This is a genomic window from Caballeronia sp. DA-9 (assembly GCF_051615025.1).
GTDB classification, from domain to species: Bacteria; Pseudomonadota; Gammaproteobacteria; order Burkholderiales; family Burkholderiaceae; genus Caballeronia; species Caballeronia sordidicola.
In genome coordinates, this window is record NZ_CP195132.1 from 2106197 (window position 1) to 2163867 (window position 57671).

The 57671-nt window shown below is 56.3% G+C and carries 55 protein-coding genes (2 of these 55 running past the window's edge); 34 read left to right on the forward strand and 21 right to left on the reverse strand.

Going from position 1 to position 57671, the window contains the following annotated elements:
* The 11 genes from ACRWA7_RS15910 to ACRWA7_RS15960 all read left to right on the forward strand — a co-directional run.
* Positions 1-1050, forward strand: the 3' portion of a protein-coding gene (locus ACRWA7_RS15910; RefSeq protein WP_438391854.1) for an FAD-dependent oxidoreductase. 654 nt of this gene lie to the left of the window's left edge; the window shows 1050 of its 1704 coding nt (coding positions 655-1704); the start codon falls outside the window, past its left edge; it ends in the stop codon at positions 1048-1050.
* A 15-nt stretch (positions 1051-1065) separates the two neighbouring features.
* Positions 1066-2130 carry a maleylacetate reductase gene (locus ACRWA7_RS15915; RefSeq protein ID WP_438391855.1) on the forward strand — a complete coding sequence of 355 codons (1065 nt, stop codon included), beginning with the start codon at positions 1066-1068 and terminating at the stop codon, positions 2128-2130.
* Between the two features lie 35 nt (positions 2131-2165).
* Positions 2166-2462, forward strand: coding sequence for a dioxygenase (locus ACRWA7_RS15920; RefSeq protein WP_438391856.1), 297 nt, complete (start codon positions 2166-2168; stop codon positions 2460-2462).
* 66 nt (positions 2463-2528) lie between these two features.
* The gene (gene istA / locus ACRWA7_RS15925) at positions 2529-3596 is read left to right on the forward strand and encodes an IS21 family transposase (protein WP_438391857.1); all 1068 of its coding nucleotides are present in this window, start codon (positions 2529-2531) and stop codon (positions 3594-3596) included.
* Entirely contained in the window at positions 3593-4432 is an 840-nt protein-coding gene (istB, locus tag ACRWA7_RS15930; RefSeq protein ID WP_438391858.1) for an IS21-like element helper ATPase IstB, read from the forward strand. Before istA ends, istB begins: the two co-directional genes overlap by 4 nt.
* A gap of 102 nt (positions 4433-4534) precedes the next feature.
* Positions 4535-5083, forward strand: a complete 549-nt coding sequence (locus ACRWA7_RS15935) for a hypothetical protein (RefSeq protein ID WP_438392816.1) — start codon at positions 4535-4537, stop codon at positions 5081-5083.
* 81 nt (positions 5084-5164) lie between these two features.
* Positions 5165-6784, forward strand: a complete 1620-nt coding sequence (mdlC, locus tag ACRWA7_RS15940) for a benzoylformate decarboxylase (RefSeq protein WP_438391859.1) — start codon at positions 5165-5167, stop codon at positions 6782-6784.
* A gap of 55 nt (positions 6785-6839) precedes the next feature.
* On the forward strand, positions 6840-8291 hold the full coding sequence (locus tag ACRWA7_RS15945) for an aldehyde dehydrogenase (protein ID WP_438391860.1): 1452 nt from the start codon (positions 6840-6842) through the stop codon (positions 8289-8291).
* Between the two features lie 104 nt (positions 8292-8395).
* The gene (locus ACRWA7_RS15950; RefSeq protein ID WP_438391861.1) at positions 8396-9799 is read left to right on the forward strand and encodes an MFS transporter; all 1404 of its coding nucleotides are present in this window, start codon (positions 8396-8398) and stop codon (positions 9797-9799) included.
* A gap of 83 nt (positions 9800-9882) precedes the next feature.
* Positions 9883-10983, forward strand: coding sequence for a porin (locus ACRWA7_RS15955; RefSeq protein WP_438391862.1), 1101 nt, complete (start codon positions 9883-9885; stop codon positions 10981-10983).
* 371 nt (positions 10984-11354) lie between these two features.
* A complete protein-coding gene (locus tag ACRWA7_RS15960; protein ID WP_438391863.1) occupies positions 11355-12542 on the forward strand; it encodes a methyl-accepting chemotaxis protein in 1188 nt (395 codons plus the stop codon).
* 791 nt (positions 12543-13333) lie between these two features.
* On the opposite strand, the gene ACRWA7_RS15965 is transcribed toward ACRWA7_RS15960, so the two are convergent.
* From ACRWA7_RS15965 to ACRWA7_RS15980, 4 genes are all read right to left on the reverse strand, one after another.
* Positions 13334-14404: a porin gene (locus tag ACRWA7_RS15965; RefSeq protein WP_438391864.1), complete on the reverse strand. Its 1071-nt coding sequence runs from the start codon at positions 14402-14404 to the stop codon at positions 13334-13336.
* Between the two features lie 129 nt (positions 14405-14533).
* Positions 14534-15382, reverse strand: a complete 849-nt coding sequence (locus ACRWA7_RS15970; protein ID WP_438391865.1) for an alpha/beta hydrolase — start codon at positions 15380-15382, stop codon at positions 14534-14536.
* 27 nt (positions 15383-15409) lie between these two features.
* Positions 15410-16669, reverse strand: a complete 1260-nt coding sequence (locus ACRWA7_RS15975) for an amidohydrolase family protein (protein WP_438391866.1) — start codon at positions 16667-16669, stop codon at positions 15410-15412.
* 65 nt (positions 16670-16734) lie between these two features.
* Positions 16735-18369, reverse strand: coding sequence for a GMC family oxidoreductase (locus ACRWA7_RS15980; protein ID WP_438391867.1), 1635 nt, complete (start codon positions 18367-18369; stop codon positions 16735-16737).
* Between the two features lie 317 nt (positions 18370-18686).
* Between ACRWA7_RS15980 and ACRWA7_RS15985 the strand changes: the two genes are divergently transcribed.
* The 8 genes from ACRWA7_RS15985 (at position 18687) to ACRWA7_RS16020 (ending at position 24398) form a co-directional block, all read left to right on the forward strand.
* Positions 18687-19121: a VOC family protein gene (locus ACRWA7_RS15985; protein ID WP_438391868.1), complete on the forward strand. Its 435-nt coding sequence runs from the start codon at positions 18687-18689 to the stop codon at positions 19119-19121.
* 11 nt (positions 19122-19132) lie between these two features.
* On the forward strand, positions 19133-19657 hold the full coding sequence (locus ACRWA7_RS15990; RefSeq protein WP_438391869.1) for a MarR family winged helix-turn-helix transcriptional regulator: 525 nt from the start codon (positions 19133-19135) through the stop codon (positions 19655-19657).
* A 68-nt stretch (positions 19658-19725) separates the two neighbouring features.
* Complete coding sequence (locus ACRWA7_RS15995; RefSeq protein ID WP_438391870.1) at positions 19726-20568, forward strand: HpcH/HpaI aldolase family protein; 843 nt, start codon at positions 19726-19728, stop codon at positions 20566-20568.
* Positions 20569-20610: 42 nt separating this feature from the next.
* Positions 20611-21303 (forward strand): hypothetical protein, encoded by a 693-nt coding sequence (locus tag ACRWA7_RS16000; RefSeq protein WP_438391871.1) that lies wholly within the window; start codon positions 20611-20613, stop codon positions 21301-21303.
* A gap of 173 nt (positions 21304-21476) precedes the next feature.
* Positions 21477-21779, forward strand: coding sequence for a DUF4148 domain-containing protein (locus ACRWA7_RS16005; RefSeq protein WP_438391872.1), 303 nt, complete (start codon positions 21477-21479; stop codon positions 21777-21779).
* 255 nt (positions 21780-22034) lie between these two features.
* A complete protein-coding gene (locus ACRWA7_RS16010; RefSeq protein WP_438391873.1) occupies positions 22035-23309 on the forward strand; it encodes an MFS transporter in 1275 nt (424 codons plus the stop codon).
* A 127-nt stretch (positions 23310-23436) separates the two neighbouring features.
* The gene (locus ACRWA7_RS16015) at positions 23437-23895 is read left to right on the forward strand and encodes a cupin domain-containing protein (RefSeq protein ID WP_438391874.1); all 459 of its coding nucleotides are present in this window, start codon (positions 23437-23439) and stop codon (positions 23893-23895) included.
* 53 nt (positions 23896-23948) lie between these two features.
* Positions 23949-24398 carry a MarR family winged helix-turn-helix transcriptional regulator gene (locus tag ACRWA7_RS16020; protein WP_438391875.1) on the forward strand — a complete coding sequence of 150 codons (450 nt, stop codon included), beginning with the start codon at positions 23949-23951 and terminating at the stop codon, positions 24396-24398.
* 471 nt (positions 24399-24869) lie between these two features.
* Here the strand turns inward: ACRWA7_RS16020 and ACRWA7_RS16025 are convergent, their stop codons facing one another.
* From ACRWA7_RS16025 to ACRWA7_RS16045, 5 genes are all read right to left on the reverse strand, one after another.
* On the reverse strand, positions 24870-25076 hold the full coding sequence (locus ACRWA7_RS16025) for a hypothetical protein (RefSeq protein ID WP_438391876.1): 207 nt from the start codon (positions 25074-25076) through the stop codon (positions 24870-24872).
* A gap of 709 nt (positions 25077-25785) precedes the next feature.
* Entirely contained in the window at positions 25786-26559 is a 774-nt protein-coding gene (locus tag ACRWA7_RS16030; protein ID WP_438391877.1) for a class II aldolase/adducin family protein, read from the reverse strand.
* A gap of 131 nt (positions 26560-26690) precedes the next feature.
* Entirely contained in the window at positions 26691-27893 is a 1203-nt protein-coding gene (fdhA, locus tag ACRWA7_RS16035) for a formaldehyde dehydrogenase, glutathione-independent (protein WP_438391878.1), read from the reverse strand.
* Positions 27894-27968: 75 nt separating this feature from the next.
* Positions 27969-28529, reverse strand: coding sequence for a carboxymuconolactone decarboxylase family protein (locus tag ACRWA7_RS16040; RefSeq protein ID WP_438391879.1), 561 nt, complete (start codon positions 28527-28529; stop codon positions 27969-27971).
* Between the two features lie 98 nt (positions 28530-28627).
* Positions 28628-29008: a hypothetical protein gene (locus ACRWA7_RS16045; protein ID WP_438391880.1), complete on the reverse strand. Its 381-nt coding sequence runs from the start codon at positions 29006-29008 to the stop codon at positions 28628-28630.
* 410 nt (positions 29009-29418) lie between these two features.
* Between ACRWA7_RS16045 and ACRWA7_RS16050 the strand changes: the two genes are divergently transcribed.
* From ACRWA7_RS16050 to ACRWA7_RS16060, 3 genes are all read left to right on the forward strand, one after another.
* Positions 29419-30366, forward strand: coding sequence for a hypothetical protein (locus ACRWA7_RS16050; RefSeq protein ID WP_438391881.1), 948 nt, complete (start codon positions 29419-29421; stop codon positions 30364-30366).
* A 92-nt stretch (positions 30367-30458) separates the two neighbouring features.
* Positions 30459-31820 carry an MFS transporter gene (locus ACRWA7_RS16055; RefSeq protein ID WP_438391882.1) on the forward strand — a complete coding sequence of 454 codons (1362 nt, stop codon included), beginning with the start codon at positions 30459-30461 and terminating at the stop codon, positions 31818-31820.
* A 170-nt stretch (positions 31821-31990) separates the two neighbouring features.
* Positions 31991-32815 (forward strand): helix-turn-helix transcriptional regulator, encoded by an 825-nt coding sequence (locus ACRWA7_RS16060; RefSeq protein ID WP_438391883.1) that lies wholly within the window; start codon positions 31991-31993, stop codon positions 32813-32815.
* Between the two features lie 75 nt (positions 32816-32890).
* Here the strand turns inward: ACRWA7_RS16060 and ACRWA7_RS16065 are convergent, their stop codons facing one another.
* The 4 genes from ACRWA7_RS16065 to ACRWA7_RS16080 all read right to left on the reverse strand — a co-directional run bounded on the left by ACRWA7_RS16065 (position 32891) and on the right by ACRWA7_RS16080 (position 36596).
* Positions 32891-33220: a 2Fe-2S iron-sulfur cluster-binding protein gene (locus ACRWA7_RS16065; RefSeq protein ID WP_438391884.1), complete on the reverse strand. Its 330-nt coding sequence runs from the start codon at positions 33218-33220 to the stop codon at positions 32891-32893.
* Positions 33217-34305 carry an aromatic ring-hydroxylating dioxygenase subunit alpha gene (locus ACRWA7_RS16070; RefSeq protein WP_438391885.1) on the reverse strand — a complete coding sequence of 363 codons (1089 nt, stop codon included), beginning with the start codon at positions 34303-34305 and terminating at the stop codon, positions 33217-33219. Before ACRWA7_RS16070 ends, ACRWA7_RS16065 begins: the two co-directional genes overlap by 4 nt.
* Before the next feature lie 69 nt (positions 34306-34374).
* Positions 34375-35661: an NAD(P)/FAD-dependent oxidoreductase gene (locus ACRWA7_RS16075; protein ID WP_438391886.1), complete on the reverse strand. Its 1287-nt coding sequence runs from the start codon at positions 35659-35661 to the stop codon at positions 34375-34377.
* Positions 35658-36596, reverse strand: a complete 939-nt coding sequence (locus ACRWA7_RS16080) for a fumarylacetoacetate hydrolase family protein (RefSeq protein ID WP_438391887.1) — start codon at positions 36594-36596, stop codon at positions 35658-35660. The genes ACRWA7_RS16075 and ACRWA7_RS16080 overlap by 4 nt, the downstream gene beginning before the upstream one ends.
* Positions 36597-38024: 1428 nt before the next feature.
* On the opposite strand from ACRWA7_RS16080, the gene ACRWA7_RS16085 reads away from it, so the two are divergent.
* Entirely contained in the window at positions 38025-39122 is a 1098-nt protein-coding gene (locus ACRWA7_RS16085; protein WP_438391888.1) for a porin, read from the forward strand.
* Between the two features lie 387 nt (positions 39123-39509).
* Here ACRWA7_RS16085 and ACRWA7_RS16090 read toward each other — a convergent pair whose 3' ends face one another.
* A complete protein-coding gene (locus ACRWA7_RS16090) occupies positions 39510-39776 on the reverse strand; it encodes a hypothetical protein (protein ID WP_438391889.1) in 267 nt (88 codons plus the stop codon).
* A 15-nt stretch (positions 39777-39791) separates the two neighbouring features.
* On the opposite strand from ACRWA7_RS16090, the gene ACRWA7_RS16095 reads away from it, so the two are divergent.
* From ACRWA7_RS16095 to ACRWA7_RS16120, 6 genes are all read left to right on the forward strand, one after another.
* Entirely contained in the window at positions 39792-40028 is a 237-nt protein-coding gene (locus ACRWA7_RS16095) for an SDR family oxidoreductase (RefSeq protein WP_438391890.1), read from the forward strand.
* Positions 40029-40046: 18 nt separating this feature from the next.
* Positions 40047-41534, forward strand: coding sequence for an aldehyde dehydrogenase family protein (locus tag ACRWA7_RS16100; RefSeq protein ID WP_438391891.1), 1488 nt, complete (start codon positions 40047-40049; stop codon positions 41532-41534).
* Positions 41535-41815: 281 nt separating this feature from the next.
* Positions 41816-43453 carry a thiamine pyrophosphate-dependent enzyme gene (locus ACRWA7_RS16105; RefSeq protein ID WP_438391893.1) on the forward strand — a complete coding sequence of 546 codons (1638 nt, stop codon included), beginning with the start codon at positions 41816-41818 and terminating at the stop codon, positions 43451-43453.
* A 231-nt stretch (positions 43454-43684) separates the two neighbouring features.
* Positions 43685-44842: an alpha-hydroxy acid oxidase gene (locus tag ACRWA7_RS16110; RefSeq protein ID WP_438391894.1), complete on the forward strand. Its 1158-nt coding sequence runs from the start codon at positions 43685-43687 to the stop codon at positions 44840-44842.
* A 579-nt stretch (positions 44843-45421) separates the two neighbouring features.
* Complete coding sequence (locus ACRWA7_RS16115; protein ID WP_438391895.1) at positions 45422-45646, forward strand: hypothetical protein; 225 nt, start codon at positions 45422-45424, stop codon at positions 45644-45646.
* A 76-nt stretch (positions 45647-45722) separates the two neighbouring features.
* Entirely contained in the window at positions 45723-46523 is an 801-nt protein-coding gene (locus tag ACRWA7_RS16120) for a helix-turn-helix domain-containing protein (RefSeq protein WP_438391896.1), read from the forward strand.
* Positions 46524-46641: 118 nt separating this feature from the next.
* On the opposite strand, the gene ACRWA7_RS16125 is transcribed toward ACRWA7_RS16120, so the two are convergent.
* Positions 46642-47145 carry an ester cyclase gene (locus tag ACRWA7_RS16125; RefSeq protein ID WP_438391897.1) on the reverse strand — a complete coding sequence of 168 codons (504 nt, stop codon included), beginning with the start codon at positions 47143-47145 and terminating at the stop codon, positions 46642-46644.
* Positions 47146-47501: 356 nt separating this feature from the next.
* Between ACRWA7_RS16125 and ACRWA7_RS16130 the strand changes: the two genes are divergently transcribed.
* From ACRWA7_RS16130 to ACRWA7_RS16145, 4 genes are all read left to right on the forward strand, one after another.
* On the forward strand, positions 47502-48239 hold the full coding sequence (locus tag ACRWA7_RS16130) for an HpcH/HpaI aldolase family protein (protein ID WP_438391898.1): 738 nt from the start codon (positions 47502-47504) through the stop codon (positions 48237-48239).
* Positions 48240-48270: 31 nt separating this feature from the next.
* Entirely contained in the window at positions 48271-49131 is an 861-nt protein-coding gene (locus tag ACRWA7_RS16135) for a hypothetical protein (protein ID WP_438391899.1), read from the forward strand.
* A gap of 2 nt (positions 49132-49133) precedes the next feature.
* Complete coding sequence (locus ACRWA7_RS16140; protein ID WP_438391900.1) at positions 49134-49601, forward strand: nuclear transport factor 2 family protein; 468 nt, start codon at positions 49134-49136, stop codon at positions 49599-49601.
* Positions 49602-49920: 319 nt separating this feature from the next.
* Entirely contained in the window at positions 49921-50106 is a 186-nt protein-coding gene (locus ACRWA7_RS16145) for a hypothetical protein (RefSeq protein ID WP_438391901.1), read from the forward strand.
* 2742 nt (positions 50107-52848) lie between these two features.
* Here ACRWA7_RS16145 and ACRWA7_RS16150 read toward each other — a convergent pair.
* Together ACRWA7_RS16150 and ACRWA7_RS16155 are read right to left on the reverse strand one after the other, a co-directional pair.
* Positions 52849-53151: a hypothetical protein gene (locus tag ACRWA7_RS16150; RefSeq protein ID WP_438391902.1), complete on the reverse strand. Its 303-nt coding sequence runs from the start codon at positions 53149-53151 to the stop codon at positions 52849-52851.
* Positions 53152-53449: 298 nt separating this feature from the next.
* Positions 53450-53677, reverse strand: a complete 228-nt coding sequence (locus tag ACRWA7_RS16155; protein ID WP_438391903.1) for an RcnB family protein — start codon at positions 53675-53677, stop codon at positions 53450-53452.
* Positions 53678-53906: 229 nt separating this feature from the next.
* Here ACRWA7_RS16155 and ACRWA7_RS16160 point away from each other — a divergent pair, with 229 nt between their 5' ends.
* Positions 53907-54461: an MFS transporter gene (locus ACRWA7_RS16160; protein ID WP_438391904.1), complete on the forward strand. Its 555-nt coding sequence runs from the start codon at positions 53907-53909 to the stop codon at positions 54459-54461.
* Between the two features lie 82 nt (positions 54462-54543).
* On the opposite strand, the gene ACRWA7_RS16165 is transcribed toward ACRWA7_RS16160, so the two are convergent.
* The 4 genes from ACRWA7_RS16165 to ACRWA7_RS16180 form a co-directional block, all read right to left on the reverse strand.
* Positions 54544-55221 (reverse strand): GntR family transcriptional regulator, encoded by a 678-nt coding sequence (locus tag ACRWA7_RS16165; protein WP_438391905.1) that lies wholly within the window; start codon positions 55219-55221, stop codon positions 54544-54546.
* A gap of 230 nt (positions 55222-55451) precedes the next feature.
* Positions 55452-56333, reverse strand: coding sequence for an NAD(P)-dependent oxidoreductase (locus ACRWA7_RS16170; RefSeq protein ID WP_438391906.1), 882 nt, complete (start codon positions 56331-56333; stop codon positions 55452-55454).
* A gap of 201 nt (positions 56334-56534) precedes the next feature.
* The gene (locus ACRWA7_RS16175) at positions 56535-57290 is read right to left on the reverse strand and encodes a class II aldolase/adducin family protein (protein ID WP_438391907.1); all 756 of its coding nucleotides are present in this window, start codon (positions 57288-57290) and stop codon (positions 56535-56537) included.
* 107 nt (positions 57291-57397) lie between these two features.
* Positions 57398-57671, reverse strand: the 3' portion of a protein-coding gene (locus ACRWA7_RS16180) for a GlxA family transcriptional regulator (RefSeq protein ID WP_438392818.1). Its footprint extends 740 nt past the window's final position; 274 of the gene's 1014 nt are visible here — the last part of the coding sequence; the start codon falls outside the window, past its right edge — the gene reads right to left on this strand; its stop codon occupies positions 57398-57400.

Genomic DNA, 57671 nt, shown 5'->3' on the forward strand with positions numbered 1-57671 from the left:
CCTGACTTTTACCGGCACATACCGCACGCTTCTGCTTGGATGAACGTGACGTTTAACCTGGACCGCCGAGCGTTCATGGCGGCAGTAGACGGGAAGGGAGAGTTCGCTTTCCACACGCAATTGCGGGCACATGAGAAGGAAGAGACCATCACAGACGCGGACGCTCGGGCGCTGTTTATCGCGGCCGCAGGCATTGATCTCGATGTGGAGGTGCTCTCCAAAGGCGGCTGGACGGCGGGTCATTCCCTGGTTGCCGAGCACTTCCAGCGAGGTCGCATCTTCCTGGGCGGTGATGCGGTACATCTTTTCACGCCAACCGGCGGGCTGGGATACAACACGGCGGTGGAAGACGCCGTTAATCTCGGGTGGAAGCTCGCCTCGGTGTTAAAGGGAAAGGCCGGCGCCGGTCTGCTCGACACGTACGAGCTTGAGCGTCGCCCGCTGGCCGTCAGAAACACGGGGTTTGCCCGGGCGTTTGCCGACTCCCTGGGACTATTCACTCCAGTAACGGAGATCGAGGAAGAGAGCCCTCGAGGCGACGCCGCACGGGCCCAGGCTGGCAAATATCTTGGTGAGCACGGCCGAGCTGAATTCAATATCCCCGGTATTACGTTTGGCGGACGCTACGATGGCTCGCCGGCTATCGTAGCGGACGGCTCGCGTCCGCCGGCCGATGCCCCGAATCTCTACACACCGACTGCCTGTCCTGGCGGACGGCCGCCTCATGCGTGGTTGGGAGATGGTTCGTCGCTCTTCGATTCGTTTGGATTCGAGTGGACACTTTTAGTCTTAGGCCACCTCGCGGCGGATACAACGGCGTTCGCATCGGCGATGAATCAGTTCAATGTGGATCTGCGGGTTGTGCGAATTTCCGATCCCGAAATATTCGCGCTCTACGAAGCGTCACTTGTTCTGATTCGCCCGGACCAGATAGTCGCGTGGCGTGGAAACACCGATGTGGATGCAACCCATATCGTGGACAGGGTATTGGGGCATCGTCGCGAAGGAGGGGAGAGTGAGAGCACGTCTTCCGTCCGTGAAATCGCCTGAGTCTGGAGTGCATCGATGATTCCGAGTTTTGCTTTCGATATCAACCCTGGCCGCATCCTGTTTGGGTCGGGGACGATCGACGCCGTCGCGGACGAGATCGGGCGACTGGGCGCGAAGCGCGCGCTGATCTTGTCCACGCCGTTCCAGCGCGCCGATGCGCAGAAACTGGCCGAGCGAATCGGCCCGCTGGCGGGCGGCATCTTCAGTGAAGCGGCCATGCACACACCGGTCGCCGTCACGCTCAAGGCCATGGCAGCCTTCGAAGCGCTGGGTGCGGACTGCGTGGTCGCGCTCGGTGGCGGCTCGACCATCGGGCTGGGCAAGGCCATCGCATGGCGCAACGATGCACCGCAGATCGTGGTAGCGACGACCTACGCGGGCTCGGAGGTCACCCCGATCCTCGGGCAAACCGAGAACGGCATCAAGACCACCGTCCGGGATGCGAAGATTCTTCCCAAGGTCGTGATCTACGACCCGACGCTGACCATCGAACTGCCGGTGGCGATGAGCGTGACCAGCGGTCTGAACGCGATGGCGCATGCAGTCGAAGGGGTCTACGCACGCGATCGCAATCCGGTTTCGTCGCTGATGGCAGTGGAGGGTGTGCGTGCGTTGCGTGATGCGTTGCGTGTCATCGTCAAGCAGCCGGAGGACCTTCCCGCCCGAACCAACGCGCTCTACGGTTCGTGGTTGTGTGGCTGCGTGCTTGGGACCGTCGGCATGTCGCTGCATCACAAGCTTTGTCACACGCTGGGTGGAAGCTTCGACCTGCCCCACGCGGAAACACACGCAATCGTGTTGCCGCATTCGGCGGCATACAACGCGCAGGCCGCTGCCGCGGCACTGCAACCGCTGGCCGACCTGTTTGGCGGCTCGATCGGAGGCGGACTTTATGATTTTGCGAAGTCGCTCGGTGCGCCGCTCGCACTGCGGGAGCTCGGCCTCAAGGAATCGCAACTTGACGTTGCCGCCGATCTCGCGGTGAAGAACCCGTACTGGAATCCTCGTCCAATTGAGCGAGAGGCGGTCCGTTCGCTGTTGCAACGCGCCTGGGAAGGCGTGCGGCCAGAATGCAGCTAGGGATGTGCAACATCCTCTATCAAGGGAAATTGAGCATGACGCAGTTTTTTGAAGAAAGCAGTTCTGTCGAAGCCGTCAATTCCCGGATCGCGCCGGATATCAATCCGCGTCTGAAGGAGGTGATGACTTCGCTGGTGGCCCACCTGCACGCCTTCGTGAAGGACGTTCATCTCACGCAACAGGAATGGGATGTCGCGATCGACTTCCTGACCCGTACGGGACAGATCTGTAGCGACGAGCGACAGGAGTTTATTTTGCTGAGCGACACGCTGGGCGTGTCGATGCTGGTCGACGCGATTAACAACCGCCGCCCGTGTCACGCGCAGTTGTAAATTAATACAGCAACGCGTTTAGGAATTGATACACCTCGTTGTAGGGTTGCTCTTTTTGGGCGGCCCGTGATCAGCTACGAGGAGTACATGGAAATCGAGATTCTGCGTCGCCAAGGGAATAGCCTGCGAGACATCGCGGTAGAGACTGGCATGGCCGTCAACACGGTTCGGAAATATCTGGCATTAGGTCCTCCGCATCGCAAAGTGCGTGAGCCCGTCGTGAGTAAGCTTGCGCCGTTTAAGTCGTATCTTCAGGGCCGGGTCGAAGCAGCAAAGCCAGACTGGATCCCGGCGACGGTGCTCAAGCGAGAGATTGAGGAGCGCGGCTACAAAGGCGGATTGCGACAGGTTCAGGACTATCTGCAGAAACTTCGACCCGCTGCGCGTCCCGACCCAGTAGTCAGATTCGAGACCGAGCCGGGCCAACAGATGCAGATGGACTGGATCGAGTTTCGTAAGCCGGGGCACAAGCTCGGCATGCTCGCCGCGTTCGTCGCGACGTTGGGCTACAGCCGCGTAAGTTACGCGGAGTTTGTCACCGACATGCGTATTGAAACGCTGCTGGCTTGCCACGTGCGGGCATTCGAGGCATTTGGAGGCGTCACCAGAGAAATCGTGTATGACAATATGAAAACGGTAATCCTGAAACGCGATGCATATGGCAAAAAACAGCATCGATATCATCCAGGATTCGCCGACTTCGCTAAACATCACGGGTTCGTGCCTCGCGTCTGCAAACCATACCGTGCAAAGACGAAAGGCAAAGTCGAGCGTATGAATGGTTATTTGCGCTACAGCTTCTGGGTCCCGTTGGTCTCAATGCTTAAACAAGCCGGGTTGACAGCGGACTGTGGCCTTTGCAATGAGCGTGTCAGGCGGTGGCTGCGCGACGTTGCCAACGTTCGTCTTCATGGCACCACGAAACGCGTACCAGCTGAGGTATTGCTCGAAGAGCGCCCACATTTGCTGCCGCTGCCGGCACCGTACGTGGGACGGTCGGTCCGAACTGGAGCGACGCCGCATGAGCAACCGAAACCGGTATCGCGGTATGCAACGTCGGAATGGGAAAAACCGCTGCAGCATCCGTTGTCGGTCTACGATGCCTTCAGCCGAACGCAGGAGGTGAACGCATGACGCCGCAGCTCGAGCGACTGACCGTGTTGTGTAAGCAACTCAACCTCCTGCATTTGCCGACGCAGATTGCGCACCTTGGACAAATGGCTGCGAAGCGCGAGCTTGGCTATCTCGACTTCCTCGAACACGCGTTAAAAGATGAAGCAATGGCTCGCACGGAACGAATGCGCCGGATGCTGACCCGTCTCGCCGGCTTCCCGGCGATCAAGACGCTTGATGATTTCGATTTCGAGTTCGCACTCGGCGTACCCAAACCGCTAGTACTCGAGCTAAGCAGCCTAGCCTTTGTGGAGCGTGCGGAGAATGTCGTACTGCTCGGACCTAGTGGCGTGGGTAAAACTCACCTCGCATTGGCACTTGGATATCGTGCAACGCAGGCCGGGTTCCGCGTTCGCTTTATCACCGCCGCCGACCTCCTGATGCAATTGACGACCGCGTTGCGGCGTAACCAGCTCGAGGAAACCATCAAGCGCATCACGAAGCCGTACAGACTTCTGATCATTGATGAGATGGGGTACCTGCCAATGGATCGGGAACAGGCGAACTTACTCTTCCAGGTCATTGCCAAAAGATACGAAACGGGCAGTCTCGTCCTCACCAGCAATTTGCCGTTCGGTCAGTGGGATCAGACCTTTGCCGACGACGCGACGCTGACTGCGGCGTTGCTTGACCGGCTGCTTCATCATGCACACGTCGTACCGATCTCCGGTGAATCGTATCGGCTAAAGGAAAAACGTCAGGCTGGGATGATCAACAGAATTGCGCCGCCGCAATTGCACGACGGGGACGACATCAAACGCAGACGCAGTTCAAAGGAGGTAGCACCCAGCCAATAACCGCGTGAGTAGGTGTATTAATTTCCAATTGCGTTTGCGTACGAAGCTGTATCAACTTGAGATTGCGTTTGACACCCGGTTGGTGCGACGGAGAATACGGTGATGGGACCGTTCCATGTCGCGGGTGCGCCTGAGCGTGAAATGGGGTCGCGGATCTCATTCGACGGAAAAGGCGAGAGCTGTCTGTTTGAGGGCCGCGTCATTGATCTGCGGGGCAACGCGATCGCCGGAGCGCGCCTGGACGTGTGGTCCGACAATTCTGAAGGTTTCTACGACGTGCAGCAGCCCGGCATTCAGCCCAAGTGGAACAATCGCGGCGTTTTCACGACTAGTGAGGACGGACGATACAGCTTCGTCGGCATCAAACCCGTGTCTTACCCGATCCCGCATGACGGTCCGGTTGGGAAAATGCTGGCTGCACTCGGGCGTGGCCCGTACCGTCCTGCACACATGCACTTCATGGTGACGGCACAGAGCTTCCAGAAGCTGGTCACCCACACGTTTGTCGGCGACGACACGTACATCACGCGCGATGCCGTGTTTGGTGTCAAGGAAACGCTGGTAGCCCCCTTCGAGCGCATTACCGGCGGCGAGACCATTTGGCGGTCACCTTTTGATTTCGTGCTGACACCGACTGATGTCCCTGTATGACATTTTTACTTCATTCCTGTCCCCAGGTGACCAAAGGGTGAACCGGGATCTATTACTGGCAATTACGAAGAGATGCAGTCCATGAATACCCAGATATCGACAACTGATCAGCAAGCCACGTCCACCGAGGGACGAATCACCGTGCGCGAGGCCGTCATTGACCTGATGCGCCGCCTCGGCATAACGAAGATCTTTGGTAACCCCGGATCGACGGAATTACCCATGCTCCGGGAATTCCCATCGGACTTTCGGTACGTCCTGGGACTACAGGAAGCCGTGGTAGTGGGGATGGCAGACGGATACGCGCAGGTGACTGGCAACGCTTCGCTGGTGAATCTGCACTCTGCGGCCGGCCTCGGAAATGCGATGGGTAATATCTTTACGGCGTACAAGAATCGTACGCCACTCATCATCACTGCAGGGCAGCAAGCCCGATCCATTTTGCCTTTTGATCCTTACCTCGGAGCGACGCAGGCGGCCGACTTGCCCAGGCCCTATGTGAAATGGAGCATTGAACCGGCTCGGCCAGAGGACGTTCCCTTGGCTCTCGCTCGCGCGTATCACATTGCCATGCAGGAACCTCGCGGTCCGGTGTTCGTCTCGATTCCGGTGGACGACTGGGACCGGCCGGCCGATCGCGTTGAAATAGCCGAGGTGACCAGTCGCGTGCGCCCGGACCAGGTTGGCATTGAGCGGATCGGCGTCGCACTGGACCAGAGCAATCGGCCGGCCTTTGTGGTCGGTGCTGCGGTTGACCAGGCGGGTGCCTGGGATGAGATTGTGTTGCTGGCGGAGTCGCACAACGCGCGGGTGTATGTCGCCCCAATGTCTGCGCGCTGCAGTTTTCCCGAAGATCATCACCTGTTCGGCGGGTTCCTGCCACCAATGCGTGAGCGTATCGTGCAGACGCTATCCGGGCACGATGTCATCTTCGTAGTTGGAGCGCCGGCGTTTACATATCACGTGGAAGGAAGCGGCCCTCACGTCCCAATAGGCTCCGCGCTGTATCAGCTCGTCGATGACCCAGCGTTGGCTGCCTCGTCTCCGGCCGGGCTGGCGATTGTCGGCAACGTTCAGCTCGGTCTTGCGGACCTGCTTTCGCGCCCGCAGGTATCGCAGCGCGCCGTCCCTGAGCCACGTGCCACGGCGCCGCGAGCCGAGGCGGAGCCGCTGATGTCGGTGGCATTCGCGTTGCAGACGTTGGCTGAAGCGCGGGATTCGTCGCACATCGTGGTGGAGGAGGCACCCAGTTCGAGGCGAACGATGCAGACTTATCTGCCGTTCACGAAAAAAGGGACTTTCTTTACGATGGCGAGCGGCGGCCTTGGATATGGGATGCCGGCAGCTGTCGGCGTTGCGCTGGCCAGTCCGGGCAAGAAGATCATTGGCCTGATCGGTGACGGATCCAGCATGTACTCGATCCAGGCGCTATGGAGCGCATCACAGCTTGGGCTCCCGGTGACCTTTGTGATTCTCAACAATGGGCGCTACGAAGCACTGCGCGATTTTGCTCTCTATTTTGGTTTCGACAAGGAGGATGTGGTACAGGGCACCGCCCTCCCTGATCTCGATTTCGTGGGCTTGGCAAAAGCCATGGGTTGCAAAGGCGTGAGGGTGGACCGTGCTGACATCCTGGCGAACGTGCTGAAAGAAGCACTCGCCGAGGACAAGCCGAATTTGGTTGAGATTACGGTGGCCTGAAGCAGTGCCGCGAACTTGTACCACGGGTACTAACGGGATTAAATAGGAATACGAAATGATGGAGACCTTGTTATTTATCGACGGCGGCCACATTCCAGCGACTGGTAAAGCAACGTTTGATCGACGCAATCCCCTGGATGGCGAAGTGGCAACCCGGGCCGCTGCTGCGACCGTCGCTGACGCACAGGCCGCCGTGCGCAGTGCTGCGCAGGCCTTCCCTGCATGGGCGGCTGTCGGGCCGGGAGAACGTCGCTCTCTGCTTGACGGGGCGGCACGGGCCCTCGCCGCAAAATCCGACGCGCTTGTGGCAGCCATGATGGCGGAGACAGGGGCCTCCGAAGGCTGGGCGCGCTTCAACATACATCTGGGTGTCGAATCATTGCGCGAAGCGGCCGCGATGACGACGCAGATCACTGGCGAAGTGATCCCCTCGGATATACCTGGGAACCTGGCTCTGGGCATGCGTCAGCCCGCTGGCGTCGTGCTGGGTATCGCTCCGTGGAACGCGCCCGTCATTCTCGGGGTCAGGGCGGTCGCTACCCCACTGGCGTGCGGTAACACCGTCATCTTCAAGGGCTCGGAAGTATGTCCCGCCACGCACGGGTTGATTGTCGAGGCGCTTCACGAGGCGGGCTTCCCCAAAGGGGTCGTGAATTTCATCACGAACGCGCCAGAGGACGCGGCTTCGATTGTCGAAACCCTGGTCACGGCAGCGGCTGTCAGGCGTGTGAACTTTACCGGCTCGACGCGTGTTGGAAAAGTGATCGCTCGCCTTTGTGCTGACGCGCTCAAGCCCGCTGTCCTCGAGCTTGGAGGAAAGGCTCCGCTGCTTGTCCTGGCCGATGCGGATATCGACGCGGCGGTCGACGGTGCGGCATTCGGCGCCTTCATCAATTCCGGTCAGGTATGCATGTCGACGGAGCGGATTATCGTCGACGAGCACATTGCCGATGCCTTCGTGGAACGTCTGCGTCTGAAGGCATCGTCCTTGTCTCTTGGTGATCCGCGCAAGGGGCCGGTCGTGCTGGGTTCGGTCTTCGACATGGCGACCGTACATCGGTGCAACGCGCTGATCGACGATGCGCTTGAAAAGGGAGCGACGCTCGTATGTGGAGGCCGTGCCAAAGACACGCTGATGCCCGCAACGTTGCTCGACCATGTGACGCCGGAAATGAAGATATTCAGTGAGGAATCATTTGGCCCCGTCAAGCCAATCGTACGAGTGCGCGGCGATGAAGAGGCGATCACATGCGCAAATAACAACACGTACGGTTTGTCTGCCGCGGTCTACAGCCGAGATGTCGCTCGGGCGATGCAGATCGCGAGTCGCATTCAGTCGGGCATTTGCCATATCAATGGTCCGACGGTACACGACGAGGCGCAGATGCCCTTTGGTGGCGTCAAGGAAAGTGGTATCGGCCGTTTTGGCGGGAGAGCCGGTATTGCGGAATTCACGGATCTTCGCTGGATAACAGTGCAGACAACGCCGCGCCACTACCCGTGCTGAAAGATCGGCAATAGCTAAGCAGCACAGCGCAGTCGCAGGAATCGTCAACGAAAATAAATTGAACGTGCGAGGGTCTGATCCCGAGCATGAAGAGGAGACACAAGATGGCTAGCTATATACCTCCTGCCAGTTTGGGCGGGGACGCGCAGACGCGGCACGCTGACGAGATCGGGCCGCCGAGCGAGAGCAGGACCGTGGATATCGGTAAGCTGTTGGACGACGGCCCCTTCACCCGGTTTCAGAAGCTCATCGTCCTTCTGGCGGCCCTGTCGGTCATATTCGATGGCTGCGATACCCAAGTGATCGGGTTCGCTATTCCCGTGCTGATCAAGGAGTGGGGCATCGCGCGCAATGCGTTTGCGCCGGTGGTGGCCGCCGGACTGATCGGAATGGGCATCGGCAGTGCCTGTGCAGGTTTGTTTGCTGATCGCTTCGGACGACGCTGGGCGGTAATAGGTAGCGTGCTCGTATTTGGCGTCGCGACCGCCGCGATTAGCCTTGCCCCCAATCCGATCGTGATTGCGGCACTGCGCTTCGTAGCGGGGCTCGGTATTGGCGGGGCGGTGCCCACCGCTGCCACGCTGACGGCGGAATACACCCCTGCACGGTTTCGTACGATTGCGATTACGGTCACGATCCTGTGTGTGCCGCTGGGCGGGATGTTTGCGGGGCTGTTCTCCAGCGTCATTCTACCGGCGTATGGCTGGCGCATGCTGTTTCTAGCCGGCGGTGTGCTGCCGCTCATCTTGGCGCTCGTGCTCTTGTTCGCGCTGCCAGAATCACCCCGTTTCCTCTCGCGTCGCCCGCACCGTTGGGGAGAGTTGACGAAGCTCCTCGGTCGCATGTCGCGTCACGTTCCGAGCGATGCAAGCTTTGTTGATGTTCGTGAGCAGGGCGCTGAAAAGCATGTGGGTTTTACTGCGCTCTTCAAGGACGGCCGTGCGTTCGACACCATTGCCATCTGGTGTGCGTTCTTTATGTGTCTGCTGGCCGTCTATGCGGCCTTCAGCTGGCTGCCAACCATGTTGACCAACGAAGGTTTGTCGGTGCAGCGGGCGGGTTATGGGCTGACCCTTTACAACCTCGGCGGTGCAATCGGAGCGTTGGTGTGTGCGGTGATCATCGGACGCTTTGGTTCGCGTGGCCCTCTGATTGTCTGCTGCTTCGGTGCTGCCGCTAGCGTCGGGCTGCTAATGATGGTGAATACCGTGCAGCATGTGACCCTGCTCATGGTTGGGCTCTTCGCGCACGGGCTGTTCGTCAATGCGGTGCAGGTGGCGATGGTTGCCCTTTGCGCACATGTCTACACGACGGGCGTGCGTGCGACCGGCACGGCATCGGCGTTCTCCTTCGGGCGTATAGGCGCCATTGTCAGCGCCTTTGCTGGGGCTGCGGTCATTACTGCGGGCGGTGCATCGGCATATTTGTTGTTGCTAGGCGGCGCAATGACCGTTGTTCTGATCGCACTGGCGCTCGTACGGCGGCACATTCCTCGCGATATTCGATGAAAGGGCAGATGGTGGTCGGTGCGGCATGCGCCGGCCGAGCTTGCACCACAACAAAGGCTTTATGGCAAACAATAGGAGACCTTATGAAAGTCAGACATGCACCGTTGCCGGCGCTCGGAATTGTAGCCGCGTTGACGGCATCTTCAGCGTTCGCACAAAGCTCAGTCACGCTATACGGCATACTCGACACGGCGATTCAGTATGCGAACACCGGTGGTCATACGACCGTCAGGGAGGATTCCAGTTCGGTCGCGCCTACGCGCTGGGGCTTGACCGGAACGGAAGACTTGGGCGGTGGTTATGCGGCAGTGTTCAAGCTGGAAAACGGTTTTAATATCAACAACGGCACCATTTCCGGTAATGGCGCTTTGTTCAATCGGGAAGCGTGGGTTGGGATTCGTGGGCCATTTGGACAAGTCCAGCTCGGCAATAACTACACACCGCTGTTCACAACATACGCGACTTACTCTCTGGGTTCACTAAACACGTTGGGCTGGGGCAATGCAGCCAACAACTATGTTTTCGTACCGGCTGCGCGAACGGCCAATTCAATCCGATACGTGTCGCCGACCATTGCAGGTTTTCTGCTGCGAGCCCTGTACGCCCGCGGAACCAACGGCGCGAGCGGAGCACCAGCCTCCCTGGGCGATACGGCTTCTGTCGGTGTTAACTTTCGTGCCGGCGCTTTCTCGGCCGATGCCGACTACCTGCAGCAGCGTTTCGCGCCCACTGCAACGATCACAACGGCAAGCAGCGTCCAGGCCGGGCGTTACTACTTGTTCGCCGCGTCATACGACTTTGGATTTATCAAGCCTTCGGCGCTGTATGAGATCCATCGTAACGGAGGAAACGTCACTTCGGCGATTTCGAGTGCGTATGCTTCGCCGAGCCACGACTTTTACGAAGTAAATGCTCTGATTCATGACGCCGGTTGGGCGTCGTCGGTATTGGTCAGTTTTGGTCAGTACTTTCTCAAATCTAATGGTAACGGTGACTCGACTTCATATGGCGTGCGTTACGAATACCAACTCTCAAAGCGCAGCAGTTTTTATGTAGGTATCGCGGAGGTTCGCAATCGCAGTAAGGCTTCCTTCTCGGTCAGTGACGCAGGCGGCCCGGGCATACCCGTCGCTGCGGGTCAAAATATCACTAGCGGGATTGCCGGCATCATTCACAAGTTTTAGGCGCCCCATTCCCGCTATCCGATAGCCGAAATCGTCCGCGCTCCTGTGAGGCTCGCCATGCCCGTTTCCGAACGGATCGGTGTTGTCAAGACAAAGAACGGACGATGTGTGGCGGATGATCGGTGGGCGAGCCAGCTAGGAGTGACTGTATCACCGATGCACTTAGCGGCGGAACTCAAAGATGGCGGTGGATCACGACTGGCTTCCAAATGGAGCCGCGGCGTGTGCCTCCCACCGTCCTAGCCACGTCCCGTCACGCAGTGGCATTTGACCAGAATCCTGTCGCTCGTGACTTGGGCATTCCAATGCTGGCAGCAAGGGGTGCCGCGAAGGAAATCGTCCACGCTTTCTAACATGAAAATTCGACGATCATGATCAAGAACATCCGCATTCCCGCCGCATTGAGCATTGTCATCGGCATGGGGCTCGCGATATCACTCGCCACCGCCGCTGCTGGCGGCATCTTCGTCTACGCCTTTTTCAAAGCCGCTCAGATAGTGCAGGCACAAACGAGACAATCGTATAACAGCGATACGCTCGCCAATTTCACGGATCTGGCGCGTCTTCAACATACGGTGGTTATTTCCTTGGTGTCGCTGTCCGTTTGCGGCGTGCTTGTGGCGTTTGTCGGGCGGCGATGGCTCGAAACTAAGATAGTGCAGCCGCTGCACAACGCGATGCGGGTGACCAATTCCATCGCACGGGGCGAACTTCGCGAGCCGATTGTCGTCAACAAAAATACGCAGGCGCGGCTGCTGTTTGCATCGCTTGCTCAGATGCAGCAGGCGTTGGTTGCTACGATCTCTCTTGTCACGGGCGAAGCGGTTGCCATCGACGATCGTGCGACCAAACTTTCCAGCCAGAACCTCAGACTATCCACGGGGGCTGAAACGCAAGCGGCTGCAATTCAGGAAACGGCCGCGACGACTGAACAGCTCAGTGAGGGCGTTCAGAGAAGCGCCCAGCTTGCGACTCAGACGAATCGGCTGGCCGAGAACGCATCGAAACTTGCAGATGAAAGCCGGACGCGCGTACAGGCGGTGATCGCAGCGATGGACTCCATCGCGCAGGACTCGCGAAAGATAAGTGAGATTGTTGCGGTAGTCAACGACCTCGCGTTTCAGACAAATATTCTCGCGCTCAATGCGGCAGTCGAAGCAGCACGTGCCGGACAAGAAGGAAAGGGATTCGCTGTCGTCGCTTCCGAGGTACGAGGCCTCGCCCAGCGAAGCGCGGGCGCTGCTCAAGAAATAGATGCACTGATAGCCGGCGCTCGAACGACGATCGAGCAGGGATCACGCTTATGCGCGGACGTAGGAATTGCCATCGACGAAGTTGCGTCTGCCGCACACGAAGTTCTCGAACTTAGCGACGAAATGAGTCGCTCGGCAAGTGAGCAAAGCTATGGCATTCATCAGCTAAGCACTGCAATCAATGAGATCGACAATGTGACACAGCAGAATGCTCGCATGGTCCAACTATTTGTCGAAGCGACTGAGGACCTTAATAGTCGGGCTCGGACCCTCACTGATGCGGTCGGGACATGGAAACTCGTCTAGCCTTCGGATTTCTGAGCTGAGTCTGTAAAGACCCGAGACCGAGACGGTCGTGGTGCAGGTGGATGAACGTCCAGTTTGTCATTTTGTACCACAATGCGCAGAGATCACCATGCCACTTTAGTTCTGGCAATACTTGAAGGTGGACCGCCGGCCGGATCGCCTGCGTCGATCACGACAGGCGAAGAGTGTATTGAGGACGACAAATGGCTGCAGCTTGCTGAGGGGCGACAGTGATTCCGCGAGCGACCGCGAGCGGCGTAACGGGGCGGCGTCGACACGGGATGCGACCGCATATTGCGGGGAGGTCCAATTTGAGCATATTGATGACCTTAGTCTCGAAATCCGGGTTGGGTGGAGGCAATTTGCCCCTACAGTCGATGTAAATTGATACGGTGCTTTACCCCGATACGCTCCACGATCACGGTCGACCGGTAGCGCGGCCATTACATACCACGATGATATCCTTCAGATGTACCTGATGCATTTATGGAAGCGCGAAAAACAGGGATGTGCTTGGATTCGAGCGTTGGGACTGATGGCGCCCGCGTATGCCGTAGGCGACCACGTGAACGGACTTATTGCGGTATCGAGCGGGACCTGGCGGTCAACTTGAGACGCATGGCGATCGCCCTTTAATCCCCGATCGACACGTCCCGTCGCCGAACTCTACTCGACAGCGGGACACGTTGCGGTGCCGAGTTGACCGCGCTCGCTCGCGTTTATTAGCTGGTTTCTAGGCGTGAGCAACGCTAATGCGCTCGTTAAGGCGCAGCCCCACATTGCCCGTACGTTTAGAAGTGGTGGGTTAATCCCGTGCCGACTACGACCTGCTTGTTCGTCGACGAAGGCGCTTCGAGATACATAACGGCATGTTGTCCCTGAGCGGCTACCTGCGCGAGCACGCGCAGGTAGACATCAGTTCGCTTTGAGAGAAAATAGTCAAGATGTGCGTGGACCTCGTTCCAGTGATACTCGTTGAGTTTGGAATACTCGTAGCCCATGCCAGCGCGAAATGCCGGTGTGATGTATTTGTAGAACCCACCGTCGTATGTTTGCATCGATGCGTTGTTATTATTCGATGAGAGATTTACATTAGCGTAACTAAGCACTACTCGCCAGCCATTGAAATCGTAGTGCGCGCCAACGGCTGCCACGTCCTGGCTCATGTTAACAAGGCGGGTAGGGGCTTTGGAAAAATCGATGCCGAAGAGCGTATTGACACCCAGATCGCTGTATGGCGTGCCGGGTACATCGGCCGTTTTCTGATACAGAGCGAGGATCTTCACCGAACTCGTTGCATACGACAACTCCGCGCCGATCGCGCGGCCGCCATTGGTATATCCGGTGACCTCGGATCCAAAGCTGTAGAGCGTAGAAAACTGAAAGCCTTGGAAGATGGGCGTCCTGTAGAGCACTAGATTGTTCACATAGTCCCCCGTTGTACGATCATAATTGCCGACATGGACGCCTGTGACCGAGTTGTAGCGCTCAGATGTTTCCGGAACCAGATCAGCGACGATATCGAATTGGCGTCCGAGCGTCAACGATCCCCACTTACTATCTTTCAAACCAACGTAGCTGAGCTGAGGTGAAAAAGATCCAGTGTTTAGGGAGATCTGATTGCTATATTTAAAGAACGTACTCCAACCTCCACCAAGATCCTCGACGCCTTGAATACCAACAAACTTAGGTTCGTGATTGCTCGCAATGTAGATTCTATGATGACCGCCGCTATTACTGTTAAATTCAATACCATCATCGAGCGATCCATATAGCGTCACGCTCGACTGCGCAAGTGCATTGGTGTCGGAAAAAATAATTAGGAATCCTACTAATATGAGAAAAATATTTTTGGTTGTCATCTGTCTCCTCCGTTCTTATATAATTTGAGTTGGGTACTGCGATTGACCGGTCAACATTCGATGACTAATAACTCAAGTCCGTCAATCTTTAGCTTATAGACAATTTCATGATCGACGAACCTGCATCTATCAGCGAAGCAGCGCGCTCTGCAACGTGCGCAGGATGGGAGCAGCGCAGAGGCGGGTGTGGCCGTTTGGATCCGCGATTGGATCCTCGCTGAACCAGTAATGACCGGCGCCTAGCACACAATGCGTCTTGACACTGAAGCCCGCTTGCCGTAACACTGTTGAGAACGTAGTTGACTGGGACTGATCGACGAAATCGTCCTGCGTTCCCCAGACCAACAAAACGGGCAATTTGTTCGCGGCTGTGGTCACTTGTCTTATCGGTGATGCGTCGAAATAGACTTGCGGATCAGAAAAAGGCGATGTGCCCAAATATCGTTCAACGATGTTGTTTTCTCCTGATAGGTTATTTTTAATCACTTGTTGCCACTGAGAGAAAATATCGTAGATGCCGTACACCCCTATGAGAACTTGCACGCTGGCACTGACATCTACGAAGGGGTCGCTCTCATAGCCGGTATTGAACGGTCGATGATCGGCCGCGAGCGCGACCAGAGATGCGATCTGTGCGCCGGCAGAAGCGCCGAGGATACCAATGCGATCTCCGTTCACGCGCAGCTCGCTTCCTTTGCCTCGAAGGAACTGGATGGCCGACCGAACATCCCTTACGGCTTCCGGAAAACACTTCCCTAGGGTTGAGCGGCGATAGTCTACTGCGAAGAAGCCTACGCCATGACTCGCGAGATGCTTACCCCAGTCGGCCAACGCGCTTCGATGTCCAATTCGCCAGCCACCTCCAGGTACGCCAACTACGACAGGATGATTCTCGGTATCGGATGGCAAATAGAGGTCTCCCTTGAGGTCGATTCCGTCATGCGTTGCGAAGATAATCTCTTGGATGGTAACTTCCATAATGATTTTCCTTTGATAACGTGAATTTCAGGGGTGGGGCGGTTGTTGGCGAAAATAAAAGGGAATCGTGCGATGGAACTCACCACCTTTTATGACTGCGAGGATTTTCTTTTTATCGGTGAGGACACTCACGTCGCTGGTCGGATCTCCGTCGACAATGAGTATGTCGGCGGCGTAGCCTTCGGCGACAAGGCCGACGGGAAGTTCGAGGTTCATTAATTCCCCTCCAAGCTGCGTAGCTGAGATCAGGGCCGCCATAGGTGAGTATCCGAACCACTCGACGAACAGTTCAATGTCGCGTGCGTTCCTGCCGATCGGATTCCAAGGTAAGCCATAATCTCCGCCAGGAAGTGACTTGATCCCGCGGCGGCGAAGTTCTTTACCAAGCCATTTAATCCGTTCAACGGATTCGGTCTGCTCCATCCGTTGGCTTTCGCTTGCCATAACTTCAAACTTGGGCGCGTAGAGAAGGTCTGCTTCTGTGATTCCCGGGCCCGGGGCTACAAAGATGTGGTCTTTGTTCGCCTCCAATGCATCCATGGCGCGCTCGTTTGCCCAGTTACAGTGATAAATCACTGTGAAACCGTTGTTGGCGGCGAGCTCGATCATCTCCGGAGTGTACGCGTGTGCTGTCAGTCGGACCCGGTGTTCGCGGGCTGCCACGCCGGCCGCGGCGATCTCGCTGGCATGAAACTGATCGACCAGATTCGAGCCAGGGACCCAGGCACTGACTCCGTTCAGAACGAATTTCACGGAATCGACCCCGTCTGCGGCCATGCTTCGAACGAATTCGGCGACAGAGGCAGGTTCAGCTTCGCGGCTGGTGCCCGGGAAGCTGGTTGCCCCCCCCTGCGTGCCTCCCGGTGTCCTCTCAAACGAACAGGTTCGAAGACGTGGGCCGGGAAGCAGCCCTTCGTCGAAGGCTTTGCTGGCCATAATCTCTGCAGAGGGCTGGGCGCAGCCACCTGAGTATGCGCTCGTGAACCCATGGTCCAGCAACACCCGACCACAATGAGCAATGACGAGTGCTGCTTCTTCAGGGGGCCTTTGACGGGGTCGATTGAGCTTTTCGACTGTGGTACCGAAAGCGAGATGTGCGTGGGCGTCGACGAGCCCCGGCATCAATGTCGCGCGACGACAATCTAAAACCGTGCAGTCCGTATGCAGGATTTCTGGGTGTCGAAGGATCGCTTCGATCCTGTCTCCGTTGATTAGAACGCTTCCGAGAAACCGATCAATGCCGGTTCCGTCAAAGACCATTGCATTCTTCAGTAAAGTGCGTGTCATCGTATTTACTCCATTAATCGCAAGTAGAACAGGTCCCGGTTACGTGGAAGGCACTGCGTCGTTCGTTAATAACGACCGTCCGGGTCAATAGGTTGCAGATTTCTTCCCATGATCAAATCGGCGGCCTTCTCGGCAATAGCTATAACTGTTGCGTTAATATTGCCGCCCACGATCGACGGCATGACAGACGCATCAACTACACGCAGACCTTCCACGCCGTGCACATGCAATGTCGGTGAAACCACCGTCTGCGGTCCCTGACCCATCGCACATGTGCAACTCGCGTGATGGGCTGGATAAGACGAGCGCCTAACATAATCGTCCATTGCAGCGGGAGTGCTGACTGTCAGACCCGGGTTGATTTCTTCGTCGATGGCGCTCACGAGAGGTGTGGTGATCATTAACCGTCTCTGTTCGAGCAAAGCGTCACTGAGTACGCGCAAGTCGAACTGATTGGCAAATATGTTCGTCAGAATCCTGGGCTTGTCTTTTGGATCTGACGATCGAAGTTTCACCCAACCGCGGCTTTGCGGGCGAAGCAGAATATTGATGACTTGAAATATTTCACCGACCCCCGCCTTGAAGGGCGGATACCAGACGTGGGAGAAAGGTGACACGGGATTGAACATTCTTTGAATGTCCGGCATTGGCAATTGCGGATGAGTTTTTACAAACTGCCAGCATGCGACTGGCGAACGGGAAGCGACGCCCTTTCCCGAAGCAAACCATTGAAGCACCGACATCGTCAGACGATCCACTCTAAGGCTGCGATGTATCGTTACTGGATCTTTTGCTCGGTACATGGATCCGCAAGCTACGTGATCGTTCAGATTCTGGCCGACGCCGGGCAGGTCCACCACAGGGTCAATGCCGACTTCCCTGAGATGCCCGGAAGGGCCGATTCCCGACAGCATGAGGATTTGTGGAGAGTTGTAGGCGCCTGCGCACAACAGCACTTCTTTCTTCGCGCGAGCGCTACAGATCTGGCCGTTCTCTTCGAACTCCACACCAACTGCCCTGTTATCTTCGAGAAGGATGCGTCTCGTGTGGGCACCGTATTTGATCAAGAGATTCCGACGGCTTGCGGCCGGAGCGAGATAGGCCATGGCCGTACTGGCTCGCTTGCCTTTTCGCGTCGTGAATTCAACGAGTGAAACGCCTTCGCGATCCCCGGCGTGCGGATCAGAGCGAACATTCTGACCAAGACTAATCGCTGCGGCCGTGATTAGCTTGAAAAATTTTGATTCAGCCGAAGCTGACTCGACACTGAGCGGGCCTTCTGCGCCGTGAAAACGGCTACTGCCCCGCCAACTGTGTTCGGCTCGTCTGAAATAGGGGAGTATCGACGCGAAATTCCATCCCGTGGCGCCCTCGCGTTCCCAGCGGTCGTAATCGTCAGGCTCGCCGCGGACGTAGGTCATCCCGTTGATGGACGATGTTCCACCGGCCACCTTCCCACGAGGCAGGGGGGTCGACACGTTTGATAGGTGCGGTTCGGGTTCGCTTGCGTACTGCCAGGATAGACGCTTGTTCTGCAGCAGGCGATAAAATCCAAGCGGCATCTGCATGAGCAACCCACCGGCAGCGCCTCCAGCCTCAAGGAGAAGAACACTGTTGCCTAGATCAGAGGACAGGCGATTGGCTAGAACACAGCCAGCAGATCCTGCGCCGATAATAATATAGTCGTATGTATTGCTCATTGCGATCGGTCCTCGCCTCTCGTATTAGCGGAAGCCGAGCAGGGGATGCACCGGCCACCGGTTGCGCGGCAAAAATGTCAGAGAACTCGCGTCATAGTCACTGCTGTCTTAGCCGTGAATTTCGCTCCACGGCGTGCCCGTGTTGTTCGTGCGCTCGCCTTAGAGAAACATTGCGGCGTGTCGTCTTTATAAGGGTGAGATCCGCAGGCCACCATTGGTGTTAACGTTAGTTTGCTAACTAAATAGATATCAATTAAGATGATTCATCGGTGGAAAATGAACGGACTAAGTTCCATAACCGAAAGGCGGAAGAGCGAATGGCAACCTTAAGTTTTTGGCATCATCACGGCGGAGTCAGCGTTCCCGATCTGGAAGCCTCGATCGCGTGGTACCGCGACGTACTCGGCTTCCAAGTCGAGAGCAAGGTGACAATTGAGGCGATTCCTGCCGAAATGGCAATGCTGCGAAACGGCGAGCTTCGGGTAGAGCTTTTCGAAGTCGAAGGCGCCCGGCCGGCCTCTGAAATTCGCAGCGAACCGAATGAGGACTTACGCACCTATGGCAACAAGCACATCTGTTTCGGAATTCATGACATCGATGAGTTCGGCGAAGAACTGAAGAGCCGTGGTGCTGACATTGTCTGGATTAAGCGTTTCGCATTCGGCGCGAACATATTCCTGCGTGACAACGCGGGTAATCTAATTGAATTCATCGAGTCGTCGCCACCAGCCGGCACGTTATCTACGCTATAGGCAATAGAAAAATGATGAAGACAGCAAAGAACCGCGAGCGGGAAGAGCGTGAAAAGGCCTTAATTTACCAGTTCAATCCACTACATAAGAACTGGAGAAGGATGGTTGAGGCCGTGGTGCAGCGTGGGTGCGGCTATTCTTTTTCCTTTACTGCTCCATTGTTCGTGATGATTCGCTTCGGCGATGGTCAACGCCACGGCGAACTGGCGAATCTTCTCGGCATTGAAGCGCCTTCTCTTGTGCGTACGGTGGCAGAACTCGAAACACAGAATTTCCTGGTCAGGCGGGATACGCCCGACGATCGCCGGGCTAAGACGCTTCACCTAACGGAAACGGGACGGGCGTTAGGCCGGATCGTGGACGAGCTTCTGACCAATTTCCGGACGACGATATTGTCGGAGATATCTGATCGCGACATCGATGCCGGTATCAAGATCTTCCGGCAGATGGAAGCCGCGCTTCAGACATATGAGAACCAGGTGGTAGCCACGGCGCAGTCAACGGAAAAGCAGGGCCTGGATAGTATCTCCCACTGACTATCGGGCGGAATATCCCTCTCACGTGCGCACTGCCTCGTAATCACTAACCCCTTATGGAGGGATGCATGAAGGATTATGCTCAGCAACCGTCAAAAAGCACCAACGCAGCTGCGGGCAGATCCGCCCCGTCATCTCTTTCGGCCGACTTGCGCTCAGGGGAGACAATTCTATCCTCCTGGGTGAATATTCCCGAACCGCTTGTCACCGAAGCGACGCTTCGTGCAGGATTCGATGCCGTGACCATCGACATGCAACACGGACTGCTTGGTTGCGAATCGGTATCTCGCTGTATTACGTCCGCTGCCCTGGTCGGCAAACCGGCTATTGTGCGAGTGCCTGTGGGCGACTTCGCGATGGCAAGCAGAGCGCTCGATATGGGAGCACAAGCCGTCATTGCGCCAATGATAAACAGTGCCCACGACGCGAAACGGTTTGTAGAGTTCACAAAATACCCGCCCTTGGGCGAACGCAGTTTTGGCCCTTTCAGAGCAATGAGTCTCGTGAACGAGACAGACCTCAGCTTCCATCTGCAGAGCGCAAACCGAAATACCCTTGCGCTTGCCATGATCGAGACGGTGACTGCGGTTGCGGCGCTGGAGGAAATCCTCGAGATTGACGGCATTGATGGCATATTTCTCGGGCCGGGCGATCTCTCGATCAGCCTCTACAAAGGATCTAAACTAGCAATGAATGACCCGATGATCCTGGGTATCTTGCAGGAGGTGGCCACGAAAACAATCAAAAAAGGGAAACTGGCGACGACTTATGCGAGCACGCCGGAGCGTGCCAGGGCGGTCCAGGATATGGGGTATCGGTTCGTCGCAATGGGCAACGATCTCAATTATCTTTCGGCAGGCGCGAAAGAATTTCTCGAGGGAGCGCGCGTTTTGAATGAACGAGCCCAATAAAATTTCTGAAATTTAGTTAGGTAAACTAATTATAGGACGAAGATGCAAGAATTTCCGTTTACAGTTGAAGACCTGCATGCGATTGCGCTCTGGGATACACCGACCATCTGCAATGCGCTTGAGGCCATCAGTCCCGAGCGCCGTCACGTTGGTTTCACGACGCGCGGCATGATTTGCGCCCGACCAGAGATGCCAATGGTAGTCGGTCTGGCCCGCACATCGATTTTTCGAACGCGTGAGGCCGCCCGTAACGGATCGATCGATCTGCCGGACTATCTGGATTACCTCTCGGCGCAAGGTTTTCCGACAGTTGCATTGGCTGAAGATCTCGACGATCAACCGGGCTACGGCGCTTACGTCGGTGAAATATCGGTCGCCATCCATAAAGCGTTGGGTGCAGTAGGTTACGTAACCAACGGCGCCCTACGGGATATGAAAGCTATGGAAGATGGGTTTCAGGTTATCGCAAGCCATGCTGCTCCGAGTCATGCTCATTTCCATGTTCTAGGCTTTGGTGGCGAAGTAAACATCTTCGGTATGCAGGCGGCTCACAACGACGTGATTTGCGTGGACTATCACGGCGCAGTCGTCGTTCCTCGCGACGCTGTAAAGAAGCTGCCGGAGACGATTCAGAAAGTAGTGGATAACGAGCGCCATGTACTGGAACTCGTTCGGCGCCCCGGTTTCACGCCGCAGGTTCTCCGAGACAAGCATCGGAAAGCCGTGACGGAATAGTTAACATTGAAGAATTTAGTACTCGGTCGTCGCCATCCGTCAGTGGAAATTTGGTCGCTATCGCAGTCTATCGGCCCGGCGTGTCCAGAAAGCCGTATCTCAGGACATTGACAATTTTTCGGCCATGGCGCAGCGCCATGGTCCGAGGATGGCGGACCCGTTGCCGTTCATTCATGACGGAGATTACCGTGAAGAAAAGTGCAGTCCTACTACGCATCGGCTTCGCAGGGTGGCTAGCCGCGGCTGCTATCTCGCAGCCAGTATGTGCTCAAAGTTCAGAGGCATCCACACCTCAGACGCGAAAGGCTGAACGGAAGGCAACTCGCGCAAAGAATCGCGCTGAGATGGGCACGCTTGAGCAGAACGGCTATCGCCCCGGCGCTGATCTCAACTACCCCTCCAACCTAGAGGATGCGGAACGCAAGGCGCAGAACAGCACGGGAAAAGGTGCGATACCACGCCCCGCTTCGCACTAGCGAATACTTTACATCTGGTCAGCCAAGAAGCGGAAGATTTTCAGCCGTGGAGTAGAACGGGATCGGCTTAGGACTGTTACGAAGAAAGCCGGCCTATTAAGACATCCTACTGGGCGAGGGTAGTCGAGATTGGAACTAGGGGGATGGGGACGAAAATGGAAGAGAGATTCAACGTAGCTAGGGAATTACTTTCGGGCATAAATTGCTTGTCTAACGTTCGACGGAGATCGAAACAGGTGAAAATCGAGGTACGTTATGAATGACGGTACAAGCGAATTCAATCGCCGTTCGAGCGGAGCTTTGTTTGCGGCGGCGATCGGGGTGATGGTCAGTGCTGGTCCGATACTCGGTGGATCCCTTGGGCTGTTCATTGTGGCTCTGGGGCACGACTTCGGTTGGAGCAGGACATCTATCTCATCCGTCAATGTGCTCACGGCCGTGCTTGCAGCGTTCTTTACACCGATCCTCGGTCGTTGCCTGGACAAGTGGGGCGTACGCAAGGTTATTCTCGGGAGCGTACTTTTCTTTGCTCTGGCCAATATGTCGGTCGCATTGGTACACGCCAACTTCTGGCAGTTTGTCGCGCTTTATGGTGTCATAGGCGTGGCGGCGGGCATGCAAAACTATGTGGCGTATAGCAAAGTGGTAGCGCTATGGTTTGAGAGGCGTCGCGGAGTGGCGCTCGCATGTATATCAACCGCTAACGGCGTCGGCTTCATCCTGATCCCTCAGCTCCTCAGACCGACGATCGAGAGATTTGGGTGGCGAGGTGGATATATTTGCCTCGGACTCCTGATTATTGCTTCGCTCGCTTTGCTGTTGCCGTTGCTTCGGGCGCCAAGTCCAAACTTCGAGGATGACGACTGTAATCCTGCTGCGCTTCAAGTCGCTGGCCTAGAAACGGATTTGTCGGTGTCGCAGGCGCGTCGATCGGCAGCCTTCTGGCTGATTGGACTGATGGTACTCCTTGGCGTCACCACGATCATTGGAACCCTTGTTCACACCGTCCCGATGCTGATTGATCGTGGGTGGTCGCCAAGGTTTGCTGCTACCGTGCAGTCCTGTATGGCTATAGGTGCCATCGGAGGGCAGCTGTCTTACGGTGTGTTTGTCGATCGGGTCGATTCGCCTAAAATTGCCCTGCCATTTTTTGGCGCCTCTTTGCTCGGTATGTTGTTGCTGGATCATAGCACTACGGTTCCTCCTCTCCTTGCTGGGGGGCTGCTTCTTGGTGTCGCGCAAGGGGCGGAACTTGGCCTTGCCGCCTATTTTGTGAGCCGTTATTTCGGTACTCGACATCTTGGTCAGATCTATGGACTTATCTACTCAGGCGCTTTTATCGGAGGCGGATTCGGGCCCGCCTTGATGGGGCTTGCTTTTGATACAACCGGCTCCTATCGATTGGCCATGGCACTCTTCGAGATCGCGTTGGGTATTGCGGTTTTGAGCATCCTGCTGCTAAAGCCGTATACGTTCGTCGCTCGTCGGACCTTGTCGAAGCGGTCTCAAGTCCAGAAAGCGAATGCCTAATTGTTTAAGGGTAGCACCGGTAACCTAAGCTCTTACATCGAAAGTGGGCCTGAACCCGGGCCGCACTGCCTACTCGAAGCCATACAGCCGATGAACATGGCTGCCGATCATCATGCAGTTCATAGGAATGGATATGACCTCCTCTCACACGAACCCACCTGTAACAGAAATGTTCAACTCGCGCGCAACAGCATTTGCCCAGAAGGTGCTTTTAAGACACCCAGTTCAGTCTGTTTTTGGAGCGCTTCCGCGGGAAGTGATCGCTAACGGAATTCTTTCACGATCCGCGATAAGGACTGACAACTCGATCATCGTATTTAACTGGATTGAGCCGCATGAGGACAACGTGCCATTTCATACGCACGACTTTGACCAGACTTCGTTGGTACTACAAGGAACGCTGAAGTTTACGCTTGGAGACCTTGAGTTCATCGTAAACGCGGGGGAGGTTCTCCAGATACCCGCCGGCGTTCCGCACAAAGGCTTGGTTGTAGGAGGTGATCAGGTCTTCAACATCGACGTATTTGCACCGATCCGGGAAGATTATATGCATCTCGTCGAACACCAATCCCATCATTTTCGGTAGAAATTGCGTCTATTAGTCTGGGTTGTACACCTGCGTACATGTGGGAGCGCTGCTTGTCACTCGCGATTGAAGAAGTGTGGTTCCTTTTGGCAAAAGCTAGCTCTACCCTCAGTCGAAAAGAAAATGCAAGATTCATCAATGAAATCGGCATCACGTTGTCGCAAGCGCGAATGCTCCTGAAGTTCGGGGATAATAGCGTCTATCACACGGCTTACAGCACATTGTCAGGTGAGTGGTGCCCAAGTTCAATTACCCGACTTGTCAGTCGACTGGTTGTACTAGGATTAGTTGCAAGCCATCTCAACGCCAAGGACACGCGATTGGTTCAGTTGTCGCTAACGCCCCGCGGTCGCGAGGTTTTATGGCGAGCACGGACCCTGCGATCGGTGGTTGATAACGAGCTTTTAACGGTTTTCACGCCTGACGAGAAGGAAAAACTCACGACATTGTTGCTCCGCGCACTGGAAAGTATTCGTTCTGGAAGTCAGCCCAACTTGACCTGATGTGACCAAGGTGGCGCCAGAAGCCGGCCAAAGGAAGTGTCATATGGCCTCACGAAGCGATATCAACGCCGCAGCAGTTGCTGCTATACCGAAAGCGAAATCGACGGTGAGCCACAACCGGTCGGCGCCGCGGTGGCTATCGAGAGCGATTTATCAACGATAGATCAGCAGGCCCTCGAAGTCATTTGAGCGTACGCTGTCACTTAACCATGCCGGCCAAAGAGCGGTCGGGGGCAACTCGAGGAAGTTAATGTAGTCCTGCGGCCATGTTCGAGAGCGTTGCGCGCCGTAATCGTCGACGGTGGGCACTACGAAGTCGCTGGAACAATCACGTGAGGTAACCCCAAATAGGGGGCTCCTTAGATCAACGCTTCGTTCAACGTGCGCTGGCGCAAGCCAAAGACAGCATCGCAAAACGGTGTTGCAAGACCAAGTTCGCGTCCGAGCCCCGGCAAAGCCCTTCGATTGGCATCAATTCCAGTGACCTTGACGCCGACGGACCTGAAGCACGGATTTCCTGAAGGGCTCAAGCTTGCGCGCAATCGATATCCCTTCGGCGACGCTCACGCCGGAGGAATGTCCGAGCTTCCCTATCAAATCGGCTTCCTCCATCATCCTTTCGACGATCACATAAGTGAGCGGACCGCCAAAGATCATGTCAGCGATCGAACGAGTCAAGGCCCTAACTGGATTCGTATTCTCCCGTAACTGAATCCACATAGCTGCCGTATCTTGCCGGGCAGACTGACACCGAAACCACAACCCGTAGCGGATTAGCAAAAGCGCTCGCTGGCTCGTTCAATGCATCTGACGGCGCGCCCACGATAAGGAAATTTCGCAACCCGCGGCTTGTTATGGATGGAGCAACGGTCGAAGACGATAGATGCACCGCGCAAATGATCGCTTAGCCTGAAGGCGCGTCTCATGGAACGACACTTCTGCGTCGCCTACGGCTAATCGTTGCCCATCAAGCGGTCCGTTGAAGCCGTCAAGGAACCACCATGAAGGCCAGTCATGATTGCCACAATGACGGTGGAAAGCCAATCAGCGGTTTCAGCGTTGGTGCAAGGCCCTGAAGCATCTGACCTTTTTAGGGCGACAATAACAACATAATCCTGAATGCGGAGCGCGTCGGTGTCCATAGTCGCCAGAATTGGGAAAAGACTGTTCGGAACCGGTGCTTTGGGTCGACACGCACGACACGTTCACACGGATTGCTTCGCGGAGTAATCTGCGTGTGAGTAAGGCCATCTCATCGTCGCCTTTCGACAACGCCGCGGCGATCAGTCCCATGACTGCACCGGGGCCGACAACATTCGTTTTCGTTGCCGACTCCGAAGCCGTCGGCTTGCATAACTGGCCATCAGCGCTTATGGGGCGTTGATTTTTAGCCCCTATAGGATGGATCTTTCGCATCAATCAGGCGCTGCATCGCATCGAAAACGTCCTGACCGGCACCGAAAAGTGGATCGAAGGTCAACGAGTCACGCACGCAGCTATCAAGAGTCGCTGTGGAAATTTCGATTGACTCACCCAATGACCGTGTTGCGATCTGGACTTCGCATGCTCGATGGAGGATCCACATCAACGAGAATGCGCTGGCGACTGTGGCCCCCATCGTTACCGGACCGTGATTGCGAAGCAGGAGCACCGGTTTGCCGTTTGCGCTTTCAACAATCCGTCGGCCCTCGTCCAGATGAACCGTAATGCCCTCGAAGTCATGGTAAGCAATCTTGCCGTACAATTGTGCGGCATAGAAATTCGAGAATTGCAAACCTTCCTTCGAACAGCAAACCGCCATCGTAGGCGTCGTGTGCATATGCATTACGCAGTGCGCGTCGGAGATGGTCGCGTGAATTGCGCTGTGAAAGGTGAAGCCGGCGGGGTTGATCGGCCAGTCGGAATGGTCAACTATGTTTCCATCCAGATCGATTTTAACAAGATTGGAAGCCCGTACCTCTTGGTAATGCAGCCCGAACGGATTCACCAAAAAATGTCCAGGCTCCCCGGGCACGCGTAACGAGATGTGGTTATATATCAGTTCGCTCCAGCCGATATGGGCAAAGATCCGGTACGCAGCGGCAAGCTGTACGCGCGCGGCCCATTCTTCTCGCGAAAACCGGTTCGGTCGCGCGAAGGGTTCATTCAAACTAACATTCATCTGTACCTCCATGTCGGACTTGAGGCTGCTCCACCGCGTACTCCGGCGGCGAACTTACCCAGCGGCGTTGCGTTGAGCGGAATGCCGCCAACGGTATGAACCCTTGCATATGCCGGGATGCAACGAAGTCGCTATGCCGCTTTCGAAAGCAAACCGTGCGGATCGATGACAAACTTCTTTGGAACTCCCGCATCGAATTCGGCGTATCCTGCCGGTGCCTGATCGAGTGTTATGACTTGAACATTGACCACTTTCGCGATGTCGATACGGTCCCAGAGGATCGCTTGCATCAGGTCGTGGTTATATTTCATCACAGGCGTTTGCCCGGTGAAGAAACTATGAGACTTCGCCCACCCGAGGCCCAGTCGAACCGACAGGCTACCGCTTCTGGCCGCTGTATCAGATGCGCCGGGATCGTCGGTAACGTAAAGGCCTGGGATCCCGATACTTCCAGCGACCCGAGTCACTTCCATGAGTGAGTTGAGGACGGTCGCGGGCGCCTCATGCTGCGAGCCAGTGTGTCCATGTCCGCGGGCCTCGAAACCGACGCAGTCGATAGCGCAATCTACTTCGGGAACCCCTAACAACTGGACGATTTGATCGGCCAACGAGGCGTCTTTTGACAGATCGACTGTTTCGAATCCCACGGCCCGAGCATGTTCGAGCCTGGTCGTATTGACGTCCCCGACGATCGTCACTGCCGCGCCAAGTAACCGGGCGGAGGCCGCTGCGGCCAGTCCGACAGGACCGGCACCTGCGATGTAGACCGTTGAGCCAGGGCGCACGCCTGCGGTAACAGCGCCGTGGTAACCGGTGGGCAGGATGTCGGATAGACACGTGAGATCACGGATTCGCTGCATGGCTCGGTCGCGATCAGGGAACTTTAATAGATTGAAGTCCGCGTAGGGTACGAACACATATTCAGCCTGCCCACCGATCCATCCACCCATGTCGACATAACCGTATGCACCGCCTGGCCTCCCCGGATTAACGGTCAGACAGACACCGGTATTTTGGGCTTTGCACATGCGGCAGCGCCCGCAAGCTACGTTAAAGGGCACGGACACGAGATCGCCTTTTCCCAGTGTCGTCACGTCGGAGCCTACGTCGATGATTTCCCCGGTTATCTCATGGCCGAGGACGAGGCCAGCCGGCGCGGTAGTGCGACCGCGCACCATGTGTTGGTCGGACCCGCAAATGTTCGTTGATACGACCCGCAGAACAACACCGTGGTTTGCCTTTCGTCCAGACGGATACACCATGTCCGGAAATGCGATAGGGCGGACTTCAACCTTGCCGGGCTCCACATACACCACCCCTCTGTTTCCAGTCATTACACGTCTCCTATTTAACGTGACTTTGTCGATTCGCACTTCAAGTGCCGCGCACGGGCGGATCCTTTGAACGATTCATGCCGGTTCGGAAAACGGTAGTTCGTTTTGACCATTCGCCCGAACTTCGAATACGTTCAACGTCATCGCAACAAGTGTGTAATACCCCAACAGCCCCACGAGGTTCACGACCACGGTTGGGCCGAATCTGTCGAAGGTACGTTGATAGATGTCGTCGGATACCCGAGCGGTTCGATGCAGTTGGGTCGCGAATTCAAAGATGATCTGATCGTCCACGTCGACCAGAAGCGGATCTTCGCGGCGCCTTATCGATTCAGCTATATGGTCGGGTAGACCCGCTTTAAGGGCGATAGGATAATGAATATGCCATTCGGCCTGAGATCGCAGGTGCGCCGCAGTTATCAGGATCGCTAATTCAGAAAGGCGAAGCGACAGTCCGGTCTCGTAGCGACAGAACGCTCCCAGACGCTGAGCGTGCTGAGCCAACTGGGGACTATGAATCCAGGACAGGAAAGGTCCGTCGAGATTTCTGCGCGGTCCGCTTGCGATTTCCTGAAGGATTGTGATCTGATCGGCGGTGGCGTTATCAGGATCGAATGTTGGAAGGCGGATTTGCACGATTGTCCTGACTGTGAACGTGAAAGAGGCGTTAGGCGCCTCGCACCAGGTCTGACAAGTGAAGGTGGGCTGAGCGCATTGGAAAGCTGACTCAGCGATTAAAGCCGCGCGGCAACGTACGAGACCAGCACCTCGCCGGGCGCCGCAGTTGCCTGCCCGGATTCCGAAACACGCCTTTTTGTGGTTCGTTCGAGAATTTGCCAACAGTTGTCCGGACCGCAGAGAAAAATGTCGAAGAAATCGGCAACCGTAAAGATGGGTACTTGCTCAAGAGGCAAGGGCTCGTTAGCGGCGAACGAGCGACACACGCTGGTCGCGTGCACCATATATCCCTCTGCGGAGACATCCGTAGACCGCTCCACATATGACGCGATGAGCGGATTCCTAACCTTTTTCCGATGCTCAAAAAACTTGCGAATTTCATGGCGCCCCTCAAGTACACGCTTTGCGTTGGTGTATTTGGCGTTCCCTTCGAACAACGGGTCGGGCGTTTCCTAAGCGGCATTGTCAGGGCACCAGTTGAATTCTGCATTAATCGTGTCAATGGCAAGGCGCGCCTCGAGTGTTTGCTGCGGCGTCATACAAGTCTCCTTAACAATCTTCGAGCTTGAGCACTCGATTAGGACGATTTTGCACGTTCGTTTGCGGGCTGTCTGTCCCACTCAATGTGGACAAAAAGGAGACTATCGCGTTCGCGCATTCACCCGTTCCCGGCATGCGGGTCGCTACGTACACATCATGGAGGACAGACATCTACACCCCTGAGCGCAATCATATGCACAGTGGTCGACGCTCGATTTCCTCGGGTCGCGATGTTTTTCAGGAGGCGATGGTTGTGATAACCCGGACACCAGGAATGCTTGTTTGCGTATCGCATTCACCAATCACGATGATTCGAGCGAAGGCGCCAGCTGAGGAGGAGCAGATTCTTGGCTTGTATGCCCAGTGCCGAGCGGATATCGAGGCGTTCAACCCCGAATTAGTAATTATCTTCGCCTCCGATCACTTCGCCGGATTCCACTTTTCGCTGATGCCGCAATACTGCGTCGGCGTGGCTGCTACCGCGGTTCAGGACGTAGGCGGATTCGGAGGTCCACTAAACGTTCCTCGCTCCCTTGCGCTCGCGCTCATCGATGAAATGAGTGGCAAAGGGTTCGATGCTGCGGTCTCACACCAAATGCGTGTGGACCATGCATTTTCACAACCCCTTCATCGGTTACTCGGTTCGCTAGACCGCTACCCGGTGATTCCAGTCTTTTTGAACGCGATTGCTAGCCCAGTGCTGTCATTTTCTCGAGCGGAACAATTGGGTGCGACGATCGGCGAAATCGTTGCGGCAACTGGAGAGCGGACCCTAGTAATCGGCTCTGGTGGCCTTTCGCATCATCCAACGCGTTATTACCCTCTACCGGGTACGGCAACCACAGAGGTTGAGGCGTACCAAATGCACGGCGCGTCCGAAAAATCGATGACAGATGAACAGTGGTTTAACCGCTTGTACGATATGCATGTGGAGGGTGCCACGATGCTTGTCGATGGGCGCAGAACCGCAAGGGATATCCGCTTAAATGCCGAGTTCGACGAAAACTTCATGCAGATGATTCGAGAGGGAAACCTGAGCGCTAGCCGCAATTGGGATTCAGAGTGGGTGATCGAGACAGCGGGCATCGGCGCAATGGAGGCGAATTCATGGGCAGCTGGACTTAGCGCCTACCAACAACTCGATCCAAGGCCGGTGCGTGATTCACTGTATGTTCCTGCTCTTGAATACGGGATCGGCTACGGCATGGCCGTAGCCGGAGGCGTTCAAGACCAGAGGAATGTTACAGCCGGTTAATGAGCGGTCGGATTACGAAGCATGAGAAAGCGAGCGGTCGGTCAGACATTGCGTCTGTTAGAACCGCGTCACCCGGTGACAAGGAGACAATAATGAAGCCCCAAAGCCTTAAAGCTGCACCTCGATTCGACCGAGATTCGAACTATTCGGCTGACGAAAAAATCGTATTAAAAAAAGTATCCGTTCGAATACTCGGATTCTTGTTTGTGCTGATGGTTTTCTCGTTTCTTGATCGAATAAATATCGGCTTCGCGGGGATCACGATGGCGCGGGATCTCCAACTAACAGGGGCCGCATTCGGGACTGCGTCTGGTGTGTTTTATGTGACATATATTCTTTCTGGTATCCCAAGCAATCTGATGTTGCAAAGAATAGGAGCTCGACGTTGGATCGCGATTTTGTTGGTAGTTTGGGGACTACTTTCCTCGGCAACTATGTTTGCGCACGACCTCAAATCACTGTGCATCCTTCGTGCTCTCGTAGGTGCTGCAGAAGGCGGGTTCCTTCCGGGTATGTTCTTGTATCTCGCTAGTTGGTTTCCCAGCTCACACCGCGCAAGGGCAGCCGGGATATTCCTGGTGGCAATGCCGGTCACAGCGGTCATTGGTTCGATCGCGTCGGGATTTTTGTTACGTATGGACGGAGTCGGCCATCTTTATGGCTGGCAGTGGCTCTTCGCATTAGAGGGAGCGCCCGCCGTGCTGTTGGGCATTGCTACGTGGTTGTTTCTCGCCGACCGACCGATGGAGGCTCGCTGGCTGACAGACGGTGAGAAAGTCCGGCTGGAAACCTTATTAAGACGAGACTCGATCGCCAATACTGATTCCAATCCTACTCAAACTTCCTGGCGCGGTGTCTTTATTGCGCCCGTGTTGCTACTTAGCGTCTTTTACTTTTGTGTGGTCAACAGTTTAAACATCACGTCCATGTGGGTCCCACAAATTGTTAAAAGCTTTAACGAAGGCATGAGTGGCGCATCGGTAAGTATGCTGCTTGCGGTTCCTCATGCCGTGACGGTAATCGCAATGATTGCATGGACCATGCATTCAGATTATCGCCGCGAGCGAAAGTGGCACTTGGTGGCCGCCGTCGGGCTAGCGATCATTGGCTGGCTAATGGTCGCATACGGAGGAGGTTCCTTGTTTCGCCTCGCGGGGATTGCCCTAGCATCAAGCGGTGCAAATGCGGCAATGGCGATATTCTGGACGCTACCATATGGGGCAATTCCCTCTGTTCAGCGCGCGCTGGGGATCTCGCTTATTAACTCCATCGGCAATGTCGGCTCCGCTGTGAGCCCAATCGTTGTCGGCGTGCTTAAGGATGTCACGCATACATTCATTGCGGGAATCGTGTACGCGGCCGCGACGCTTGCCATCGGCGTGTTGATCATCATCTTTTCGACCGCAGCCAAGCCCGCGATTGTTCGCGAACGGATGCCATCTGTCCCTCTCTGACTTCTGCCATCCCAGGGTGCTGCCGGGGACAACCCGAATTGGCAGCGTCGATAGCACCCTATAAGATATAGCGATTCGCTCACGCACGTGAGCGAGCGGGATTTCGACCCTTGCGAAGCGTTCCCGAGATTTCGCGGGGGTGTTGCTGAACGTGAGGGGAAGGGGCGAGTATGCGTTTCTGGAACATCTCAGCCGACTCAGGCACCAATGCTGACGGAAGGTCGTTGCTCCCAATCATTGATGCGATCGGCACAGACCGGCCCGAGGCGCTGTCAGACGCGGTGTTACATAGCTTGCAGGCAGAGTTGCGCGCTAAACACTGCTCGATCTTCCATTATCGAAATGCGCGCGTGGTCGAGTTCGTCTCGGGAGCTGATTTACTATCTCAATGTGTCGCAACGGAAAATGCCAAACCCTATATTGCAGGCGGCATTTTTCATCTCGACAGCAATCAAGGGATTTTGAACGATAAAGCGGCGACGTTGCCTGGCCGATCGGTCATTCATCATCAAACAATTGCTGATTTACGTGGATCCGCGCACAAGGAGCTTTACTTCAACGCGAGTCTTCTAGAACGCGTCTCTGTTATGCATTGTCTTGCAGATCGCAGTTGGCTCGCAATTAATCTCTACCGTCAGCGATGTGATGGTGCGATGACTGAGGAAGAGTTATTGCGTGCCGCGCAACTGGGGCCAGCAATCGCCCATTGCGTCGCCCGCCACGTCCAACTGGTCGGAGAACGCAAGCATAATGTTGCGCCCGGTCCGATGTCGGAACTTGATTTACTTGCCGAAATCGAAATGGTCTACCCACATATACCCAAGCGTGAACGAGAGGTAATGTGCGGCCTTTTGCGAGGCCTGACGGCGGACGGGATCGCGTGCCATTTGGGCGTAGGCGCAGCAACGGTTGTTACGTACAAACAGCGCCTATTTAGGCGACTGGAAATCAATACACGCAGTCAGCTGTTTGCCGCGTTTGCCAAGTACAAGTAATGGACTCGTCCGGTCCCAGCCGGGACCGGCCCTCAGCGTCGACGAAATCGTGATCGGACGATTTCTGGACGATTTCTACATTTGCGTCTCAGCAACGTAGACGATCATACCGTCGAATTCGGATGTGATGCGAACCTGGCAACCAAGGCGACTTCTCGATGTCGCAGGCGTTGCGGTGCAGCCCAGTAGCTCGAGTTCCATTGCCTCAGGTGGTGCGAGGACCGCCGCCCATTCAGGTGCAATCATGACGTGACATGTGGCACACGCACAACTGCCTCCACACTCCCCAATAACGCCGGGCACGCTGTTTTGAACGGCGGCCTCCATCAATGTCCAGCCATTAGGCGCATGCACGCGGTGTTCGACGCGGGCCGGATCAATGAAAACAATGCACGGGTCGCTCATAGGAGTGCGGCCTCCGCCATGCGTTTGAGTGCGCGGCGGGCGGCTACGCCGGGCTGGTCGCTCTTCAGGTTGATTTCGTACTGGCCCGCGTCTGGCTCGATCGCGTGCAAGCGTCGGATCTGTTCCAGCGCAAACACGTCTTCGTGAAACGCGTGAAGGGCAGACTTGGTTATATATTCCGTGACCTCTTCTTTGTCGATCGCGAAATCACGCGCGAACGTGAACCAGTAATGGGTCGTGTTTTGCGTTTCCGGCGTTAGAAAATGAGAGATAAATACTGTAAATTCGTTTCGTCCATCACCAGGCGTGAGGTTGCGTAAGACAGCTGACGCGTGGTGCAGGGCCGGCGTCAAAAAGTCTGACGTGGTAAGACGAGACATTTTCCCAGTAATCCCGGTCTGTATATACATCGGAGGAACATCGCATTCTTCGACAAAGCGGGTAATGCGCACCCGATCAGCAGTAACCTCGACGTCGAACGGCGAGCGTGCGAATTCCGGCGTACCCAGTGTCGTCGGATGAAGATACGTAAAATGAGTCAAATCGAGCAGGTTCTCGTGCAGCCCGACATAATTTGCCTTCAAAATGAGGTACGCGGCCGCAAAACTCCACTCGGCACTAGCGAGCCAACTCGTGTCTGGGATCGCTGCCTCGTCGGCATGCTCGGGCCGACCCATCCAGATCCACACGAAGGGACCGCGTTCCGCGACGGGATAGGCGCGAATACAGATGCTCGGCGGTATGACGTTCTGTGAGGGGACGTCGACGCAAAGGCCCGCGGTGTCAAACGCCAAACCGTGATACCCGCAGCGCACCGTGTCGCCTTCCAGTGTTCCCTTGGAAAGTGGGAAAGACCGATGCGGACATCGGTTTTGTAGCGCGACGGGGTGTCCCTCTTGAGTGCGATAAAACACGATGCTGTGCGAAAGTATCGTTCGCTCCTTGAGTTCCCTAGTGAACTCATCACTGCGGCCTATCACATACCAGCAATTTGGGATCAAGGGCGTATGTTCGTCAGCCAATTGGGCTCGCACGCGTGCGATGCCTGCGGTAGCTGGCCGAACAAAGGTAACAGAGCTATTCATGATTATCTCCTTCGTGTATTTGTCAACCTACGCCGCGTGAGACCTGAGATGCAGCGCGTCTCGTTTATTTCAAACGCGTCTTGTCAGTATGTTTGCCAAGGGCACGCCAGGGTCTTCTAAGGCCTTTCGATCAATGCCAAAGAGTGGCTGTGCGAATGCGCGTCGTGCGACCATGAATTCTTGCGGCCGGTTGAGGGACGCAGCAGCAACGAGCACGTCGTTCTGAAAATAGAATTCGCTAAAGGCCACTTGACTTCCGTCTGATACGGTGCGGACACTGGATGAGTTGGCTCCTGCCAAAAGCCCTACCATCTGAAGCTTGTGGCCGTGTTGGTCCGACCAAAACCACGGGGGTGGCAGGTTTGTCGGCTCATGACCACGAATGATCTCAGCGATCGCCTTCGCCTGGTCCATTGCTCGCGGTACCGATTCAAATCGAATGTTGCGTCCTATCCGAGCATCGAATGTCGATGTGCAGTCTCCCGCTGCGAAGATGGAGGCGTCGCTTGTGCGACCGAAACCATCCACGACGATGCCGCCGTCCACGACAAGCCCTGCAGTCAGTCCAAGTTCATCATTGGGAACCGCGCCGATACCGACGACAACCAGATCTGCGGGCACTCTGCTACCGTCACTGCAGAGGACGCCGTTGACCGCGCCTTGCCCTTCGAATCCGACCACGGTCACATCGGTTCGGATTTGCACTTCCGCTTGTCGATGAATAGCCGTAAGTGCCGCCGAAATGGCGGGCGATGCCACCCTGGCAAGAATTCGATCGGCAGTTTCCAGCACTGTTACTCCTAGCCCTGCAGCTCGGGCGGACGCGGCGAATTCGAGACCGACGTATCCGCCACCGACGACCACGAGGCGCCGCTTTCCTAACATCTGCTCAGCGATTGCGTGGGCGTCAGGCAGCGAGCGCAGACTCATCACACCGGGGAGTTCCGCGCCGGGTATCGATAGGCGCCTTGCTCGGGCTCCAGTCGCAATGACGAGCACGTCGTATGCAGTTCGGCCACCTTGCTCGGTCACGACCTCTTTTCGTTCTCGGTCAATGGCAGTGACGCGGGTAGACAATCGAAGATCAACGTTCGATTCGCGATAATGCGATTCTTCTCGAAAAAAGAGGCGCTGAACGTCAAAGCCAGGCGAGAAGAATGCCTTTGACAAGGGTGGTCGTTGATAGGGCGGATGGGGCTCATCCGCGAACAGCGTTATAAGAAATTCCTGCCGTGTCGCCAGCAGGGATGCGATTAACTGGGCCGCAGCCTGTCCGCCTCCGATGATGACCACTCGGTTCCGTACGGCCAAAGTGTCTGCAGAAGGAAGCGGCACGCCTTCGAAAGCGTTTTTCATGTGCGCACCTCAACTGGATTCGCCAGCGTCCCGATGCCCGAGATGGTGACTTCGATCGGGCCGCCGAGCGAGGTCAAATCAACGTCCTGTACTGCCAGGCCGTCCGAACCAGCTTTTTTAAGGGCAGTGTCCATCAAAATAATGTCACCCATTTCAAGCGTCATATATGACGATTTAAAATTCACCACGTCTGAAACCTCGAAGGCTAACTTCGCAGTGCTATCTTCTGGCACCACCTTGTCTCGGTGTGAGCGACGGACGATAAGGTCGTGCTGGTCGGAAACGGTGTTGCGCGTTGCAATCCACGGCCCGATTGGCTCGAAAGTGTCCGTACGTTTATAGCGGCCTGGATAACTTACCCAGCTATTGAGGTATTCGATTTCAAAAGGATTGCTTTCTTTCGGGTGGATGGCGCGATCGTGAAATGTATCTTCGGCACGCATCAACGGCGCAGTCAAATCATTAATGGTTGTGTAACCAAAGACGTGATCGTACGCGCCGCCTACGGAGATACCGGCTCCCCCCGTCCCAATGATTATAGCGAGGTCCGGTTCGGGATGTGCCCTACCGGAAGCCGTCCGCAGACGGATCGGTTGACCGTGCCTGACGAGCGATGACGAAGGCTTAATGAAGCCCGCCGGGTGATTTGGGCCTTTTATTATGCGGTCCTTGTTGGCGCCGTTGTTCAGTGCAATACAGGCGATTTTCATCGGCTGAGGTATAGGCGGCGCGCGTTGCCCTTCGTTAATTGGGACGGGTTCCGCTGGACCGACCGCATCCTTAACGTTTTCGCCTGCGATCGACCAGTTCTCTGTGAGAGAAAGCATGTTTTGAGCGCTGATCCCCATCAGGTCTGGAAGCAGGTCTACGGTTTCCGCATCGAGCGGCGCCGCAAGGCGGTGCGCCCCTCGATAAATGACAGTTCCAAGCTTCACAAGCGAAATCCTTTAAAAGAGCGGTATCGAGCCAACCGGTACGCCGCGCCAGTTCGAGAGAGGTTGTCAAATCGCTGCTTTCAACGTCAACTCGTCTAGCCGAACGTACGAGTTTCAAGATCGTAATCGAGCGAAGCTGTTATCAGGAAATCGGACATACGTGCTCTCGTCCCCCTAGCTTTTACGCCAAACCACCGTTCCTTACACCGCATCATAGAAGCGTTGCTTCGATCGGTCTGTCCATGCCGAATAGGACAACGTTAACGCGATGTTTGGAGATTACGAGAGATGCAAATTGCCAACGGCTTATTCGGGCAAGCGATGACGCAAACCCTGACGCAAACCCTGACGCAAATCATGTCGACTGGCAGCTGGCGGGTGCCTCCCGAGGAGGGGTGGCGTCGGGAATTTGGACAGAGGGATAAGGGGGATCTGTCGGCGGTGCGTGGAGAGTGGCATAACTCGAAATTCCGACAGGCGGTATCTTCCGCAAATTTAATGGCCGCAGGCGCGCTCCTGGCGTACCTTCTTCGCATCGGAATACAACCCACGCGATCCGGAGAACAGACGGTGCTTCAATTGTCCCGCCTCAGTGCCGCTGCCTCGATGAAGTTCGATAAGGATTGCCGAGCCTGATGAACCGCACACCTCTATCTACGGATTGTCCAATCGTGCTCGACGCCGTGGACGTCGAGGTCGGCGTGCAAGGCGCGGCAGGCGTGATCTTCTTCAATGACGCTCAAGTATGTACGGTGGGCGTCTCGTCTCGCCACGCTCCGTCGCGGGGCGGCTATACGAAGAGGTCGTCGACGGCATCGTGGCGGTGGCGAAGCGCACGCGGCTCGGCTCCGGGCTGGATGCGGACGTCGACATGGGGGCGATGGCGGCTTCGCGACAGCGTGATGGCTCCGGCCGAGAGGGCAGGTGCTCGCGGGCGGCCAGACGGGCGACCCTCCGGGCGTTTTGATCCGCTCACCTGTGGCGAATCCAGATTGCTGGGCATTCATGCTGGTGTGCGAGGAGGTCTTAGCTCCCGCGCTCGTTGCGATGCCCTTCGACGAGCTCGACGACGCGCCCGCGAGTTGTGAATGACTCCACCTACGGACTCGGCATGAGCGAAGTGACGAATCATCTCGCTCATGCGCAGCGAGCGCTTGATACGCTTAATGCCGATGCCGTGTGGGCCAAAACGCATAGCATGGGCGCCCCGACCTCGCTGTTAGGGAGCTTCAAGTGGTCCGGTTTGGCCGCAAGCACGGCCGCAGCGTAGTCGAGGCATAGACCGACTGAGATCGGTCTGCATCGCGTACTGATGCGGGTGTGCGGCGCGTGCATTGAGCATGATGTAACGCATTACCCAAAAAAACGATTAGTCAAACAGAAACTCGAAGGAGACTCATGAAAAATAAATTAGGAATACTATCATTTATGTTTGTGGGGGTTATCCCGGCGGCGCACGCGCAGAGTTCCGCGACGATGTACGGGATCATTTCGGAGGGGATTGCGTATATCAACAACCAGGGCGGCGGGAGCACTGTGGCGATGCTGAGCGGCGTGAACCAGAACAGCCGGTTCGGCTTCAGGATTCGTGAGGACCTCGGTAGCGATCTCGCTGCAGTCGCGACTCTCGAGAATGGCTTCAGCATCACGACCGGGGCATTCGGCCAGAACGGGCGGATGTTCGGCCGCCAGGCGTTAGTCGGGCTTTCCAGCAAAACGTACGGCACGCTGACGGCGGGTCGCCAGTACGACATGCTCTGGGATTACCTGGACCGGATTGAGCCGCTTGCGGCGGGTTTTGGTGGCTTCGGGGTGAATGTCGGCAGCAACGACAACATCGAGGGCAATTTCCGTTATAGTAATTCAGTGAAGTACATCAGCCCAACGTACAGCAACATCAGCTTCGAGGCCTTGTACGCTTTCAGCAACAAGGCAGGCGATTTCTCGCAGAACCGCGCATACAGCGCGGGAATTGGATACGACGACGGCAAGCGCCGCTTCGCGCTCGCCTATCTCGACATCGATCACCCCGGCCTAGCGAACACGGCTGGAGCCGTGAGCGATGACTATCAGGGTGCACCGTTCCAGTTCTTTCACACGAGCCCGCGCAGTTCGTCGGTGGGTGTGCGGCGGCAGCGTGTCTTCGGCGCGGGTACGCAATTCGATGTCGGCAACTTCACTGTCTCGGGCCTGTTCTCTGACGTGCGGTACTCGTATCTGGACAACACGAGCCTGCATCTCGACAACTACGATCTGACTCTCACGTATAAGGTCACGCCGGCGCTCTTTGTATCTGGAGCGTATCTGTACACCAATGGCCGGTACGGCGGAATCGATACGAGTTCGCACTGGAACCAGGGGCAGCTTTCCGCCGACTACTTCCTGTCCAAGCGCACTGACGTATTCGTGTTCGGCAACTACATCAAGGGTTCGGGCGAACTCGCGCGTGCAGTACTGTTCTCACTGTCGCCTTCGTCGACAAAGACGCAGGTCGCGGTGACAGCGGGCATTCGCCACAAGTTCTGATCGTTCGCAGTTGTGACGTGCAGACGGCGCCGATGTTGCTGCCCACGAAGTCAAATCGGGCAACATCGGTGCTGGCGAGGCGGCGAAGTAGGCGTTGCCAACGCGCCTGACGGCGGTCCGCGTTGCTAGACAGGTGCTTCCACCATTGCTGAAGGACGCTCGATAGCCTATGTGCTCGAACGAGACGGACGCCTTGCCGAAATTCCGCTAGGCGGTATCTTCCGCGAATTTGTTGGCCGGAGGAGTTCTGCTGCCGTACCTTCTGCGCATCGGAACATCAATCACGCGTTCTGGAGAACCGACGATGCTTCAATGGCGCCGCCTCAACACCACAGTCGCAATAATATTGGATAAGCATAGCCAAGCCTCATGAACGGCACGCCTTATCTACGGGTTGTGCGCCAGCATCTGGCCCGAGATCCCATTCAGTTCCATCGGCGAGACGAGAACCACCATGGCATTTTCCTTTGCGTGAAATATGCGATTCCTTTGCCGAAGCAACGAGGCTGCAGCAGCATCATCAACCTCTCCTCCATTGACGACATCGTCGGTACTGCGAATCCCGCGCATCACGCCTAGAAGGGCGGGTTGGTAGATGTCGAAAACGTCGTCCTCGCCGATGCCACGAACGGCATCTGGGTGAATTCCACACATACAGGATTGATCTCGATGCCTGTGCTAAAGGATCTCGGCGAGCAGTCTCCGCTTGGAGAGGATGCCTTTCGCCAGCAGCTAAGCGCACTGCATCGTGCCGGCCGTTCGGGCGAGCAGGAGGATATCGCCTGGGGCATCGTCTATCTCGCCTGTGACGAAGCGAAGTTCGTGACCGGATCAGAACTCGTGATGATGGTGGATATATCGCGAGATAAATGTCACCCCGACAGCGTTCAGAAAAGCAGCGTTTGATTTCAAGGAGTCGTTGCCATGACCACAGTTTCTATCCTCCCCGCAGTGCAGGCCTTCTTGGCCCGAGCGCACGGGCATTACATCGATGGCCGCACGGTCGTCAGCGAGGGGCCCCGCATTGCCGTGGTGAACCCGGCGAGCGGCCAGCAAGTCGCGACAGTGGCGGACGCTACCGCCGACGAGGTCGATGCTGCGGCAGCTTCGGCCCGCCGTGCCTTCGTCGGACCCTGGGCCCAAACTACGCCGGCCGCACGAGCCGATGTGCTATTGCGTCTGGCCGAGCTGCTACTGACTCATCGCGAGGAGCTGGCGCAGATCGAGACCCTGCAGTCCGGCAAGCTTCTGCAGATTTCGCGCGCCTTCGAGATCGAATCATCGGCCACCTTCCTGCGCCACTACGCGGGAGCGGCAACCCGTATCAACGGACAGACGATCAGTCCTTCGCTGCCTTCGGTCAACGGCGAGCTTTACACGGCTTTCACCCTGCGTCAGCCACTGGGCGTGGTAGCCGGTATCGTGCCGTGGAACTTTTCAATCGAGATCGCGGTATGGAAATTCGCCTCGGCACTGGCGACTGGCTGTACCTGCGTGATCAAGCCCAGCGAGTACACGCCACTGACCATGCTACGCATTGCCGAACTGGCGAGTGAGGCCGGTGCGCCGGCCGGTGCCCTGAACGTGATCAACGGCCGCGGTCAGGTCGGTAGCCAGTTGATCTCCCACGACGACATCGCCAAAGTCAGCTTCACGGGCTCGGTGCCGACGGGGATTAAGGTTGGCGTCAGCGCGATGGAGGCCAAGCTTACCCGGTTCACCCTGGAACTAGGTGGCAAGAACTCGGTGGGCTTTCTCAAGGACGTGGACGCAGACAAGGCGGTGGCCGGGATCCTCGAGGCCGGCTTCCTCCACTCTGGGCAGATCTGCGCGGCCGGTGAACGCTTTTTCGTACACCGCTCGCGCATCGACGAAATTCTGGAAAAGCTCACCCACCCGCTGACCGCACTGAGGATTGGTGACCCGCTGGATGAGGCGACGCAGTTCGGCCCGCTGTCAAACAAGCCACACTTTGAGAAGATCAGTGCGTTCTTCGCCAGGGCCCGCAGTGAGGGCGACGAAATTATATACGGCGGAAAGACGCTGGATCGACCCGGCTTCTTCGTGGAGCCCACAGTGGTACGCGCTCGGGACACGCACGCGGCACTTCTGAACGAAGAAACCTTTGGACCGATCGCCACCTTTCTGCCGTACGACGACGAGGACGAGCTACTGGCGCTGTTCAACGGCACCCCATACGGTCTGTCCGCCAGTGTATGGACCAACGACCTGAGCAAGGCGCTACGGCTGGCATCACAGATCGAGGCGGGCACGGTGTGGGTGAACATGCACACCCTGCTCGATCCGGCCGTGCCGTTCGGCGGCGCAAAACAGTCGGGTATCGGGCGCGAATTCGGCGATGCTTTCATCGCCGACTACACCGAACTGAAGTCGGTCATCGTGCGTTATTGAGCCGTGCTTCGATCGGGCTTCCTGACACACTGCTTGGCCGAAAAGCCAGCATCAACCACTTCGCCGTGTCGCGCAAGTCACGCGGCCGTTTGTGCTGTGACTCAAGCTATTGCCCGTCAACGAACCGAACGCGGTGGCAAGACTCAGCGCCTGTGAAGTTACTCACGCCGGAGTCGATGCCATCCTGGAGGACGCCTCCGGCTTTTACTAATCCCGGTCCGGAACCGAAGCCGGATGCGAGAGAAGCCTGCATAAATGCCCTCGGGCACAGGAGCGACGAAATGATCGAAAAGACGACCAGCATGCTTATTGTCGATGCATTAGTGGCACACGGTGTCGATACCGTATTTGGAATTCCCGGCGCGCATACCTACGATTTCACGGACGCCCTGTACTGCCGTAAAAGCGACATCCGGTTCATCCATTCGCGGCACGAGCAAGGTGCCGGTTATATGGCTTACGGTTATGCGAAATCAAGCGGCCGAACAGGGGTGTTTACCGTCGTTCCCGGGCCGGGGGTGCTGAATGCCGGTGCATCGCTGTGCACCGCATACGGTGCCAACACGCCGGTGATGTGCATCACCGGCAATATCATGGCAAATCTGATCGGCCAGGGGCGGGGTCAACTGCACGAACTTCCAGACCAGCTTTTGACGCTGCGAAGCATCACAAAGTGGGCTCAGCGGATCAATCACCCGACAGAAGCGGCAAACGTAACCGCCAGCGCCTTCCACGAGATGCTTTCGGGCCGAAAGCGCCCTGTTGCCATCGAGGTGCCCTGGGACGTATTCGGCATGAAGGGCGCCGACGAAAGCACCATCGTGCGGCCACCTGTCAGACCGGTGCTTAACGAGAATCTCATAGAGCGAGCGGCCCAGATGATCGCGCAGGCAAAAAATCCGCTGATCATGGTGGGTGGCGGGGCCGTGGACGCTGGCGCGGAAGTGCTTGAACTCGCCCGCCGCATTCAGGCGCCGGTTACGTCTCACCGAAGTGGCAAGGGTATTGTCTCCGATGAAAGTCCTTTTGCCATCAATGCTGTTGCGGCTTACGAATACTGGAGGGAGTGTGATCTGCTGATCGGCATCGGTAGCCGGCTTGAGCTGCAGTTCATGCGCTGGCACTGGAAACCCGAAGGCCTGAAAGTTCTGCGCCTTGACATCGACCCCACGGAGATGGTTCGGCTCAAACCCGATCTGGGTATCGTGGGTGACGCGACAGAGGCGACGGCTGCACTGAACACCGCGCTCTCCGAAAGTAGCACGCGTGGGGACCGGACCGGTGAGTTCGTCGAGCTTAAACGGCGCGCCCGTGTGCGTATGGAGTCCATCCAGCCGGAAGTAGCCTACCTGGACGCGATTCGCAGCGTCCTGCCGCGGGATGGTTTCTTCGTCGAGGAGGTTTGCCAGGCGGGTTTCACAGCGCGATTTGCCTTCCCGGTCTACTCGCCCCGGCACTATGTAACCTGCGGCTACCACGACAATCTGGGGTTCGGGTTCAATACCGCGCTCGGTGTGAAAGTCGCGAATCCGACCAAGGCAGTGGTGGCCATCGCGGGCGATGGTGGATTCATGTTCGGTGTCCAGGAGCTGGCAACGGCGGTACAGCACGGCATCGCCGTAGTCACGGTCGTGTTCAATAACAACAGCTTCGGCAATGTCCGGCGCGATCAGGAGAACACCTACCATGGCCGCTTCATTGGCGCGGATCTTGTCAACCCCGATTTCGTGGCGCTTGCGCGCAGTTTCGGTGCTCTGGGTGCCAGGGTCGAAACGCCAGAGGCGCTTGCGAGAGTGCTGGAAGAGATGCTTGGGCATAACGTGCCGGCGCTGATCGAAGTATCCATTCCAATCGGATCGGAAGCCTCTCCGTGGCCCCTGGTGCATCCAGCACCGCATGTGAAAGAGACCCTCAGCTAATTGGGTCCATAACCGGCCTGCCGATGATGAAATAGCATCTTGTTTCTACACAGATTTTCAACAAGCTCACTCATCACCTCTCTGGACTCACCATCGACAATCCACTGAGCGAGGTAGCCCAGTGCGGCCCTTTGTGGATCTCCACATTGGTCCATCTTGACGCGGCCAGCCACGCGTGTGTTGGTGCAGCGTTAGGGCTGCGTAAAACATGAAGTAAAAGGGTCATGTACCATGAAAGCAGTGAGCATAGACGATCTGCGCCGTCGGGCGCGTTCGAAGGTTCCGAAGATATTTTTCGACTATCTGGACGGCGGAGCCGGGAGCGAAACCACGCTTCAACACAACGTGGCCGATTTTGACGACTGGGTCTTGCACGAACAGCTCCTCAGCGGTGTGGCGAACGTTGATCTCACCACGACCTTCTTCGGTGATACCCACGCACTTCCGTTCATGCTTGGGCCGATCGGTTTTGCCGGTATGTTGTCACGACGCGGTGAGATCGCAGCCGGTCAGGCCGCGGATCGTGCGCGCATCGCCCAGTGCCTGTCCACATTTTCCATCTGTAGTCTGGAGGATGTCGCGGCCACACGCGCAGGCCCTCTATACTTTCAGCTATATGTCTTCCGGCGACGCGAGTTGACCGAAGACATGGTAGAGCGCGCCCGATCCGCCGGAGTGAAAACTCTTGTGATCACCGTGGACACGCCTGTGTCCGCGCCTCGCGAGAGAGATGAACGCAACGGGTTTCGTGCAAGGAATTTTCCGACATTTGGCATGCTGGCATCGATGCTCACTCATCCTCTGTGGTGTATCGGGGCGATATCCAACGGCGTTCCCCGCATTGGCAACATAGACCGCTATGACGGCATGGGGCGGTGGGTGATCGACCAATCCGCAGGGCTCGGCAAACAGATCGATCCGACGTTGACATGGAAAGACCTTCGGTGGTTTCGCGACCTTTGGGACGGCCGCATGATCATAAAGGGCATCATGTCAACTGAGGACGCGGCAAAGGCGATCGATGCTGGAGCCGATGGCCTCATTGTCTCCAATCACGGCGGTCGGGCGCTCGATCCGGTCCAATCAAGCATTCGTGCGTTGCCCGGCATCGTGAAGGCCGTAGGAAGCAAGACTGAGATCGTCTTTGATGGTGGAATCCGTCGCGGCGCTGACATTGTCAAGGCCCTCGCTTTAGGCGCATGCGGAGTCTCGCTGGGGCGGGCTTATGCATATGGGCTGGGTGCCGACGGAGAGGGCGGAGTCACTCGCGCCATCGAACTGCTGAGAACGGAAATGAGCGCGGTGCTCGCGCTGATGGGGATCGATAGCATTGCCAGGTTGCGCTCGCTCGGGCCGGATGCGCTGAGAGAGCTTCCCGGCCGACCGTGAACCGTGCCGTGAACAGTTGCCCCGGAAAACCAGCAAGCGCTACTGATATTTAAGGCGGAGCCACACCTGAATACGATTTGACGTTACTTCATTGATCGGCGGATGATCCTGCGCGGACTGCACCGTTTGGCAGGCGGCAACTGGCTGATTTCCGAACGTTGGATAATCCGACGTTCATACCGATGCCAGGCCGGTTCTCCTGCGTCAGGCAACAGATCATGCCGTCAGAGCGGCCGGGGTGCCAACCGAAGCGCTGCGCGAGACCTTGACCAGATGAAGCGCAGCGGCGCCCCTGCTGGCCATGTACATGGCATACGTAGAAAAAGCACCACGACGAATTCCGGTAGACCATCAAGGCCTAAGATCGGCGCGGCAACGGCGCCATAACCCGTCAGGGTGATCCCGGCACTGAAATGTATTGTCTCGACGTAAGCAGATCCTGCCTTGCGGATAGCTTGAATCTCGCTGGCAAGCTCAGGCATGACGTCCATTTTACTCCCAGACGGCGAGATTCCGAGGGGCGCACGCTGCGGCGTTGGCAGCGAAAGTGGCGCTGACACTGTTCAAAGACGAGCGACGATGGGCGAACTGGCGCAGGGGTTCGACGTGCATCGGAGCCAGCGCCGCGGCGATACACAAGCGAGGTCGCTATGCATTTTGCTGCGACGAACACCTATGAAACAATGGCTGACTATTTCGCATGTTTACGTTTCATCCGGAATGAGCCGAGCCCTGTTCAACGTTCGCGAGGACGCCAAAGTCACCCGCATTAGCTTCTTCTTTGCAGCTGCATTGTACGATTAGGTGCGGACGGAAATGAGTAAGCGGCTACTGCCTGCGTGGGCGTATATTGAGTAAGGTCAATGGTCTGGATACAGGTATGCAAGAGGAAACTGACGACGCAAAGAATGACGGGGACACGATCCGCTCGGTGGTTCGGGCGCTCACCGTGCTTAAGCTTATGAACGAGCGGCCACTTTGGATGCTACAGGACATTCACCACGTGTCCGGCCTGCCGAAATCAACGCTTTCGCGTCTGCTTGCTACGCTTGTTCACGAAGGGTATGTTCGCTCGGAGGGGCCGCCGGGAACGTATCGTATAACGTCGAAAACCTGCGAGCTTGGCGCCGGGTATTCGGAAAGTAATCGGCTGATCGACGTTGGAAGTGCGATCGCCTTGAAGGTCACCAGGAAAATCAAATGGCCGTTGGCGCTTGGGGTCCTCGATTGTGATGCCATCGTCGTGCGTTTCTCCACGATGCCGTACAGTCCGCTGGCCGTACAGCCGACGACGCTCGGTCATCGCCTCGGTCTTGTCGAAACGGCCATGGGACGGATCTATCTGGCGTTCTGTTCTGAGACAGAGCGCGATTCAATCTTCCGCCAACTGGCGGGACTAAAACCGGGTGGAGAAAAGTTGGCGCTTGACTGGATGCTTCGCGACATCGCACGGGTGCGAGCGGCCGGGTATGCCGTGCGACAGCCCAGCGGCACGCGCGGGAGTGCCACGCTCGCCGTTCCTCTGCTGTGCGAGGGGAATGCCATTGCGGCGTTGTCAATGACGACGTTTGGTCGCTCCATGACACGCACGGTAATCGAAAGACATCTTCCGATTCTGGTCGACACGGCGCGCCAGATTGTTGATGTGTTTGAGAAAGACGCGTCGGTATCCAGTGCGTAAATTTGAACGGGCGGCCGCAACTGCATTGCGGCGTCTGCCGATATCTTGGCCGCCCGTGATAAGCGTTAGTCGTTCGCACCTTCGGTACGCCTAGGAAGCCCATAACCTGGACTTCCTTCTAATCGCGTCCGATATGGAGTTGCGCCTGGATGCCCGCGATGTCCCCCATGCCCCAGTGTTCGACGATCAGTTGCTCCCGAATGGAGAAGATGTCACATGAGGTGAAACGCAGGCGGCGCCCGGTGGGAGCAACCCCAAGATAAACGCCGAGATGTGAGCCCGTGTAGACAAAACTCGCCGCGACCTTATCCGTGAAAGAGACGACTGCTTCCACTTCGACCGCAAGATCAGGCATACCGGCGAGCCGGTCAGCGAAAAGCCTGACTGTCGCCTCCTTGGCCGTGACGCCGACCGCGAGCGCAGGGGAGGCCGCACTGATCTGGTGATTGCGATACCCGGTGCTGAAAAGGGCCGAGAACGCGCTGATGTCATGGGCAGTCAGGCTCGTGGCGAACCTGTCTGCAACGGATCGTCCGTCAGTCTGGCTTTCCAATGCTTTCACCGGAAAGAAGGCCATTGAGATTGCTAGCGGCGTTGCGCTGATCAGAAGTCGTCGCTTCATGAGTTTCCGATTCTTGATTGGGTCGTTCGTGGATGTCCGGGTATCGCATTCCAGCACGCCCGGCGCGGACCTGTTACCGCAATAAACTGGCGGTGCACATTCATCCCGCTCGGGAAACGACGCGACGCATGCGCTTCTGATCGGGACGTAGAACGAGGAAATAAACGGCTAACGACGGTGACGGAAATAAGGGTTTATACCAGTATAGCGACCGACGAAGTACTTGGGTTGCGCTTGGTACAAGTATTCCGTCAGGCGGTATCTTCCGCGAATTTGATGGCTGCGGCGCGGCTCCTGCCGTACCGTTCTTCTGCTGCGCCTCCTTATGATGGAGCGTGCAATCTGGAGATAGAGCCATGTTTCAATTGCCTCGCGATGGCACCGCTGTCGCAACCTTTATCAAAACCGATAGCCCTGTTGTTGTTGAAATTCTGGCACTGAGCGATCTCGACTTTGTGGTGCTCGACGCAGAGCATGCACCGTTCGATCGCGGTGCGATGGATCGTATGCTTTTCACTGCCCGGGCGCTCGGACTGCCTATGTTGGTACGCGTGCCGGACCATCGCGACGCGACGATCCTTTCCGCGCTGGACTTGGGGGCAGCCGGTATCGTAGTGCCCCATGTGGATAGCGCCGCCGATGCACACAATGTGGTGGGCGCCGCCCGTTTCATTGGTGGTCGGCGCGGTATTTCCCTGTCTGCGCGCTTCGGCGGGTTTGGCACCATTTCGCGTGCCGAGGCAATCGCCGACGCTGACCGGAGTGCTGTCATCTGTCAGATTGAGAGCGCCGCAGCAGTCGATGCGGTTGAAGCAATCGCTGCGGTGCCAGGGGTCGGCGGCCTTCTGATCGGCCGTTCCGATCTCGCGCTCTCCCTTGGAGTGGACAGCCCGAGCGCTCCGGCGGTAATGGATGCAGTTGAACGCATCGTCGCTGCTGCAAAGCCGCAAGCCTTGTCAGTTGTACTCGTGTGTGCGAACACCACTGAAGCTGCTGAGTTCGCGCAGAGTGGTGCGAATGCATTTGTCATCGGATCGGACCAATCGCTTTTGCGATCCGCTGCACTGCAGATACGCGCCATCACGCGACGTTGAAACGCCTTCTCCTGAATAACGGACATTCACTATGCCGAAACCCTTTCGCCACGCGACGGTCGCGGATCACTCCCAGGACCGTCCAGACCTGGTCGAGGCCGATGGCTCCCCGACCTGGATCACGCGCGGTACTAATTTTGTTATCGCGATTACGCGCGTAGAGAGCGGCACGCGCCTCATTGCCAGGGATGTGCCCGATGAACACATGATTCTGCTGCCCGATGTCGGTGCGACAGTCACCATGGGCACGGGCGAGTCACGGACAATGCCTGGCAACCACCTCGTCATTGTGCCTCCCGGAGACGCCGAGGTTGTCGCCGCCGGCTCAGGGCTGGTGGTTCGCTGTTTTTCATCCCGTCACGCTGAGCTTCTTTCGCTGGCCCGAAATGCAGCTGCGTTTGCCGAGCGTGATGCGCAGCTCGCGCCGATCGAGGACTGGCCAGCACCGCCCGACGGTTTCCAGTTACGAGTCTACGACCTCGAGGCCGGCATTGTCGAAAACGACAAGACGCGCGTATATCGATCTTCCAACCTGATGATTAATATCTTGTGCGAGCGTCAGGTGCCACGCGATACCCGTGGGCTGTCGCCGCATTCTCACGTTGACTTTGAGCAGGGATCCATCACGCTGAAAGGTGTTCATATACATTATCTCAGAACGCCGTGGGTGCCTGATATGAGCGTCTGGCGGCCCGACGAGGCTGTCGAGGTCGGTAGTCCCTCCGTCACCGTCATTCCCCCGCCGATCATTCATACGACCCGCAATATAGGAGAGGGTCCCGCACTTCTTGTGGATCTGTTCTGTCCGCCTCGCGCCGATTTTGCGAAACGGCCCGGAATGATCCGCAATGTCGCCGACTACCCGCTGCCCCCTAATCTTGTGGAGAACTAAGCATGGATCGCGTGGAGAAAGCTTTAATTCGCGCAGAACTTGAGCAGCTCAACGCCGAGTTTGCGTATCTGATCGACCATGACAAATCAGAGCAGGTCGCCGACCTTTTTACGGAAAAGGGTAGCTATGGCCGATCGTCGGGCGAGCGCAGCACGGGGCGCGCAGCAATTCGCGCCGCATATGCAGTGCGCGCGCAACGTGGAACGCGTACCGCCCGCCATATTTTTACCAATCTGCGGCTGGCCTACGACGGGCTCGACCGGGTCCGAGGAACCACCTTGCTGATTCTGTTCGCGGAAGATGGACCCCCGCCGCATCGCGCAGAACCCAACCTCGTCTCTGAATATGAAGACATATACGAGCGTGGCCCCGATGACGTCTGGCGTTATGCATCTCGGCTTGTCACGCCGTTATTCCTCCATCCTGACAGTAAGCCACTGGTGTTGCCGCTTGGCAAGACAGGTGCTTGACGCAGAAGTGCAAGCCCTTGACGAAGAACGGTTCGTCGTGCCGGGGTGGTGTATCGGGTACCCAGGCCACCGTCGTGTGCGCAGCGTTTCGGGCTGGGTCGAAGTATCCGCACAGAAGGGGGCGCACGAGTGAGTTGACGGGTCTTGTCGTTTTGCCGGCAGATATCAAGTCCGCTGCGTGGCCCAATAGACCAGTGAGCGCCTGGCGCTGAAAAATCTCGCCGTGCGCGTGCGGCGACGTAGGAGACGGCATGAGTGACCGTACTACTAAATTTTTCATGTACATGGGCACAACAGACTCAAACTCGCTAGAGGAACGATGGATATTGAGAAAGTGCTGGTGCGGATCCCGTTCGTATTTTTGATGATTGTCGTTTTATTCGTCGATCGGATCAACATCGGATTCGCTGGTATCAAGATGGTGGCGGACCTGACCGGCGCAGCCTCGGAGTTCCTTGGAATTTTTATGCCGCATATATCATCACTGGAATCCAGAGCACCCTGATTCTGAAGAAAGTCGGTGCCAAGCGCTGGATCGCGACCCTGCTTGTTGTGCGGGGGCGCTATCTTCCTGCACAATGTTTTGCGCACGATGTCCAGTTGTTAAGCATCATCCGCGCATTGGTGGGATTAGCCGAAGGCGGGTTTCTGCTATGGATGTTTCTGTTCATGGCGCGCTTGTTTCCCTCAGCTTATCGGGCTTGTGCGAGCGCGACCTTTCTCGTCGCGATGCCCGTGACAGCATGCTCAGGTCGCTTTTCTTCAGGTATTGTCCCGCACATGAATGGCATCGGACACCTGGCGGGTTGGCAGTGGCTATTTCTTCTACAGGGGTTGCCGGCAGTTGTCCTGGGATTTTTGCGTTCGTGTTGATGACCGAAAATCCGCATGATGCCCTATGGTTGCGGGGGGCCTACACTCTGACTTCAGGCAAGAGCGTAAATGGCATCTCGTCGCTGCGGTTCTGGTTGCAATCACGGGATGGCCTTTCGTCTTGTATGGATCCGACTTGACAATCCGGCGGTTGTGCGCTGCGCTCGCATCGAGCGGCACAAACGCGGGCCTGGTTATTTTCTGGACGCTGGCCGATGGTAGCGTGCCCATCGAAACTAAAACGCTTGGTGTTGCCGTCATAGTTCTCTTGGCAATCTTGGCTCAGTCGCGAGTCCGATCGCCATAGGCGTGCTGAAGGTGTGACACATTCATTCGGTTCGGGGATCGTGTACGCGATTGTCATCTTGTTGATCGGCGCATTTATTATTGTTTCGTTACGGGACCAGCAAAATGGTTTCTGCCAGCGATGCCGTGATCACCATGTAGTATGGGCGTTGACGAAGTTCGGTCTCGGCATCGTGCGCGGTCCCGTGCACGGGTGGATTGCGCCATCACCTGCCGGGCGCGTTGGGAAATACATTCGGGTGGGGGCCCCTACGTTGATGACAATGATCTCGTTTTCGTGCTAGAGCAAGCAACACGGCACTTATCTTACGCGATGCTGACGAGTACAAGACAAGGGCGCTGAAAATCATCTCCACTATTTGGCATCTGCCGGTCAATGCTGTTGCCGCAGCGTCTGAATTACCGCTCACGTGTCCTTACATGGCGAACAATTCGAATGTTTCGGATAGCCATGAATGTCGAGACAGCATGCGAATGGGTATCGATGGATGTTGCCGCGACGCTCCGTATGAATTCACTAGGCTGCGGGTTGGACCGTTACGAATGACATCATTCGAGGGAAATACGTGCGGCTAATTCGCCAGGCCGGTGCTGGGCATGGCATCTCAGTCAGCCGGAGAGCAAAGCGCGGCCATGCCTAGCTATCATGCCTTCGACGGAGGCAGCCATGAACCCGTCGACACGGCATCGCGCAACCCGCGATGCTCGCCGCTGGCAGATAAGAGTGCGCGAAGCAGAGGCGAAACTGCTTTGTCGCATCGCGCGTATGGTAGCGGGACTAGACTATAGGAGTCTCGGCAACAACCGCGTGTCCATGCTCACCCACCTGCGTCAGCGGCTTGGTCGAATTATCATTCGACACGGCTCGATTCTGGACTGATTGCAGTGGCATGAAAAAGGAAGGGCAGTGGCTTTACGCGCTAGCAGCTGAAAAAGCTTCCTATGTTATTTCACGCGACCTCACCAGATTGCAAGTTGTTATTCCATGTTGTCCGGTCGATCACCGGTTTGAAGCACTATAAATCGGACTGGCCGCCACAGTTGATCGGCATCGGTCCCGTACATAAAGAAATAGCGGTTAATGTCGTCAAGGCGAAATTTGGTCTCGTCGAGGTTTCTGACGCTAGCATTTTTTCGCTGTTCAGCTGATTTTCCAGAACGTGAATTCGCGCACCCGGTCCTAGCCATTATTTAGATGGGCCCCATTACGCTCGTCCGAGCGATTTTTCGAGATCGCCGTTCGAGCTGGCGCACGTCATGCCAACGGTAATGCGCATATCGACCGATGATTTATAGATGCACCGCGGTTTGCCCAGATCGCTCATCCATGGTGATCCTTGTAGAACTGTTGACGTTCCGAGCAGGTGCATCAGAGAATCAGTTCGTCGAAGTTCGGGCGACTCGCGTGATAGGCGACGTGATCGGATTGGATGCCGCCCGGAGCCGGGATGAAATGAACTTGCACGGTTACGTCTGGATGTGGTGAAAGTGAATTTTTTCATCTTCGCGGGTACACGAGAGGTGGGCGCGATATGAGTGTCGACCATCCCTATCATGCTATGCCTACGAAGGAACCTTTGACTTCCCGCGACCAATATCCGTCTGACCGTCAATGCGCTCGAGGTCCGATGACATTGCAGCGTTTCCGGTGGTTTCATCTGCCGTTCGATGACAGTGATATCCGAATCCTTTATGCTCGTCGGTGGCTCGACGTCGATGTTTCGAGCGCCCGATCCGTCGACCATGTCGAACCGATTATTTATCATATTGATAGTAGCGAGGTTTCTTTGCGGCGCGCTTGTTTTCGCTGGAGTATGGCCTGTTCTAAAAGATCGTGAGACTCCACGTCATAGGCCAATCCCCTCGCGCGCTTTCACCATAGATCATGGGGGAGTGCCAGACGGCATTCCAAAGAACTGCAATGATGTATTTTGGGAGCCTGCTGGTCGCACAAAAAATCAAAATCGCTCCCGTCTTTTGCATTGGCTTGAATCGTAAGCGACGCCGCCGACATGTCCGTAGAGGACTCGCTCGTGAGGTTTTGGATCAGACCTTACATCCCATGTCGTCATCGTCTCCTGGTATCCGAGTGGATATGCAGCACAGGTTCGAGCGTCGCCCATCGGGTCCAAGTTGGCACAGAATTCGATGCGCTGATTCGTACCGCGCAGGAGCCGTCGATGAAGACCAGGGACTCGACCTTGCAGGGACGAGAGTCGGCGTCATTTCCTTCGCTAAGGATATCCCCGGTCTGGCGGGCGAAGTCAAGGTTACCTTCACGTAGTAGATCGAGATACGTGCCACAGTCCTCGCCTGCGGTTTGGCGATTCCATCGGTTCAGAAGGGCTGCTGCAATTTCGGCGTCAAACATGCTGATCTCCTCGCATAGGCCTCGGAACGGCAGATGCCGCGGGATATTCGGGGAAATCCATACGGCCAGTAAATCTCAAGCGCAGTGATTACTATAGCTGAATTTGGTGCGCTGCAATAGGCGAACTAATGATGGAGAAAATCGCCGACAAGCGAGCGTTATGGAGAGCGAGGCCGCGAGCTTCTTATCAAAGGACCAAGGGCAAGGTGCCGGACGATCGCGATAGCCTGGGGAGCGGCGTTGCTGCGCATGTCCACTGTAACTGCGTCGCAATAAGAGCCGGGATGACTCACAGTTCTTAGCTCAGGCGTGGCGCGGCACGAACCCGGATTCGGCACGTCGTACGAAGCGCATACGTTGGAGATTCGCTCAGACCACAATTACGTGCATTATCGATTGGCGACAGCACGATGTTCGCAATGACGCCCGTTGTGATCGCGGCGAGCACGTAGTCGCCATTTACTCCAACCCAGCGGTAACCGCGCGGTGGCGGCTGCAGGCCTTCATTGTGCCAGTCATCGACCAAATAAGTTCCTCCACGATAGTCGCACGTGAGATGATCGTCGCGAGCAAGTCACGATGCGGAATTGGCGCGTCGTGACCACCGTGATGATCTTCCGGGCCGCGTGCGTGTGACGTACCGGTTCGCCGCCTGCACCGCTGCGCATCTCGGCTCGGTGACATGCCTTTGTCACCCGCTGGGCGCAAAGAGCGGCATCTTCAGTCACGGCCTAATGTGCTGCTCCAGAGATAACGTGTCGACGTCAGTCGGGGAATGGCTTCAGCAGACCATGATGCCGCTATTCAGTCTTGGCCTCTCGCCCATTCTTGTCACGCAATTGCTGAGAATCGTGCCATGGCACTGGATCTTCGCGTTCGCCTTCGTCCCGGGATTCATTGTTGCGTTTCTGCTATATGGGTGCCTGCGCGACAGCGATGTAAAGTCCGCCGCAAAGCATACGGAGACGCACGACGCGTCGCAGCACAAATGGTCCGATGTGCTCCGATACTGGAACATTCCGCTAAACATCGTCGGCATGCTTTGCTGGCTCACCAACCTCGTTATCTTGCCGGCATTTCTTCCGAGCTACCTCACCGAATCCTTGCATCTGAGTCTGGAACAGATGGGGTTCGTGCTCTCGGCCATTGGCTTTGGCGGGGCATCGAGCGCACTCATCATGCCGTCCATCTCAGACCGTCTTGGCCGAAAGCCCTTGATGATTCTGTCGGTGCTCGGCGCCATCGTGTTCCTCGCGCTATTGACACAATGCGATGCCATGCGCCGAAGTTGTTCGCCTAGGTCTTCGTGACGCTCTTCTTCATCTTGCGCTGATCACCCTGACCGTCGCGCCCATCACAATACTGCAGTTTTTTTTGGACGTGCAGGCAACGCTACGCGGGGCGTTTCTCTGGCAGTCTAAGTCTGTTGATTAGAGCGTCACCATGCGTTGCGTTATGCTCCTTAGCCAACGTTTCAGCCGCGTCAGCGTCTCCCGCCATTAGAGCTCTCACCAATGGTTCATGGCGGAGTCCGATTCCCCGGTAATCGGGGTATATGTCGTCGCACGACGCGATAAACACGCGGATTTGTTGTTCGATAAGCGTGTAATGTTCTTGCAATCGGCGGTGGCCCGAGAGAACAACAATGAGCTTGTGAAGTTCAAAATCCGCGTTCGCAATAGCACGATGATTTGTGGTCTCACAACTCTGGCAAAGCCGTTGATACGCAACTTCAAGCCGTTTGCTGCCGTCGGCGTCGATCCGTTCCGCAGCGAGACGGGCTGCCAAGCCATCAAGCACCCTTCGCAAATTGTGGAGCTCCCAAGCGTCCTGTGCAGAGATGGCGATAACATGCCAGCCGGTGTACGGCGTTTGCACCACGAGACCCTCGTTGTGGAGTTTTTGTAAGGCGGCTCGAACAGTCCCGCGTGATACTTTGAACTGTTGGGTAAGCTTTGCCTCAACAAGCCGCGCATTTGGCTCTAGACGACCAGACACGATGGTCTCGCGCAAAATGTTAGCTGTCTGCACATCGAAGCTCTGCTTCGAAACTTCACTTAGTTTAGGCATCGCCTGCTCCATTATTCAATCAGGCGCCTGCGGCGGCCGCGCTGAGTTGAATTATAGCGTCATATGGTTGATTGTTGACAATGACGATTGCTAGATCGTTATCGCGACCACAACTATTTACTGTCTGAATACCCCAGAGCTTGGGGGCACGGCCACGCCTTAGAACCGGTACAACGAGTTGTACGACAGCTAGCGGAGTGGGCAAGCGTAGGGGAATGCAATCTTTGTATTTAAGAGCGAAGCAGTTGACTATTCGCCTCCTCAAGTAGCTTGACGGCCATCAAATGAGGAGCTCCCTTTCCAAACTGCTGTACCGCTTGCCCATAAATGCTTTCAACGTGTTTGCACAGCGGGAGGTCGGCTGACACCTGCTCCGCAAGCTCGAGTGTCAGGCTCATATCTTTGAGCGCCAGACCCAACTCGAATGTCGGATCATAGTCACCGCCTAGGATAGATGGACCGTATCGGTCCGCTACATAACTCCTCCCGGTGCTATTCTGAATGATGGTCAGCATCTTTGCCGCATCGACTCCGCCTTTAACGCCTAGCATGAGCGCCTCCGATAGGGCAATGGAGTGCAAATAGCAAAGCACGACCTGAGAGATTTTCGCGACATAACCCGTGCCTGAAGCCCCAAGGTATTCAATCCTTTTTCCTATGGCGGCAAAAATGTTTTGATATTTCTCGAATATCTCCTTTTCGCCACCCACAAGTACAGTCAGCGTCCCCGCCAATGCGCCCTCGGCGCCCCCGGATATCGGTGCGTCCAACGTATGGACGTCACGCTCCTGAGCTAAGCTGCAAATTTCTCGCCAAACATTCAAGTTGTTTGTGCTGAGCTCTATCCATGTCGCCCCTCGCTGTAGCCCGTCAAGGAGACCTCCTTCGATCGCGACATGACGGATGATGCTTGGCGTCGGAAGCGACGTCATCACGACTTCAACATTTTGCACGGCTTCGTGGACAGTTTCGGCCCAACGCGCGCCATCCTTCAGCAGATCAGCCGCCTTCCCCTTGTCGATGTCGTGCAAAATTAAGTCGAAACCTGCCTTTGCAAGATTGGCAGCCATTGGAGCGCCCATATTACCAAGGCCGATAAACGCGATTTTCATGATAGACGACCACCTATTTTGTTGATCCCTTCTCGCTTGGTTGCTTCTGGGACCACATAACATCAATGTTGATCAGCGTCCGAGTTGAACGAACACGGAGTCATTGTCCGACTGGCTCGGCGAAAACTGTTCGCCTCTGCCTCGCTCAGTCCCGAAACCATATGGATGCCGCTTGGCAACCGATTCAACGACAAACGAACCCTAATATTTATAAGAAGGATCGATCCGATCGACCTGTCGAAGTAGCGCAGGCCACTCATACTTGCCAGGAACGAAAGCTTCATATTGTTTCGCGGCTTTCTCCCACATGCTCGGGTCAGTTGTCGCTAAAGGTAGCCCGGTCGCACAAGCTTGAAGCATGTTTGCGCATGCACGGACAAGGTAATGCATGTTCATAAAAGCTTCCCCAGCCGTTTTCCCGACGGTAAGAAACCCGTGGTTTCGCATAATGAGGCACTTGTTACTCCCCATGTTGGCGGCAATGCGAAGACTTTCGTCCGTGTCCACGGACAAGCCTTCCCACTCGTGATAACCAATTTTCCCAAACAGCATTGAGGAGTCCTGCACCAAATGAACCACATCGCGGATTGCGGTTGCCGCCAATCCTGCCGGTGCATGGGAATGAAACACAAACAACGCATCGGGATGTGTCATGTGGATGCCCCGATGAATGACAAATCCAGCAGTATTTACTTCCGGAGGTCCGTCCAGAACATTCCCGGACTCATCAATTTTTATAAGATTCGACGCTGTGATCTCCGTGTTTTGAAGCCCGAAATGGTTCATCAAGAAATGGTGATCGCTACCAGGTACCCGCGCCGTGATGTGGTTCCAGACGATGTCATCGTACCCGTACAGGTGGGCTAGCCGGTGCATTGCCGCAAGATCAACGCGCGTTTCCCACTCTGCCTGAGTGAAGCGCGTTTTGACGGATGTTGCCTGTTTAAACTCTGCCATAACGGCTCTCCGATTTTAAGGTTTGCTAAGTTAAACATGTTGTTGCCTCATTTCTGAGGACATGTAGGGGAGGAGGGCGCTCCCCAGCCCAGCAGAAAAAATTTGTATCAGTGCTCGAGCACGCAAGAACAACTCTCGCTCGCCAACGCCGCGAATGGTGCGCTTTGCTTTCGACGCTCCCACGTCGGCGGTCTACCAAATGCATCCCGGTACGTCTTGCTAAAATGGCATGCGGACTGAAACCCGCAGGCTACGGTGATTTCAATCATCGACATGTTTGTTTGCAACAGCAATTCTTTCGCGCGCCTAAGGCGGAGCGACATGTAATACTGGGTTGGCGTCAGCCCCACATACTCACGGAAGATACGCTGCATTTGTCTT

Excerpts from the sequence above, each read along its gene's own strand:
- mdlC (WP_438391859.1), top strand. The coding sequence starts at position 5,165 with ATGAATACCCAGATATCGACAACTGATCAGCAAGCCACGTCCACCGAG.
- ACRWA7_RS15970 (WP_438391865.1), bottom strand. The coding sequence starts at position 15,382 with ATGGAAGTTACCATCCAAGAGATTATCTTCGCAACGCATGACGGAATC.
- ACRWA7_RS16060 (WP_438391883.1), top strand. The coding sequence starts at position 31,991 with ATGCGTTTCTGGAACATCTCAGCCGACTCAGGCACCAATGCTGACGGA.
- ACRWA7_RS16165 (WP_438391905.1), bottom strand. The coding sequence starts at position 55,221 with ATGCCTAAACTAAGTGAAGTTTCGAAGCAGAGCTTCGATGTGCAGACA.
- ACRWA7_RS16075 (WP_438391886.1), bottom strand. The coding sequence starts at position 35,661 with ATGAAAAACGCTTTCGAAGGCGTGCCGCTTCCTTCTGCAGACACTTTG.
- ACRWA7_RS15950 (WP_438391861.1), top strand. The coding sequence starts at position 8,396 with ATGGCTAGCTATATACCTCCTGCCAGTTTGGGCGGGGACGCGCAGACG.
- ACRWA7_RS16100 (WP_438391891.1), top strand. The coding sequence starts at position 40,047 with ATGACCACAGTTTCTATCCTCCCCGCAGTGCAGGCCTTCTTGGCCCGA.
- ACRWA7_RS16110 (WP_438391894.1), top strand. The coding sequence starts at position 43,685 with ATGAAAGCAGTGAGCATAGACGATCTGCGCCGTCGGGCGCGTTCGAAG.
- ACRWA7_RS16085 (WP_438391888.1), top strand. The coding sequence starts at position 38,025 with ATGTTTGTGGGGGTTATCCCGGCGGCGCACGCGCAGAGTTCCGCGACG.
- ACRWA7_RS15935 (WP_438392816.1), top strand. The coding sequence starts at position 4,535 with ATGGGACCGTTCCATGTCGCGGGTGCGCCTGAGCGTGAAATGGGGTCG.
- ACRWA7_RS16055 (WP_438391882.1), top strand. The coding sequence starts at position 30,459 with ATGAAGCCCCAAAGCCTTAAAGCTGCACCTCGATTCGACCGAGATTCG.
- ACRWA7_RS16065 (WP_438391884.1), bottom strand. The coding sequence starts at position 33,220 with ATGAGCGACCCGTGCATTGTTTTCATTGATCCGGCCCGCGTCGAACAC.
- ACRWA7_RS16095 (WP_438391890.1), top strand. The coding sequence starts at position 39,792 with ATGCCTGTGCTAAAGGATCTCGGCGAGCAGTCTCCGCTTGGAGAGGAT.
- ACRWA7_RS15975 (WP_438391866.1), bottom strand. The coding sequence starts at position 16,669 with ATGACACGCACTTTACTGAAGAATGCAATGGTCTTTGACGGAACCGGC.
- ACRWA7_RS15980 (WP_438391867.1), bottom strand. The coding sequence starts at position 18,369 with ATGAGCAATACATACGACTATATTATTATCGGCGCAGGATCTGCTGGC.
- ACRWA7_RS16000 (WP_438391871.1), top strand. The coding sequence starts at position 20,611 with ATGCAAGAATTTCCGTTTACAGTTGAAGACCTGCATGCGATTGCGCTC.
- ACRWA7_RS16015 (WP_438391874.1), top strand. The coding sequence starts at position 23,437 with ATGGATATGACCTCCTCTCACACGAACCCACCTGTAACAGAAATGTTC.
- ACRWA7_RS16140 (WP_438391900.1), top strand. The coding sequence starts at position 49,134 with ATGGATCGCGTGGAGAAAGCTTTAATTCGCGCAGAACTTGAGCAGCTC.
- ACRWA7_RS15945 (WP_438391860.1), top strand. The coding sequence starts at position 6,840 with ATGATGGAGACCTTGTTATTTATCGACGGCGGCCACATTCCAGCGACT.
- ACRWA7_RS16005 (WP_438391872.1), top strand. The coding sequence starts at position 21,477 with ATGACGGAGATTACCGTGAAGAAAAGTGCAGTCCTACTACGCATCGGC.
- fdhA (WP_438391878.1), bottom strand. The coding sequence starts at position 27,893 with ATGACTGGAAACAGAGGGGTGGTGTATGTGGAGCCCGGCAAGGTTGAA.
- ACRWA7_RS15995 (WP_438391870.1), top strand. The coding sequence starts at position 19,726 with ATGAAGGATTATGCTCAGCAACCGTCAAAAAGCACCAACGCAGCTGCG.
- ACRWA7_RS15990 (WP_438391869.1), top strand. The coding sequence starts at position 19,133 with ATGATGAAGACAGCAAAGAACCGCGAGCGGGAAGAGCGTGAAAAGGCC.
- ACRWA7_RS16105 (WP_438391893.1), top strand. The coding sequence starts at position 41,816 with ATGATCGAAAAGACGACCAGCATGCTTATTGTCGATGCATTAGTGGCA.
- ACRWA7_RS15960 (WP_438391863.1), top strand. The coding sequence starts at position 11,355 with ATGATCAAGAACATCCGCATTCCCGCCGCATTGAGCATTGTCATCGGC.
- ACRWA7_RS15915 (WP_438391855.1), top strand. The coding sequence starts at position 1,066 with ATGATTCCGAGTTTTGCTTTCGATATCAACCCTGGCCGCATCCTGTTT.
- ACRWA7_RS16090 (WP_438391889.1), bottom strand. The coding sequence starts at position 39,776 with ATGTGTGGAATTCACCCAGATGCCGTTCGTGGCATCGGCGAGGACGAC.
- ACRWA7_RS15965 (WP_438391864.1), bottom strand. The coding sequence starts at position 14,404 with ATGACAACCAAAAATATTTTTCTCATATTAGTAGGATTCCTAATTATT.
- ACRWA7_RS16135 (WP_438391899.1), top strand. The coding sequence starts at position 48,271 with ATGCCGAAACCCTTTCGCCACGCGACGGTCGCGGATCACTCCCAGGAC.
- ACRWA7_RS16010 (WP_438391873.1), top strand. The coding sequence starts at position 22,035 with ATGAATGACGGTACAAGCGAATTCAATCGCCGTTCGAGCGGAGCTTTG.
- ACRWA7_RS15985 (WP_438391868.1), top strand. The coding sequence starts at position 18,687 with ATGGCAACCTTAAGTTTTTGGCATCATCACGGCGGAGTCAGCGTTCCC.
- ACRWA7_RS16175 (WP_438391907.1), bottom strand. The coding sequence starts at position 57,290 with ATGGCAGAGTTTAAACAGGCAACATCCGTCAAAACGCGCTTCACTCAG.
- ACRWA7_RS16070 (WP_438391885.1), bottom strand. The coding sequence starts at position 34,305 with ATGAATAGCTCTGTTACCTTTGTTCGGCCAGCTACCGCAGGCATCGCA.
- ACRWA7_RS16145 (WP_438391901.1), top strand. The coding sequence starts at position 49,921 with ATGGATATTGAGAAAGTGCTGGTGCGGATCCCGTTCGTATTTTTGATG.
- ACRWA7_RS15920 (WP_438391856.1), top strand. The coding sequence starts at position 2,166 with ATGACGCAGTTTTTTGAAGAAAGCAGTTCTGTCGAAGCCGTCAATTCC.
- ACRWA7_RS16050 (WP_438391881.1), top strand. The coding sequence starts at position 29,419 with ATGATTCGAGCGAAGGCGCCAGCTGAGGAGGAGCAGATTCTTGGCTTG.
- ACRWA7_RS16170 (WP_438391906.1), bottom strand. The coding sequence starts at position 56,333 with ATGAAAATCGCGTTTATCGGCCTTGGTAATATGGGCGCTCCAATGGCT.
- ACRWA7_RS16130 (WP_438391898.1), top strand. The coding sequence starts at position 47,502 with ATGTTTCAATTGCCTCGCGATGGCACCGCTGTCGCAACCTTTATCAAA.
- ACRWA7_RS16150 (WP_438391902.1), bottom strand. The coding sequence starts at position 53,151 with ATGTTTGACGCCGAAATTGCAGCAGCCCTTCTGAACCGATGGAATCGC.
- ACRWA7_RS16125 (WP_438391897.1), bottom strand. The coding sequence starts at position 47,145 with ATGAAGCGACGACTTCTGATCAGCGCAACGCCGCTAGCAATCTCAATG.
- ACRWA7_RS16030 (WP_438391877.1), bottom strand. The coding sequence starts at position 26,559 with ATGAATGTTAGTTTGAATGAACCCTTCGCGCGACCGAACCGGTTTTCG.
- istB (WP_438391858.1), top strand. The coding sequence starts at position 3,593 with ATGACGCCGCAGCTCGAGCGACTGACCGTGTTGTGTAAGCAACTCAAC.
- ACRWA7_RS15955 (WP_438391862.1), top strand. The coding sequence starts at position 9,883 with ATGAAAGTCAGACATGCACCGTTGCCGGCGCTCGGAATTGTAGCCGCG.
- ACRWA7_RS16115 (WP_438391895.1), top strand. The coding sequence starts at position 45,422 with ATGGGCGAACTGGCGCAGGGGTTCGACGTGCATCGGAGCCAGCGCCGC.
- ACRWA7_RS16120 (WP_438391896.1), top strand. The coding sequence starts at position 45,723 with ATGCAAGAGGAAACTGACGACGCAAAGAATGACGGGGACACGATCCGC.